This is a genomic window from Achromobacter sp. Bel (genome assembly GCF_012928505.1).
Classification (GTDB): domain Bacteria; phylum Pseudomonadota; class Gammaproteobacteria; order Burkholderiales; family Burkholderiaceae_B; genus Achromobacter.
Window position 1 is genome coordinate 170655 of the sequence record NZ_JABBJN010000004.1, and the last position, 48195, is coordinate 218849.

The 48195-nt window shown below is 68.3% G+C and carries 34 protein-coding genes (1 of these 34 cut by a window edge); 7 read left to right on the forward strand and 27 right to left on the reverse strand.

Annotated elements, in window-relative coordinates:
* Both HG262_RS04380 and HG262_RS04385 read right to left on the reverse strand, forming a co-directional pair.
* Positions 1–1298, reverse strand: the 5' portion of a protein-coding gene (locus HG262_RS04380; RefSeq protein WP_169269876.1) for an ABC transporter substrate-binding protein. 208 nt of this gene lie to the left of the window's left edge; only the first 1298 of its 1506 coding nucleotides appear in the window; the start codon lies at positions 1296–1298; the stop codon falls past the left edge of the window.
* Positions 1299–1515: 217 nt separating this feature from the next.
* Positions 1516–2247: a FadR/GntR family transcriptional regulator gene (locus tag HG262_RS04385; protein WP_169269877.1), complete on the reverse strand. Its 732-nt coding sequence runs from the start codon at positions 2245–2247 to the stop codon at positions 1516–1518.
* Positions 2248–2588: 341 nt separating this feature from the next.
* Here HG262_RS04385 and HG262_RS04390 point away from each other — a divergent pair, with 341 nt between their 5' ends.
* Positions 2589–3281, forward strand: a complete 693-nt coding sequence (locus HG262_RS04390) for a TetR/AcrR family transcriptional regulator (RefSeq protein ID WP_169269878.1) — start codon at positions 2589–2591, stop codon at positions 3279–3281.
* 41 nt (positions 3282–3322) lie between these two features.
* The gene (locus tag HG262_RS04395; RefSeq protein ID WP_169269879.1) at positions 3323–3790 is read left to right on the forward strand and encodes a ketosteroid isomerase; all 468 of its coding nucleotides are present in this window, start codon (positions 3323–3325) and stop codon (positions 3788–3790) included.
* Between the two features lie 83 nt (positions 3791–3873).
* Here HG262_RS04395 and HG262_RS04400 read toward each other — a convergent pair whose 3' ends face one another.
* Entirely contained in the window at positions 3874–4842 is a 969-nt protein-coding gene (locus HG262_RS04400) for an alpha/beta hydrolase (RefSeq protein WP_169269880.1), read from the reverse strand.
* Positions 4843–5026: 184 nt separating this feature from the next.
* Here HG262_RS04400 and HG262_RS04405 point away from each other — a divergent pair, with 184 nt between their 5' ends.
* A complete protein-coding gene (locus HG262_RS04405; RefSeq protein ID WP_169269881.1) occupies positions 5027–5608 on the forward strand; it encodes a DUF4202 domain-containing protein in 582 nt (193 codons plus the stop codon).
* Between the two features lie 92 nt (positions 5609–5700).
* Here the strand turns inward: HG262_RS04405 and HG262_RS04410 are convergent, their stop codons facing one another.
* From HG262_RS04410 to HG262_RS04460, 11 genes are all read right to left on the reverse strand, one after another.
* On the reverse strand, positions 5701–6477 hold the full coding sequence (locus tag HG262_RS04410) for a ProQ/FinO family protein (RefSeq protein ID WP_169269882.1): 777 nt from the start codon (positions 6475–6477) through the stop codon (positions 5701–5703).
* 82 nt (positions 6478–6559) lie between these two features.
* Positions 6560–8020, reverse strand: coding sequence for a hypothetical protein (locus HG262_RS04415; protein WP_169269883.1), 1461 nt, complete (start codon positions 8018–8020; stop codon positions 6560–6562).
* A gap of 30 nt (positions 8021–8050) precedes the next feature.
* Positions 8051–9193 (reverse strand): metallophosphoesterase, encoded by a 1143-nt coding sequence (locus HG262_RS04420; protein WP_169269884.1) that lies wholly within the window; start codon positions 9191–9193, stop codon positions 8051–8053.
* A 173-nt stretch (positions 9194–9366) separates the two neighbouring features.
* Positions 9367–9993: an FMN-binding negative transcriptional regulator gene (locus tag HG262_RS04425; protein ID WP_169269885.1), complete on the reverse strand. Its 627-nt coding sequence runs from the start codon at positions 9991–9993 to the stop codon at positions 9367–9369.
* Positions 9994–10003: 10 nt separating this feature from the next.
* Positions 10004–11440, reverse strand: coding sequence for an amidase (locus HG262_RS04430; RefSeq protein WP_169269886.1), 1437 nt, complete (start codon positions 11438–11440; stop codon positions 10004–10006).
* A 14-nt stretch (positions 11441–11454) separates the two neighbouring features.
* Positions 11455–13008, reverse strand: coding sequence for an ABC transporter substrate-binding protein (locus HG262_RS04435; protein ID WP_169269887.1), 1554 nt, complete (start codon positions 13006–13008; stop codon positions 11455–11457).
* Between the two features lie 24 nt (positions 13009–13032).
* Entirely contained in the window at positions 13033–13887 is an 855-nt protein-coding gene (locus HG262_RS04440; protein WP_169269888.1) for an alpha/beta hydrolase, read from the reverse strand.
* 13 nt (positions 13888–13900) lie between these two features.
* A complete protein-coding gene (locus HG262_RS04445; RefSeq protein ID WP_169269889.1) occupies positions 13901–15568 on the reverse strand; it encodes an ABC transporter ATP-binding protein in 1668 nt (555 codons plus the stop codon).
* Positions 15565–16383, reverse strand: a complete 819-nt coding sequence (locus tag HG262_RS04450; RefSeq protein ID WP_169269890.1) for an ABC transporter permease — start codon at positions 16381–16383, stop codon at positions 15565–15567. Before HG262_RS04450 ends, HG262_RS04445 begins: the two co-directional genes overlap by 4 nt.
* Positions 16380–17324 (reverse strand): ABC transporter permease, encoded by a 945-nt coding sequence (locus HG262_RS04455; RefSeq protein ID WP_169269891.1) that lies wholly within the window; start codon positions 17322–17324, stop codon positions 16380–16382. The genes HG262_RS04450 and HG262_RS04455 overlap by 4 nt, the downstream gene beginning before the upstream one ends.
* 4 nt (positions 17325–17328) lie before the next feature.
* Complete coding sequence (locus tag HG262_RS04460) at positions 17329–18492, reverse strand: C45 family peptidase (RefSeq protein WP_169269892.1); 1164 nt, start codon at positions 18490–18492, stop codon at positions 17329–17331.
* 170 nt (positions 18493–18662) lie between these two features.
* On the opposite strand from HG262_RS04460, the gene HG262_RS04465 reads away from it, so the two are divergent.
* Positions 18663–19535 carry a GntR family transcriptional regulator gene (locus HG262_RS04465; protein ID WP_169269893.1) on the forward strand — a complete coding sequence of 291 codons (873 nt, stop codon included), beginning with the start codon at positions 18663–18665 and terminating at the stop codon, positions 19533–19535.
* Positions 19536–19686: 151 nt separating this feature from the next.
* Positions 19687–21912, forward strand: a complete 2226-nt coding sequence (fhuE, locus tag HG262_RS04470) for a ferric-rhodotorulic acid/ferric-coprogen receptor FhuE (protein WP_248293234.1) — start codon at positions 19687–19689, stop codon at positions 21910–21912.
* Positions 21913–21959: 47 nt separating this feature from the next.
* On the opposite strand, the gene fhuF is transcribed toward fhuE, so the two are convergent.
* The 9 genes from fhuF to glgA all read right to left on the reverse strand — a co-directional run bounded on the left by fhuF (position 21960) and on the right by glgA (position 42082).
* Positions 21960–22718: a siderophore-iron reductase FhuF gene (gene fhuF, locus HG262_RS04475; protein ID WP_169269894.1), complete on the reverse strand. Its 759-nt coding sequence runs from the start codon at positions 22716–22718 to the stop codon at positions 21960–21962.
* A gap of 140 nt (positions 22719–22858) precedes the next feature.
* The gene (treY, locus tag HG262_RS04480; RefSeq protein ID WP_169269895.1) at positions 22859–25516 is read right to left on the reverse strand and encodes a malto-oligosyltrehalose synthase; all 2658 of its coding nucleotides are present in this window, start codon (positions 25514–25516) and stop codon (positions 22859–22861) included.
* Positions 25513–27732 carry a 4-alpha-glucanotransferase gene (gene malQ / locus HG262_RS04485; protein ID WP_169269896.1) on the reverse strand — a complete coding sequence of 740 codons (2220 nt, stop codon included), beginning with the start codon at positions 27730–27732 and terminating at the stop codon, positions 25513–25515. The genes treY and malQ overlap by 4 nt, the downstream gene beginning before the upstream one ends.
* Entirely contained in the window at positions 27729–29558 is a 1830-nt protein-coding gene (gene treZ / locus HG262_RS04490) for a malto-oligosyltrehalose trehalohydrolase (protein ID WP_169269897.1), read from the reverse strand. Before treZ ends, malQ begins: the two co-directional genes overlap by 4 nt.
* Complete coding sequence (gene glgX, locus HG262_RS04495; protein WP_169269898.1) at positions 29555–31666, reverse strand: glycogen debranching protein GlgX; 2112 nt, start codon at positions 31664–31666, stop codon at positions 29555–29557. Before glgX ends, treZ begins: the two co-directional genes overlap by 4 nt.
* Before the next feature lie 4 nt (positions 31667–31670).
* Positions 31671–33878, reverse strand: a complete 2208-nt coding sequence (gene glgB / locus HG262_RS04500) for a 1,4-alpha-glucan branching protein GlgB (RefSeq protein ID WP_211186952.1) — start codon at positions 33876–33878, stop codon at positions 31671–31673.
* Positions 33875–37246, reverse strand: coding sequence for a maltose alpha-D-glucosyltransferase (gene treS / locus HG262_RS04505; protein ID WP_169269899.1), 3372 nt, complete (start codon positions 37244–37246; stop codon positions 33875–33877). Before treS ends, glgB begins: the two co-directional genes overlap by 4 nt.
* Before the next feature lie 21 nt (positions 37247–37267).
* Positions 37268–40501: an alpha-1,4-glucan--maltose-1-phosphate maltosyltransferase gene (locus tag HG262_RS04510; RefSeq protein ID WP_169269900.1), complete on the reverse strand. Its 3234-nt coding sequence runs from the start codon at positions 40499–40501 to the stop codon at positions 37268–37270.
* Positions 40502–40513: 12 nt separating this feature from the next.
* Positions 40514–42082 (reverse strand): glycogen synthase GlgA, encoded by a 1569-nt coding sequence (gene glgA, locus HG262_RS04515; RefSeq protein WP_169269901.1) that lies wholly within the window; start codon positions 42080–42082, stop codon positions 40514–40516.
* Positions 42083–42331: 249 nt separating this feature from the next.
* Here glgA and HG262_RS04520 point away from each other — a divergent pair, with 249 nt between their 5' ends.
* Together HG262_RS04520 and HG262_RS04525 are read left to right on the forward strand one after the other, a co-directional pair.
* The gene (locus tag HG262_RS04520; protein WP_169269902.1) at positions 42332–44101 is read left to right on the forward strand and encodes a thiamine pyrophosphate-requiring protein; all 1770 of its coding nucleotides are present in this window, start codon (positions 42332–42334) and stop codon (positions 44099–44101) included.
* Between the two features lie 82 nt (positions 44102–44183).
* A complete protein-coding gene (locus HG262_RS04525) occupies positions 44184–44582 on the forward strand; it encodes a PRC-barrel domain-containing protein (RefSeq protein WP_169269903.1) in 399 nt (132 codons plus the stop codon).
* A 31-nt stretch (positions 44583–44613) separates the two neighbouring features.
* Here the strand turns inward: HG262_RS04525 and HG262_RS04530 are convergent, their stop codons facing one another.
* The 4 genes from HG262_RS04530 to clsB form a co-directional block, all read right to left on the reverse strand.
* A complete protein-coding gene (locus HG262_RS04530) occupies positions 44614–45372 on the reverse strand; it encodes an alpha/beta fold hydrolase (RefSeq protein WP_169269904.1) in 759 nt (252 codons plus the stop codon).
* The gene (locus HG262_RS04535; RefSeq protein ID WP_169269905.1) at positions 45359–46492 is read right to left on the reverse strand and encodes a DUF3182 family protein; all 1134 of its coding nucleotides are present in this window, start codon (positions 46490–46492) and stop codon (positions 45359–45361) included. The genes HG262_RS04530 and HG262_RS04535 overlap by 14 nt, the downstream gene beginning before the upstream one ends.
* Positions 46493–46531: 39 nt before the next feature.
* Complete coding sequence (locus HG262_RS04540; RefSeq protein ID WP_169269906.1) at positions 46532–47533, reverse strand: lysylphosphatidylglycerol synthase domain-containing protein; 1002 nt, start codon at positions 47531–47533, stop codon at positions 46532–46534.
* On the reverse strand, positions 47530–48195 hold a 666-nt coding region (clsB, locus tag HG262_RS04545; RefSeq protein WP_248293235.1), incomplete at its 5' end, for a cardiolipin synthase ClsB. The genes HG262_RS04540 and clsB, both read right to left, overlap by 4 nt.

A 48195-nucleotide genomic window follows, 5' to 3' on the forward strand; every position in this document is an offset into this window, starting at 1 on the left:
TCGGGATTGCGGGCCTGGTCGTCCGGGCCGCCGCGGAAAAAGTTGCTGGTGGACAGCGCCGCGTCGGCGATGCCGTACGAGCCCCAGTTGGACGACAGCATGGCGATCTTGCCGTCGCGCCAATTGGTCATGGCGGTGCCGTACTGCTGTTCCACGAGGTTCAGCTTGATGCCGGCCTGCGCCATCTGGGCGGCGGCCGCGTCCAGGATGCTGCGCGGCGGGGCCGAGATCACCAGGTCCAGCGTGATGCCGTTGGGGTAGCCGGCGGACGCCAGCAGTTGCTTGGCGCGGGCCGGGTCGAACTTGTAGGTCTGCACGTCGGCGGTGCAGCCGAACTGAGCCGGGTTGCAGGCCGCATTGATGACCTTGGATGCGCCGCCCACCAGCGCTTTGCGGATCGCTTCGCGGTCGATGGCGTAGTTGATCGCCTGGCGCACTTCCTGCTTGGCCAGCGGCGATTTGCCATCGTCGAAACGCGGGTTCAGCGAGATATAGCTGATGCGCATGATGCTGCTGCTCTTGACCGTGACGGACGGCGTCTTCTCCATGCGGCGGGCCACGTCCGGCGGCACGCGCCAGATCCAGTCCAGGCCGCCGGACAGCAGTTCGGCGTACTGGGTGTTGGCGTCGGGCAGCACGCGCACCACCAGCTTTTTCACGGCCGGCTTGGGGCCGAAGTAATCGTCGAAGCGTTCGTACACGTAGCGGCTGCCGGGCTGGCTGTCGGTCAGGCGGTAGGGGCCGGTGCCGATGGGCTTGGCGCCCATGTCGGACGGGTTGGCCTCGTAGTACTTGCGCGGATAGATCGGCAGGTTCTCGGACAGCATTTCCAGCGCCAGCGGGTAGGGCGTCTTCATCTTGATGCGCACGGTGTCGTCGCCGACCTTTTCGGCCTTGGCGATCCACGCGACCTGGTTCTGGAAGCGCGCCTTGTAGCCGTCGGAAGACACCAGGTTCAGCGTATACAGCACGTCGTCGATGGTGAGCAGCGAACCGTCGTGGAACTTCACGTCGCGGCGGATGGGCAATTCGATGGTGGTGTCGTCCACGAACTTGTAGCCCGTGGCGATGGCCGGGCCGAATGCGCCCGTGTCCTGGTTCTTTTGCAGCAGTCCCGAAAAGACCATGCGCGCCAGCGCCAGGCCGGGACGGTCCGATTCCTTGTACGCGTCCAGCGTGGCGGGCGCCGCGTCGAAGGCGATGTTGAGGGAGTTGTCAGCCTTGTTGGCCTGGGCGGCGTGGGCGCCAAGCGCCAATAGCGCCGCGCTCACTAGCTTCACGGTACGGGTCAGCTGCATGTTTTCACCTTGATCTGTTTTAAGTATTTGACGTACGGGTCTTACGGGTCTTACGGGTCTTGCGAGGAATGCGGGGACTGCGGGGACCAGCAAAAGCGCAGGCAAGCCGCTCCCCTTGCCGCGGGCGGCGCTTTTTGCGCCGGCGGTGCATGCACGGTCGGTAAGGAGAGGGGCCTGGGGCGCCAGGCGAGGGCTATGGGGTTATCGGGTCATCAAATCATCGGATCCCACCGGTGCCGAAGTCTTCTCGCAGACGCGCCAGGATGCCGACCAGATGGTCGTGCATGGCATGGCGTGCGCGGATGGGGTCGCGGTCGACGATGGCCGCGAGGATGCGTTCGTGTTCTTTCTGCGCTTCGCTCCACACCTTGGTGGTCACGAAATGCTCTTCCAGCCGGTGGAACACCGGGCTAAGCGTGCTGAGGTGCCAAATGTGCGAGATGGCCGCGGCCAGGGCCGCGTTGCCGCAGGCGGCGCCGATGGCGCTGTGGAAGGCGCGGTCGTGCACGCTGGGCGATTCGGTCAGCGACATGCCTTCATGCGCCAGGCGGATCGCCGCGATCTGCGCGGGCGACGCCTTCTGCGCGGCCAGCGCGGCGCATTCCGGTTCGATCAGCAGGCGTGTTTCCAGCAGGTCGAAGGGACCGATGTCGGTGGCCTCGACGCTGTCCGCCGCAGGAGGCGGGGGCGCGTCCTGGTAATTGCCGTCTTCGCGCGGCGGGCAGACGAACACGCCGGTGCCCACGCGCACATCCACATAGCCTTCGATTTCCAGCGCGATCAGGGCTTCCCGCACCGACGCGCGGCTGACTTGCAGCTGCTCGGCCAATTCTCGCTCGGCGGGCAATCTGCCACCGGCGGGGAAATCGCCCGCCTTGATGCGCGCGGCGATCTGGTCGGCGATCATGCGGTAGAGGCGGGTCGAGGCTACGGCCTGAAGGGAAGTCATTGGGGTATGGAAAGGAGTGTTCGGGGGGTAGAGCGTAATGGGTCCGGGGCGGCCGTGTCTTGCGCGGGATCGAAGGACGGCGGGAAAGCTGTTCAGGTGCCTGATGGTCCAGTGGTCAGGCCACTGGACGAAATGTACCGGACGGCGTTCTCCTTGGGAATCGGGAATGGCCCGTTTTCCGCCGTTTTCAGGGAAAACCACTAGGGTGAGGCGGGTTGGGGGATCAGGCGGCCCGAACGCGGGGGGCGAGGCGCCGCAGAGCCGGTCCGACGGGGCGCGATAGCCGCGATGTGGCCACCGTCCCCTACACTTGGCGTCTTTATCCGTTCTCCGATTCGCCCATGACTTCACCACGCGTCAATGCGCCCCTGCCGGCCTCCCAGCCCCGTTCGCCGCGGACCAAACCCGCCGAGGTGCGCCTGGAGGAATTGATGGCCGCCGCCGAAAAGCTGTTCCTGGCTAACGGCGTGGAGGCCACCACCATCAGCAGCATCGTGGAAGAGGCCCGGGTCGCCAAGGGCACGTTCTATCACTACTTCGCCGCCAAGACCGACATGCTGGCGGCACTGGCCGCCCGCTACACGCGCCAGTATCTGGACGCGCTGGAGCGCGCAGTGGCCGCCTGCGAGGACGACGATTGGACGGGCAAGCTGCAAGCGTGGATCCACGCCAGCATCCAGACCTATGTGGATACCTACCGCACGCATGACATCGTCTACGGCAACCATCACCATCATGACCGCCAGAACCGCGATAAGAACGCCATCCTGGACCAATTGCTGGGGATCTTGCAGGGCGGAAAGGCGGCAGGCGCCTGGTCGTTACCGCAGCCCAGGATTACCGCCTTGCTGATCTATTCGGGCGTGCATGGCGTCAGTGACGATGCCATCGCGGCCCGGTTGGATGACTGTACGGGGTTCGCGCGTCGTGTTTCGGAAGACTGCCTGCGCATGCTCGGCGGGCCGGCGCCGACGGCCTCGGCCATCAAGCGTCCGGCGAATGCCGCCGGGACGGCGCCTGCTCGGCGCCGCTAGTTCTCATTGGCTTTGTTGCCGCATCGAAAGGAGATATCCCCATGTCCGTGCAAGCCCTGGTTCCTGTCGACCCCGCTGACGCCGCCGCCGTGCGCGCCTGGTTCAAGGAACTGTCCGACCACGTGCAAGCCGTGGATTACGCGGCGGCCCGCCACCTGTTCGCTGACGATTTCGTTGCCTTCGGCACGTATACGAATTTCGTCAGTGGCCGCGAACATGCGGAAAAAACACAGTGGCGCAACGTCTGGTTCACGATCGACGACTTCGTATGGCGGCTGGACGATGTGCAGAACTTCGTGTCACCCGACCGGCTTTTCGCCGTGGGCATGGCGGTGTGGGATTCGATCGGCTACCACCCGGACGGCAAGCCGTTCGAACGCGTTGGCCGCGCCACGGTGTCGTTCGCGCGCGAAGCCGTGGGCGATCCCTGGGTCGCCACGCATACGCACATGTCGCTGTTCCGCGATACGCCCAGCGTGTCGCACGGGAACAGGCCGGCGCGCAGCTGACGGCGGACTGTTGGCCGTTGACGCCGACGAAAAAAAGGCCCCTCGGATTGGGATCTGAGGGGCCTTTGACGGGCGGTATTCTGCTACGCCGCCAGATTGCGTTTCAGCGCCTGGACGAGGTCGGCCCTGGCTTCTTGCGCCTGCGGCAACAAGCGCGTCATGCCGATGAAGCTGTGCGGCACGCCGGAGTACACAATGAAGTTCGGGGCGGCGCCAGCGGCGAACAGCTTGTTGGCAAGGTCCAGCGTGTCGTCCAGCAGGGGGTCCAGGGCGGCGGCTTGCAGAATCAACGGAGGCAGGCCGGCCACGTCCGCATGCAGCGGCGCGACGCCGGGATCGGTCAACTGGGCGGCGTCCGTGACGTACTGCCGCCAGAACCAGTCCAGTTTTTCCGTGGACAGCCCGAACCGCCCGTCGCCAAACGACTCGTGCGAGGCCGTGTCGCGGCGGGCCGACAACATGCCGTAGATCACCACGCCTGTCTTGATGAACGCGTCGCCTTCGTCGCGCAGCCGCTGCAACGCGGCCAGCGCCAGATTGCCGCCGGCCGATTCGCCGCCGACCGACAAGCGCGTCGCGTCCAGGCCGAGCGACGGCGCCTGGTCACGCAACCAGCGCAGCGCGCCCAGGACCTGTTCCAGCGCCACGGGGTAGCGGGCTTCGGGCGACAGCGCGTAAGACAGGCCTGCGGTCACGATCCCGGCGTCGGCCGCGATTTCTCGCTTCCAGCGGTCCAGCGTGTCCAGGTCGCCGTGCGCGAAGCCGCCGCCGTGCAGGTGCAGATAAAGCGGCAGCGGTGCATCCGAGGCGCCTTGCGGGTAGTACAGGCGCAATGTCGCGGGCACCGGCAAATGGTCCAGCCGGTGTTCGACCACGCGGCCCACGGGCGGGGCGGGTTGGCTCAGCCATTGCTGATACGCACGGCTTTGGGCGCGGGTTTCGGCCAGCGGCGTGGTCAGCACGTTGGGCGTGCCCACGCCGTGCTGCTTGGCCAGCGCTTGCGCGGCCAGCACGTCGGCGGCCAGGGTAGGGGTGAAGGTGGCGTTGCTCATCAGGATTCCAGTGCTTGCATCCCGTCAGTATGACGCGCTTCGCGGCGCCCGGCCAAATAAGGGCGAGGCATATTGATCCCGCTTGGCCGCGATGCGCCGGCCATCTGGGCGCTATGATGATTTCCTTTCCGGACGCACCCCGGAACTTCCGCCGGCCCCCGGCGCCTTCTTGGATACGCTACGCATGGATGACCGTCTACAACAGGCGCTGCTTCGGTTCGACCAGTACAACAGCGCCGACCCCAATCTGTTTTCGTGGCAAGGCGAAACCTGTCCCCAAGAATTGTTCCTGGCGCAGAAGCTGCATGAATGGGTGCTGAAATTGGCGCCGGATGCGTCCGAGCCGCTGATCCTGGCCTCCCGTTGCCAGCATATCGGGCGGTGGGAGATCGCCCGCAAGTCCTATCCCGAAGGCCGCATCGGTTACCTGACCTGGCGCAAGGCGCTGGCGCGCCATCACGCAGGCATCGCGCAAGACATTCTGCGCGAGGCGGGCTATCCGCAGGACGTACTCGCGCGCGTGACGGCGATCGTCATGAAGCAGGGCATCAAGCAGGACGCCGATGTCCAGACGATGGAAAACGCCTTGTGCCTGGTGTTCCTGCAGTACCAGTACGAGGATTTCCATCCCGCCCATGGCGAGAAGATCGTCGATATCTTGAAGAAGTCGCTGTTGAAGATGGACGCGGCCGGCCACAAGTGGGCGCTGACGTTGCCGTATTCGCCGGCGGGGATGGCGCATATCGAAAAAGCGCTGGCGGGCTGACGCACGGTCGGCCGCGCAAGTGCAAACCCGGCCTGCGGCGTGAGGCCGCAGGCCGGGTTGCTTGTCGTCATTCCTGCCGCCTGGCGGCGGTATTACGCAGGCGAATCGGACGCGGGCTTGCCGGATGCAGGCGTGTCGGCTGGGGCATCGGCAGCGGCATCAACCGGCGTGCTGGCCGGTGCGTCGGCCGCGGGGGCTTCGGCGGCGGGCGCGGCGGATGCCGGCGAATCGGCCACTGCCACATCGGCAACCACGGGCGCGTCGGCCGTCACCGGTGCCACATCGGCGGCAGGCGCGTCGGCAGCGGCCGGCACGCCGGCTGCGGCAGCGGCTTCCGCCTTCTTGGCCTTGTTGCGCGCGGCGGCGTTCTTGGAGGCGCTGCGCGAAGCCATGCGCTTGGCGTGCTTGGCTTCGTTGGCCGTCACGGCGCCCGAGGGTTCGCCGTTCAGGTCGACGCGCGGCGCGTCTTCCACCATGCAGGTCCAGTAGCGGCGGCCATCACACCAGGTCTTGACCGCTTCCTTGATCTGCGCCTCGTCCAGCTGCAGGGCCTGGGCGTGTTGCACCAGGTCCGCCAGCACGCCCAGCTTCAGCGGAAGCTTGGGAGCGGGGTTCTTGGGGAAAGCCTTGGGGAAGTGGCGTTGCAGGCGCGAAATCGCGACGACGACGGGGTCCACCGGCGTTTCGCGGCGCTCTGCGCGCTGCGGCCGTTGGCCCTTGTCGCCGCCTTGCGGGCGCGCGCCTTTATCACCGCCTTGCGGACGCGGGCCCTTGCCGGCGCCTTGCGACGAACGAGGTCCTTTGCCGCCGCCCTGCGGACGCGATTCCTTCTTGGGGGTCGGCTCTTCGGGCGCTTGCTTGGTAATCAATGCCCGGATCGCGGCTAACTGTTCTAGTCCCATGTGCTACACAAAAAAAAGGTTGAGGCCGAGAGCACCAGCGCTCCGGCGGCTATCCCGACACCACGACAAGCAGTGCCAGGGACAAAAGAATGCCGAACGCGGCGAAGGCGAACGGCAGTAGTAGAACATAGACGCTGCGTTCTTGCCCTTGGCCGTGAGCCAGACCGGCTGCAATCGACATTCTTACCGGTGAAAAAATGCCCATCGCCGTGCCCGATACGTGTAACAGCGCGGCCGCTGCCGGCACGTTCAGGCCCGCTTGAACCGCCAATGATAGCTGGGACGGCATGAACAGGCTGTTCGGCGCATTGCCGCTGTTGGCCAGAATGCCGAACGCGCCGGCCAGCACGGGCGTGATCAGGATGGTCCAGTCGTGAAACGCGGCGAACAGTCCATCCGCGTAGGCCTGCGAGATGTCGGCGCCCGCCAGCACTTCGGCCATCATGGCGAACAGGAAAACGGACATCACCGCATGGCGGCCGGTCTTCCATGAGGCACGCGCCTGGGTGGCCAGCGCGCCGGGCTGGTGGTGCCAGGCGGCCATGGCAAGCGCGCCCGCGATCAGCCAGCTGCCCGCGTGCAGGAAAGGCATCCAGGCAGGCAGGTCCGCGAACGGGCGGACGTCGGCCAGCGCCCCCAGGGCGCGATTGAGCCCGGGAATGAGGCGAGTGGCCACCAGACAGGCGATCACCAGAATGTAGGGCAGCGCGCGCTTGGCGGCGGTCACGGCCTGCGGCCGGCCAGGGCGGCGGTCCAGCAGGAAGCGCAGCACGATCAACGGACCGTAGGCGGCCAGCAGCGCGGTTTCGGGTCCCAGCAAGGCCGTGGCCGCCGTCAACAGGCCCAGACTGGCGGCCATCCAGACGGCTTCCCGCCGGTGTTCGGCGGCACTCGCCCGAAGGCCTGCGTGACGCGCGGTGCGCCAGAACAGGATCATCCACACGACCATCAGGAGTGCGACTGCCACCATGCTGTACAACGCCAGTTGCGGGGCCGGCACCCGTGCATAGGCAGAGGCCAGCAGCGTGCCGCTGCCCATCGCGCCCCACGGGATCAGCGTCTGGCTCAGCAAGGCGAACACCATGATGTCGCGGGGTTTCAAGCCCAGCGGACGGATCAGCAGCACGGTGCCCAGCATGCCCACGCCGAAGCCGGTGGCGGATTCGGCAAACGGCCCGATCAGGAAACAGGCGAAGAACAGGCGTCGGCGTCGGGCGAGCGGATCGTTCAGTTCGGCCTGGTCGGCGGCGGCGGGCGCGTGGCCTTGCGAGGCCATCTGCCAGAACAGCAGCCCGCCCAGGATGTATGGGGTGATGATCCAGCCGATCCACAGGCCGCGCTCGAGCGTCACCGCCAGTTGGGTGCCGGTGAAGGGCGCGGGCGCTGCGTAAAGGGCGATGGGGATGGCGGCAAACAGCCCCAGCACGGCGGCGATCGTGGTGTTCACCCGGCCGCTGGCGATGGCACCGATCACGGTCAGGGCGGGCAGGGACCACAGAAGATACGTCATGGGCGCGGCGGGGCTGGGTTGTCGCTGAGTTTATTGCGGCGTGGCCTTCGCCGGCGAACGCAACACGATCTGGGTGATTTCCGAAGGACGCCCCAGGCGGATCGGGAAGCCGGGCCACAGGCCGGTGCCGTTGCTGACATACAGCGTCATGCCGCCGACCTGGTACAGGCCCGAGACGTAGCCTTCATTGGCCCATTGCGTCAGCAGGTGCGGGCCCAGGATCTGGCCGCCATGGGTATGGCCGGACAACTGCAGGCCGGCGCCCGCGTGGGCATTGAGCGCCGCGCCGGCGGGGCGGTGGCTCAGCAAAATGACGGGATCGGTTTGCGGCACGCCGGCCAGCGCCTGCTGCACGTCAGGCAAGGGCTGGGCGTAGGCGGCCGCCATCCGGTCGGTGACGCCGGCCAGCACCAGGCGCTGGCCATCCGCTGCCAGCGTTACGTGTTCGTTCAGTAACAAGCGCAGGCCCAGGCGCTCGAACGCCGGCAGCCAGCGCTGGTATTCCGCGTAGTACTCGTGGTTGCCGGGGATCGCGTAGACGCCGTAGCGGGCGCGTAGCGCCTGCAGGGGCTGCACATCGGCGGCGCGGGCGGCGGTGGTGCCATCGACCAGGTCGCCCGTGATGACGATCAGGTCCGGATTCAGGCCGTTGGCCTTCTTGACGACGGCGTCGATCCACGGCGCTTGCAGCAGCCGGCTGGCGTGCAGGTCGGTCAGTTGCACCAGGCGGAAACCGTCAAGTTCGGGCGGCAGCTTCGGCACCGCGATTTCCAGGGTCTTCACGTCGGGTTCGCGTACCGCCTGCCAAACGCCCACGGCGGAAAGCGCCACGGCCAGCACGGCAGCGCCCTGGCTCCAGCGGCGAGCGGCCCACAAGCGCCGGCCCCGTTCGCGCGACACCACGCAGGTTGCCAGCGCCGCCACGTCGCGGACCAGCAGCAGCATGGCCAGCAGGAGCAGGCTGCCAAACAGCCAGCCCAGCGCCATCAGCAAGGTGGCGGGGATTTCGGGCGACGCCATGCTGCCAAAGAAGTTGCGCGTCACCAGATGGTGTTCGGCGATCGCCAGCAGTGCAACCGACAGCACGACGCGGCCGGGCTTGGAAATGGGCAGGGGCAGAACGAAACGCCAGATGACATAGAGACTGATCAGTCCCGTGAAAACATGGAACACGCGGTAATTCCTGCTGAAAGCGGTGGGGGACGGGGCGGCCGAAACCAGCGACATTATGACGACCTGTCCCCGAGGACGCACGGTAGGCCCGCGACCCGTAGGGACAAAGCGACGGCTTGGCGCCGATGGCATCCGCGGCAAGCCTGCGTCTGCAAGGCTTGCCGCCGCCCGGACTACAGCTTGCAGTGGCGTTCGATGGCTTGCGCCAGCGCCGGGTGGTCGTCGCGCCGCAACTGGTCGGCGGCGCCGCGCATGTCGTTGGGGCGTTCGTCCTGCCCCAGTTTGAACTTGATCTCGCAGGATTGAACGGGGATCTCGAACGCGACGATGCGCGGCACGCGGCGGTCCAGGCCTCCCGGCCCCAGTTCCTTCATCTGCCACGGCTGTTCGCGGCCGCGCTCCATGTGGGAGACGAGGTCGGCCAGATGGCGGACCGTGTCATCGCGGGACAGCAGCGCCGGGCGGCCATGGAAGTGCGCCACCATGAAGCCCCAGGTCGGCGCGCTGTCGCGCTGCGGGTAGCCCGGATACCAGGACGGCGAGATGTACTGGCCGCTGTCCATCAGGATGGCGATGCTCGGCAGCCCTTGTTCCAGGAAACGCACATGGTCGTTGGCCGCCGCGACATGCGACACCAGGGTGCCATGAGGGCCGCGGCTGCGGTCGATGCGGAAGACGGGATGCGAGATTGCCACGCCGTCCGGGTGGGCGGTGATGAGCGTGCCCAGGACGGTACGATCGACCAGGTCGAACACGTCGGTGTCGGCGGCGGGCTGGTAATGCGGTTGCGTATAGAGCATGGGGGAGCGGTCAGGCAGGGAGCGGGGGCAGGCGGTGCGCCCAGGGGCGGGCGCGTTCCAGCTGGCCGGCCAACTCGAAGAGCGTGGTTTCGTCGCCGTAGGGCGCCATGAACTGGATGCCCACGGGAAGCCCCGCCGAAGTCTGGAACAGCGGCACGCTCATGGCGGGGATGCCGGCGGCGTTGGCTGGCCGGGTGAAGACGGTGCCGCGCATGAACTCGTCGGCAAAGGCGCGCCAGTCCGGGCCGCGCACGTCCAGCGCGGTCATGGGCGGGGGCAACGTGGGCATGACGGGCGTCAGCAGGATGTCGACTTCGGTGAACAGCCGGCCCAAACTGCGCGCGACGCTGTTGGCGGTGTTGCGCGCGGCCAGCAGGGCGGGGGCGGACAGGCTGCGGCCGAACTCGGCCAGGCCCAGGTTGACGGGCTCGAAGCCGTCGGCGTCGGGCGCGCGGCCGGTGTCGGCGGCGATGGCGTCCACCTCCAATGCCGTGTAGGCGGCAATGATCCGCAGGTAGGCGTCGGCCAGGGCGGACTCGTCGAAGTTGAAGACGGCGGCCTCGACGCGGTGTCCCAATTGGCGGCAAAGCGCCGAGGCATCCTCAAGTGCCGCGGCGATGTCCTCGTCCAGGCGCAAGCCCATGCCGGGCTGCGAGATGACGCCGATGCGTAGCGGCCGCGGATCGCGGGACACCGCCTGCGCATAGGGGCCGGACTTGGCCGGCGCGGCGTAGAGGGCGCCAGGCTCGGGCGCGTCCGTCAGGTCCAGCAGCAAGGCCGAATCGCGCACGGATCGCGTCAGGGCGTGGTGGCTGACCAGCCCGCCCCAGTTTTCACTGGACACCGGGCCTGTGGGCGTGCGCCCGCGCGAGGCCCGCAGGCCGAACAGGCCGCCGCAGGACGCCGGAATGCGGATAGAACCCGCGCCGTCATTGCCATAGGCCAGCGGCACCATGCGGGCGGCCACGGCGGCCGCCGCACCGCCGGACGACCCCCCGATGCTGCGGCCGGCGTCCCACGGGTTCAGCGTGGGGCCGTGCAGCGTGGGCGACGTGGCGATGTTGCCGGAAAATTCCGGCAGATTGGTCTTGCCCACGATGACCATGCCGGCCGCCTTGTAGCGGCGCACGATCTCGTGGTCCTGGGCGGGCACATACCCACGCGCGGCCCGGCAGCCGAACGACATCGGCACGCCGGCATAGGTGGGGCAGTCGTCCTTCAGCAGCACGGGCACGCCGCGCAGCGGCGCGTCGGCGGGCAAGTGGCGCAGTTGCTCGTCGGCCGCCTCGCGCATCGTCAGGATGACGGCGTTCAAGTGGGGATTGAGGCGGTCGATGGCGGCAAACGCGTGCGCCACGGCGTCCGAGGGGCTGAGCAGGCCGCCCCGGATGGCGGCCGCCAGCGCGGTTGCGTCGGACTGGAGGTAATCGGTTTCAGAGTAGGACATGTCGGAATGCGGGATCAGGGTTGGGTCTTGGTCACGCCCCAGAAGCGGTGCGTGCCTGCCGGCCAGCCTTCGTAGCCCTGCACGACGGGCCGCAGGGCGGTGACGACCGGCAGGTTGAACAGACCGATGATGGGGATGTCGCGCGCCATCAGCTCGTGCAACTGGTTGAAGAGGTCGCGGCGCTTGGCCAGGTCGGGTTCCATCGCCACTTGCTTGAGCAGCGCGGCTGCCTTGGGATCGTCCCACTGGCGGGTCGGTTCGAGCTTCTTGTCGCCGATCAGCGATTCGTACATCAGCAGCGGGTCCAGGCGGGCCGAGTAGCCGAAGATCGCCAGTTCGTACTGGCCGCGTCCGTACAAGTCCAGCTGCGAGGCCCAGTCGCGCACCTTCAGTTCCACATTGATGCCGGAGGCGGCCAGCATGGCCTGCACGATGGTGGCGGCCTGCACCCGTTCCTGGCGGTTGGCCACCAGCAAGGTGATTGGCTGGCCCTTGTAGCCCGCCTGCGCCATCAGCGTGCGGGCGGCGGCGGGGTCGTAGGCCGGCCAGGTCTTGCTGCGTTCGTCGTAGTAGGGACTTTGCGGCACCAGCACGGAGGGGTTGGCCGTATACAGCCCTTCGCCGGAGGCTTCGGCCAGGTCCGGCAGGCTGAGCGCCTGGGCGATCGCCTGGCGCATCCGCACGTCCTGCAGCGCCGGGGCGTTGGATTGCACCTGCATCACCAGCCAACTGGGCGTTTGCTGCACCTGGACGGGGATGCCCTGGCCGCGCAGCGTCGCCATGGTGGCGGGCTCAATGCCGTCCACCACATCCAGGTCGCCGGACAGCAGCCCGTTGCTGCGGGTGCTGGCGTCCGGCACGGTCATGAAGCGCAGGACGGGAATGGTGGCCGACTTGTTGCCCGCATAGCCGTCGCGCGCGCCGGGCAGGGCGTCGTAGCCCGCGAAACGTTTCAGGTCCAGTTGGCGGCCCTGCATCATGCCGCCGAAGGCATAGGGGCCGGTGCCGATGGGGGCGTTGAAGCTGCCGTCCGCTTTGACGGAATCCGGATGCAGGATCCACGGCGTGCACTGGACCGTGGCCATCGTCATGGGGAAATTGGGCGCGGGCGCGGCGAACGTGAAGCGCACGGTCAGCGGGTCCACGGCTTGCACGTCCTGCAAAGCGGGGCCGATCTTGCCGTTGTAGCGGTTGACGCACTGGAAGTTGGTCTTGGGATCCAGGTAGCGCTTGAAGTTCCAGACGACGGTGTCGGCGGTGAGCACGGCGCCGTTCTGGAAATGCACCTGCGGGCGCAACTTGAATTCGTAGACCTTGCCGTCCTCGCTTGCCTGCCAGCTTTCCGCCAGCACGGGCTTGATCTTCAGGTCTTCGCCGTAGGCCACCAGGCCTTCGACGACGTGCGCCAGCACCATGTCGGCGTTGGCGTCGCGGTTGACCCCGGGGTTGATGCTGGCGATGTCGGCGTGCAGCGCCACCCGCAGCATCTGGGCGTCGCCGGCGGCGTGGGCGGCAGCGCTGAGCAGTCCGCCGAGCAGCAGGGCCGGAACGGCAAGGTTTGGGTTCATGTTTTCCCCTTTATTTTTAAATGGTTAGCGGCGAGACTTCAAAAAGTCCTCGAAGAACGCTTCCACCGGTTCGATGACCTTGAACGGTTCATGGGCCACGCCCGGCACGGTATCGCGGCGCACCTTCACGCCATGCGCCTCGAAGCTTGCGGCCAGCGCTTCGATCCGCTGGATACGGTTGTCGCCTTGCAGTTCGGCGCCCGGCATCCACAGCTTGCTGTCGCGCGGGATGGTGATCTCCCAGGTGGCGGTGTCTTCGGTGCCGACCAGGGTCTGCACCGCGACCTCGCGCATGGCGTCGATATCGATGGCGCGGCCGAAGCGGGCCGGCACGTCGCGCACCCCGACCCACCAGTCGTAGTCCTGGTTCAGCAGCGTCACCACGCCGGGCGCGCCGATGGAGACGGCTTGCAGGCGTTCCGGATGCAGCATGAAGAAGCGCTGGCAGAACTGCCCGCCGCCCGAGTAGCCGTACAGCAGGAAGCGGCTGCCGTTGATGCGGTACTTGGCGATGGTTTCGTCCACCATGGACAGCAGCACGTGGTCGTAGCGGATGTCGTGGAACTGGATGCGCTTGTAGTTGGCCAGGTCGCCGGGTTCGATGATGCCCACCGGGAACAGCGGCGCCAGCACGATGCAGTCGTTGCGCTGGGCAAAATCGGCGAAGCGGTCGCGGTATTGCGCCGCCGTGCGGCCGGTGCCGTGCACGATCACGGCCAGGTCATAGGTCTTGGACGCGGCCTCGTCATAGTCGGGCGGCACGTACAGGCAATAGCTGAAGCGCTGGTCGAACTGGCTGGCGAAGAACGGCGTGGCGCCGAAGTCGTAGAAGCTGAGCTTCACGCCGTGGCCTTGGCGGCGCGGAGGATGCGTGGACATGGATTGGGGTCTCCTAGGTAAGGGACACGGCGGCCAGTGGCTGGCTGGCCTGGGCGTCGTTGCGCCACTTCAGGCGCACGCCGCCCGCGGCGGTGGCCTCCAGCATGGGAATGGCGCCCAGCAATTGGCGCGTGTACGGTTCACGGGGGCGGTCGAAAATGGCGTCGCGCACGCCTTCCTCGACGATCCGGCCCGCCTGCATCACGATGACGCGGTCGGCGATCTGCTCGACCACCCCCAGGTCATGGCTGATGAAGAGGCACGAAAAGCCATACCGCTGCTGCAGGTCGGCCAGCAGGTCCAGCACCTGGGCGCGGACCGTGACGTCCAGCGCCGACACCGCTTCGTCGGCGATCAGCAACGCCGGCCGCCGCACGAGGGCGCGCGCGATGGCCACGCGCTGGCGCTGTCCGCCGGACAGTTCGTGCGGGTAGCGCAGGCCGAAATCGCCGCCCAGGCCCACGTCCTGCAAGGTCGAGGCGACGCGTTCGTCTTTCTGCGCAGAGGTCAGCCCGGGCGCCAGCCGCAGGGCTTCGGCCACCAGCGCCGACACGGTCATGCGCGGGTCCAGCGACGAATAGGGGTCCTGGAACACCATCTGGCAGTTGTAGCGGTAGTCATTGAAGACGGCGCCGCGCGCGGCCAGCGGCTGGCCCTTGTAGCGCAGCGCGCCGCCGGTGGGCGCGACTAGCCCCGTCAGCACAGAGCCCAGCGTGGTCTTGCCCGAGCCGGACTCGCCCACCACGGCCACGACTTCGCCGGGGTGGATGTCCAGGTCGATGCCGTGCAGCACCCGGTTGCCGGCCTGCCTGGCGAACCAGCCCCGGCGCGCGCCGTACTCCACCGTCAGGCCGCGCGCCGAGAGCAGCGGCGCCTGGGTGGCCAAGGGGCGCGGCGGGCGCCGTTGCGGCAGCGTCGCGAGCAATTGGCGGGTGTAGTCATGCGCGGGCGCGGCCAGCAACTGGGCGGTCGGCCCGGTTTCAACGATGTCGCCGCGCCGCATGACCACCATGCGCTGCGCGTAGCGGGCCACCATGGGCAGGTCGTGGCTGATCAGCAGCACGGCCGTGCCATTTTCCTGGGTCAGCTCCACCAGCATTTCCATCACTTCGCGCTGGATCACCGCGTCCAGCGCCGTGGTGGGCTCGTCGGCGATCAGCAGCGCGGGACGCAGCAGCATGGCCGAGGCGATCATGATGCGCTGGCGCATGCCGCCCGAGAATTCATGCGGGTAGGCGTCCAGGACCCGGGACACGTCGGCGAGGCCTACGCGGCGCAGCATCGCTTCGATGCGGCCGCGATGCGAGGCGCGTTCGCGGGGCGCATGCTGCTCCAGCCCTTCGGCCAATTGCTGGCCCACGGTCAGCGACGGCGTCAGCGACGTCATGGGTTCCTGGAACACCATCGCGACCTTCGGGCCGCGCAGGGCGCGCAATTGCGCGGGGCGCAGCCCGTAGACGGACGTGCCGTCCAGCCGGATGTCGCCACCCGAGCGGTCGATGGCCTGCGGAGTCAGCCGCATGATGGCGCGGCCCAGCATGGTCTTGCCAGAGCCCGATTCGCCGACCACGCCGACGATCTCGCCGCGCGCGACCTGCATGCTGGCTTGCGAGACCACGGCATGGCCGTGGCCGGCGGTGAGCGTCAGGCCGTCGATATCGAGCAGGACGGGGGATGTCATACGCGCCTCCGCATGCGGGGGTCGAGCCGATCGCGCAAGGCGTCGCCCAGCAGATTGATGCCCAGCAGCGACAGCGAAATCGCCAGGCCGGGAAAGATGGCCAGCCAGGCGGCCTGGCCGATGTAGGTGCGGCTGCCGGCCAGCATGTTGCCCCAGGTCGGCGCGGGCGGCGCCACGCCCAGGCCCAGGAAGCTGAGCGAGCTTTCGGCCAGGATGATCCAGCCGCACATGGACGTGGCCATGACGATCACCGGCGCCAGGCAATTGGGCAGCAAATGGCGCATCAGCGTGTAGAGCTCGGAATTGCCCATCACCCGTGACGCGCGGACGAATTCGCGTTCGCGCAGGCTCAGCACCGTGCCCCGCACCACCCGCACGACCGACGACATGTAGGCCAGCGCCAGCGCCAGGATGATGCCGGTTTCGCTGGCCCCGAAGACTGCCAGCAGGCCCAGCGCCAGCAGCAGGCCGGGAAAGGCCAGCAGCGCGTCGTTCAACGCCATCAACACCCGGTCCGGCCAGCCGCGCAGGTAGCCGCTGACCGCGCCGATCAGGACGCCCGCGCCGGTGGCCAGCAGCACGGTCATCAGGCTGACGCGCAGGCTGGCGGTGGTGCCGCGCATCAGCCGGCTGAACACGTCGCGGCCCAGTTCGTCCGTGCCCATCAGATGGGTCAGGCTGGGCGCGGCCAGGCGGGCCTTGAAATTGAGTTTGAGGGGGTCGTACGGGGTCCAGAACAAGGCCACCAGCGCGGTGATGACCACGGCCGCGACCAAGGTGCCGCCCACGACGGCGGTAAGGGAACGACGGTTCATTTCGCAGCCACCCTGGGGTCGAAGATCGGATAAAGCAGGTCCACCAGCAGGTTCACCAGCACGTAGACGGTGGCGATGAAAAGCAGGCAGCCCTGGATGACGGGATAGTCGCGGGCGAAGATCGCGTCCACCAGCAGGCGCCCCAGCCCGGGGATGGTGAACACCGTTTCGATGACCGCGATGCCGGCCAGCAGGTTGCCCAGGATCAGGCCCAGCAAGGTCCAGGTGGGGCCGAACGAATTCTTGAAAGCGTGGCGCCACATCACCTTGCTTTCCGGCAGGCCCTTGGCGCGCGCATGGGTGATGTAGTCCAGGTGCAGCACTTCCAGCGTCGAGGCGCGGGTCATGCGCAGGATCACCCCGATCTCGTGCAGCAGCAGCGTGGCCACCGGCAGTACCAGGTACAGCAGCGCGCGGCCGGGGTTCTCGCTGAAGGCGACAAAACCCACGACGGGGAACCAGCCCAGTTTCAGCGCAAAGAGCAGCAATAGCAGCAGGCCCATCCAGAAGGCCGGCAACGACAACAGCAGCGTGGCGCCGGCCACCAGCGCCAGGTCCGCCATGCGGCCTTGGCGCCAGGCGGCGAACATGCCCGCCGGCACCGCTACCAGGGTGGCCAGTACCACGGCGGGCAGCACGATCTGCGCGCTGACCGCGAACCGGTCCAGGATCAGCGTCATCACCGGCTGGCGGTTGGCAATCGATTGGCCCAGGTCGCCTTGCAGCACGTGGCCGGCCCAGATGGCGAATTGCGTCGGCCAACTGGCGTTCAACCCCAGTTGTTCGCGCAACGCGGCAAGGCTGGCCGCGTCCGCCGAGTCGCCCAGCATCAGCGCGGCCGGGTCTCCCGGGATCAAGCGCACCAGGATGAACACGGCAAGCGCGACGATCAGCAGCGTGGGCAACGCCATGCTGATCCGCGAGGCGACGAATCTGAGCATGGCGTCAGCCTGCCGCCAGTTCGGACTCGCGCACGTCGACCGCGTCCTGCGGTTCGTCGCCGTCCAGCCGATAGGTGGTGAAGCGCCGGTTGGCCGCGGGCATGGGTGCGATCTCCATGACGCCCAGCGCCGGCTCCATCACGATCATCGCCACGGTGGCGGTCAGGTTGCCGCCGTCGCCGTGGCGCGCGGGGCGGCACACGGAGTAGGGCGCCAGGAAGTCGTCGAACAGCGCCGTCTTGACGCCGTCGCGGTCCAGCAGACGGCCTTGGGCCTGCAGCAGCCGGCGTACGCGCCAGTCGCGGTAGAAGCTTTCGGGCACATGCGCAATGCCCGTGTCGCGCAGCTTGGACAGCGCGATGGCACCGACCCAGTGGTTCGCGTGCACGATCAGGCCGTCGTCCGGGTACAGCGGGAACGCTTCGTCCGGCGCGCATTCGAAATCGATGCCGAAGCCCGCCGCCGACGCGATCATGATGTTGTTCGAGCATGACTTCGGCGTGGTCGCCACGACCTTGGCCGCGAGCGCGAAGTGTTCCTGTTCCAGCACCTTGCGGCGAATCAGGCCCAGCGGCACGCCCAGGGATTGGTAATCGCGCTCGCATTCCAGGTAATTGGCGGTGATGGACACGCCGGCCGCGTTCAAGCCGCTGCGCGCCAGCCCGCCCGCTTCGACAAAGGTCAGGTAGTCGGGACCGTGCTCCTGGCGCACCCGCAGCACCACGCCGGTGTCGGCGCATTCGGCGCGCCAGTCCCAGTTTTGCGCATGGATCAGGTTGCCCGAGGCGCTGCGTTCCGGCAGCAGAATCGCCCCGGTGCAGCCGTCGTCGGCCTCGTCGTCGGGATTGGCCACGGCGCTTTGGGCCCGCGCCAGCGCCATGACTTCGGTGCGGGCGTTGATCATGACGATGTCGTCGAACGGTACGCCGGCGCCGGCGGCGATGCCGTGCATTTCCTCGACATAGCGTTCGTCGAAATCGCCGATGCGGCGCGCGTAGTCGGCGATCAGGGCCGACTTCTGCGCGGCGCTCATGCCGAATCCGTCCAAGGCCCCGCCGTACAGCGCCACGCTCTGGCGGATGCGGGGGGCTAGCGCCTGCCCGTACTGGCGGCCACGGCTTTCGGGGCCGCCCGTCAACGTGACGCAGGGAAAAGGGGTGATCGCCATCTTTCGGTCCTTTTGTATTTTGTTGCTGTGTAATACACTAAATAGGCCGGATGTTGGCTGTCAATCTGTTTTATGGCGCGTTATATGAAATCTAGGGAAAACGTGAATGCCAAGGATGCGAATTGGCATTGAGCATAGGAACCACCCGTAAAGCGCAGGAGCGCGATGCCATGCAGGAGCTCAGTCCCCTACAGATCGAAGTCGCCCGCAAGCTGACGGCGCTGATTCAAAGCGGCCGCTGGCAGGTGGGCGAACGCCTGTCGGATGCGCGCCTGGCGCAGGAGCTCAAGGTGTCGCGATCGCCGATCCGGCAGGCGTTGAACCTGCTGACCCGCGAAGGGCTGGTGGCGTACACGTCGGGCAAGGGCTACCGGCTGGAACGCGAGCCGGGCAGCGACGAAAGCCTGGACGCGCTGATGCCGCATTCCGAATCGGAAAGCCTGTACGGCGAATTGATGAGCGCGCGCGCGGCCGGCCGCTTGGACGCCGACGTGTCCGAGGCGCAACTGGTCGAACAATTTCAGGTGACGCGCGGCGCGGTCCGGCGCGCATTGATGCGCTTTGCCACGGAAGGGCTGGCCGAGCGCTTGCCGGGGCATGGCTGGCACTTTGCGGAAAGCCTGGACAACGAGCAGGCGGTGAACGAGAGCTACGAGTTTCGGCTGATCGTCGAATGCAACGCACTGATGACGCCAGGCTACGTCCCGCGCCCCGACCAGTTGGCCGCCTTGCAACGCGAGCAGACCGAGATCCTGCAGATGCCGGTGGAACAATTGCAGCGCGATGCCTGGTTCAACGCCAACGCCGCCTTCCATGAAACGCTGGCGGCGTGGTCCAACAACCGCTTCCTGACCGAGGCCGTGCGGCGCCAGAACTCGTTGCGGCGCATGACGGAGTACGCCAACTTCGGGCATCTGGCCGACGTCCATATCCACCAGGCGTGCACGGATCACCTGGGGATATTGGCGGCGCTGGCCGAGGGGGACCGCGACTACGCGACTGCGCTGCTCAGGCGGCACATCACGCGGTCGGCGGATATGTAGAGGCGCAATGCCGGACGGAGCAGAGGGCGCATACGCGCTGCCCGGGGCGCCCCTGCGCCCGTCGTATATGCACAACAGCGAATAAAGATGCGAATCAGTTGCATTACACTTCATCCCGAATCAGCACACCGCTGTGGGAGAGGTAGTCAGCATGCAAGTTCACCGGCCGGGTGGCCGTCCATCCAAAAGTCGTCCCCGTTTCACCCTGAACGCCCCTGAGGGGCAGCAAGCACGCAGCGCGCGCGTGGCGTGGGGGCTATTCCTGGCCTTGGCGTCCGCCGCCGCGACGGCGCAGGAAACCGGGGTGTCCACCCTGCCAAGCGTGCAAGTCGTGGGTGATACCGACAGCACCACGACGGAAGGCACCGGTTCCTACACGCCGCGCGCCACCGCCGCCAGCACCGGGCTGGATTTGACGCTGCGCGAGACGCCGCAATCGGTCACCGTCGTGACGCGCCAGCGCATGGAAGACGAAGACATGCGGTCGTTGACCGACGTGATGGCCAGTACGCCCGGCATCTCGGTGCAGAACTACGACAGCGAGCGCTATTCGTTCAGTTCGCGCGGTTTCAGCGTCAGCAACTACATGTATGACGGCATCCCGACGAGTTTCGACACGGGCTACGCCGGGGGCGAATCGTCCATCGACCCGATCATCTATGACCGCGTGGAAGTCGTGCGGGGCGCGACCGGCCTGCTGACCGGCGCCGGCAATCCGTCCGCGTCCATCAATCTGGTCCGCAAGCACGCCATCAGCCGCGAGTTCAAGGCAGATATCAGCGTCAGCGCCGGCACGTGGGACAACTACCGCGGCACGCTGGACCTGTCGACGCCGCTGAATGCGGACGGCAGCGTGCGCGGCCGCATCGTATCGGCCTATCAGGACAGCCATTCGTTCCTGGACGGCTACCAGAACAAGAAGAAGGTTTTCTACGGCGTGGTGGATGCCGACTTGACCTCGCGCACCACCGTGAGCGCGGGGTTCAACTACCAGGACAATGACCCGCAGCGCAGCAGCTGGGGCGGTTTCCCGCTGTGGTACGCAGACGGCGGGCGCACCGACTGGAAGCGTTCGCTGAACACCGGGGCGGACTGGAGTTCCTGGGCAAGCACGACCCAAGGCGGGTTTGCCAGCCTGGAGCACCGCTTCGACAACGACTGGCGTGTGCAGGCAGTCGCGTCCCATTCCAAGCATGAGATGGACGGCAAGCTGCTGTACCTGTACGGCTGGCCCGACCGGGAAACCGGCCTGGGCATGGGGGCGTCGCCTTCCTGGTATCTGGGCGACCGCAAGCAGAACAGCGTCGACGTCAAAGCGTCGGGTCCGTTCACGATGTTCGGCCGTCGCCACGAGGCCGTGGTGGGCGCGAGCTTCAGTCGCCAATATGCGGACTTCGACTACCGTTCGTCCCTATCCGCGGCGCCGGTCGGCAACTTCCTGAATTGGGACGGCTCGTATCCGGAACCCGAATGGAACAGCACCTCGGTCACGGCCAGCCGCTATACGACCAAGCAGGCGGGCTGGTACGGCGCGTTGCGCCTGAACCTGGCCGATCCGTTGAAGTTCATCGTTGGCGGCCGCTACAGCACCTGGAAGACGGACTCTGTCGGCTTCGGCGGGGGCGACCACACGGCTTTCGACAAGAACGCGTTCACGCCGTATGCCGGGCTGCTGTACGACATCAACGACACCTACACCGCCTATGTGAGCTATACGGAGATCTTCAATCCGCAAAGCTACCAGGATCGTACCGGTGGTTGGCTGGACCCGCTTGAGGGCAAGTCGTATGAGGCCGGCGTCAAGGGCGAATTCCTGGAGGGCCGGCTGAACGCCAGCGCTGCCGTGTTCCAGATCGATCAGGACAACGTCGCGCAGGCCGATACGGGCTACCTGGTGCCAGGCACGATCAACCAGGCCTATCGGGCCGCGCAAGGCACGCGCAGCCGCGGTTTCGACCTGGAAGTCTCGGGCGAAGTCACGCCGGGATGGAACCTGGCCGCGGGCTGGTCGCATTGGACCGCCAGCGACGGCGACGGCAATGCGATCCAGACGGACCAGCCGCGCAGCCTGGTGCGCGTGTTCACGACCTATCAATTGCCCGGCGACTGGAACAAGCTGACCGTGGGCGGTGGCGTCAACTGGCAGAGCCATGTCTACACGATCGCCAACGGTCCCAATGGCGCCGAGCGCGTGGGCCAGGGCAGCTACGCCATCACCAACCTGATGGCGCGTTACCGGTTCAACCGCAATCTGTCGGCGCAATTGAACGTGAACAATGTATTCGACCGCAAGTACTACAGCCAGGTGGGGTTCTACAGCCAGGGCGCGTGGGGAGCGGGACGCAGCGCGATGATGACGATGCGGTACCAGTACTAATCAGCACCGACGCGGGGCGGCAGTTGTCTGCCGTTGCCGCACGGTTGCTAACGTGGTTTGGCGGCTGCCCGGTGCTGGGGCGCCAGCGGGCAGGCCGCGCAGTATTGCGCGGTCGGCAACAGGTGGTATAGGCAGCACTCGCGGTGCAGCGTCGTCGCGGGACCGGGGCGGCGCGAGGTCCTGGGCGGCAGGCACAAGGGGTTGGCGCGTTCGCAGGCCTTGTCGCCCCACCAGGGATTCTCCAGCAGGGCCAGCCTGTCCTGGCGCACGGCGTCGCTTGCCGCGGTGCCTTGCGTCTGCGTCTCGACAGCCTTCAGCACGACCTCCAGGTAGCGCACCGCGCCGCCCCATACCACTTTGCGCGGCAAGCGGCTGGCGCGGAAGAGCGCGTCGGCCAATGGCAGCAGGTGGTGCCAGACCAGCGCGTCGTACCGGCGCCAGACATCGCCGCCCGAATCCGGCGCCCCCAGCGCCGCGATCCGAAAGCGGGCAGGCGCCGCGTTGGCGTCCAGTTCGATCCACATGGCGTCGCTGCGGGCAGGCAGCGCGTGGCGCGCGCCGCTGGCGGCCGCGGCCACGGGCGGCAGCAGCGTCCACAGGTAGCTCATGGCCCAGGCGGACGCGACCGCACGCGGATCGGCATCCGACCAATGGCGGCGATGGCGGGCAAGCGCATCCGCCAGGCCGGCTTCATCGCCCAGCAGGGCGGCGGCCTTGCAGGCGCCAGCAGGCGGCGCGGCAAGCTCCACGGTTTCGGCGTAGGGGCGCCAGTCTTCGCGAAAGAAGGGTTGCAGCAACGCGATCATCTGCGCGAGGCCTGCCTGGGACGGATCATCGTGGTCGGATAGGAAGGGATCCCGGACCGGCGGATTCCGGCCTGCGAAAGAACCGCAGCGTAAAGAGAAAGCGGCGGCGGCGCAAATGCGCCGCCGCGGCGTCGTCTGCGTCAACCGGTGACGCAGAGCGCGACCGGGCAATCGCGCAGCAGTTCACCCAGCTCAATGTCGCCGGCGGCGCCGGGTTGCGGACGCTGCCCGGACAGCCTGTTGAGCAGACCGTCCGTGGACAGGCCGGCCGGCAGCCGTATTCGCGTGCCGTCCCAGAACGGTCGCGCCTGCGCGGCTTGGCCCTGCGCATGAGTGCCCAGCGCAAGCGCGCATGACCGGGGGACGACGATCAGCACGCTTCGGGCGCCGTGACGCCGCAGGTAGGCCAGCACATGCGCGGCCTGCGGACCGTGCGCGGCCAGCGGCTCGTAGGTCCCGTGGCTGAATATCGCCGGGTCGCGGACGCGCAGGTGCAGCGCGCGGCGGATCAGGGCCTGCTTGATCGCACCGGTCTGCCACGCCTGGGCGCGAGTAGGGATTGGCGCGCCCGCATCGTCCATAGCCAGCAGGCGCGCCCGAGCCGGATAGTCGACCGGGCGGCGGTTATCGGGATCGACCAAGCTGAAATCCCAAAGGTCCGTGCCCTGGTAAAGGTCCGGCATACCGGGCAGCGTGCAGCGCAGCAACGTCTGTGCAAGGCTGTTGACCAGGCCGGCGGGCGCGATGCGCAGCGCGTACTCTCCGATTTCGCGTCGCAGGTCACGGCCGTCGTCGGTGTCGCGCAGCGCATCGATGCAACGGCGCGCCGCGTCTTCGTAGGCCGGGTCGGGGTCCGTCCAGCTGGTGCGCAACTTCGCCTCGCGCAGCGCCTTTTCCTGCCATTGCGCGACGCGGTCCAGATACTCCGCCAACGGCTGGCCGGACGCAGCGGGGGCGAGGCCCAGCGGCCATGCGCCGACCAGGCATTGCAGCAGCAGATACGCGTCGGCCGGCGCCACGGGGCCCAGCCGGGCCAGGCGTGGCACCCAGGCCTGGGCAAGGCCGATCCACGCATGCGGGGCTTCGCTCAGCACGGCAAGCCGGGCGCGCGTGTCTTCGCCCCGCTTGTGGTCGTGGGTAGCGGTGGCCAGCATGGCGTGGGGGTAATGGACGGCGCGCTCGGCGCACAGCGCATGGAACGCATCGGGCGATAGCGAGAATCGTTCGGGGCTTGAACCGACCTCGTTGCGGGACAGCAGCGGCCCGCGCCGGTAGAACAGCGTGTCTTCCAGTGCCTTGGCCGCCAGCGGCGGCGTCAGTTGCTGAAAGCGCCGCAGGCACTGCGCCAGCGCCTCGACCAGCGCATCGGGGGCGGGGGCCGTGCCGGGGCAGGCCGTCGCCCCGCCATCTTCAAGCGACGCGCCGCAGAGCCATTGGTCCAGTTGCGCAAGCAGGCGTGCGCCGGCCGTGTCCGGGCCTAGCGCCGCGCGCGCCTCTTCCAGCGCGATGCCGAACCAGTGCGCGTCGGCGGGGCTGCGGCCCCCGTCTTCCGCGTAGGTGCGATAGACCGGGAACGCGGCCAGCAAGGCGGTCAGGGCACGGTCGATGGCGGGGAAGGTCCAGTCGCGCGTGGACGGGTCCATCCGGGCGACGCTGGCCAACGCACGCGCAAGCGCCAGGCGTTCCGCCGGAAAGTGCCGGGCCAGCATGCGCTGGCGGGCGTCGTGCAACTGGGCTGGCGCGTCGCGGGAGTCGCCGCTGAGTTCATTCCAGAAGGCGTCCAACGGCGCTTGCGCGCCGGGCGCGTGCAGCAGCGCGCCCGCCTGGTCCATGAAGTCGTACCCCGTCGTGCCGTCGGCCGGCCAGCGGAAATCCAGGGTTTCGCCGTCGGCCAGGATCTTTTCCACGATGAGGTAGGCGCTTGCGCGTTCGCCCCTTGCCTGCGTCAGCCGGTGGCGCAACCGGCGCAGATAGGCGCCCGGACTCGCCAGCCCGTCGACGTGGTCGATGCGCAGCCCGTCCAGGACGCCTTCCCGGTACAACTGCAACACCATCCCATGCACCGCGTCGAAAACGGCGTCGTCTTCGACGCGCACGCCGACCAGTTCGCTGATTTCGAAGAACCGGCGCCAGTTGATCTGCTCGGGCGCGGTGCGCCACCAGGCCAGCCGGTAATGCTGGCGCTCCAGCAGGGCGTGCAGGCGTGCGCGCCCGTCGGCGGCATGGATATCGTGGGCGGCGCATGTCGCGGCCGCGTCCGGGGCGCCGGCCCCGAATCCCGGCGCAAGGGGCAGGCGCAGGTCACCGACGGCGACGAAGAAGCCGTCCGCGTCGTGGACGAGCCGTATGGCGCCCGCGTGCAGGGATTGCCCATAGGGTTCCGGCAGCACCGGTAGCAGGACCTTGCCGCCCAAGCCCGGTTCGGGCGGTTGCCAGTCGATATCGAAGGCACGCGCATGCGTACTGCGCTGGCCCAGCCGCAGCACGTCGGCCCACCATGCGTTGGAGGGATGCGCGGCCATGTGGTTGGGCACGATGTCGGCGATCAACCCCAGGCCCAGCGGGCGGGCGGCGGCGGCCAGACGGCGCAACGCGGCTTCTCCGCCCAGCGCCGCGCTGATGCGCTGGTGGTCGATCACGTCGTAGCCGTGGGTCGATCCGTCCCGCGCTTGCGTGATGGGCGACAGGTACAGGTGGCTGACGCCCAGTGCCGCATAGTAGGGAAGCTGCGCGCGGGCGTCGTCCAGCGTGTATCCGGCGTGCAATTGCAGGCGCGCGGTGGCGCGGGGCGCGCTCATGGCCGGCCCCGTATCACGCGGCCCCTGAGGGCGCGCACCGGTTGCAGACGCGCGACGCTGGCCGGCGCATTCAGGCAATCGGCGACGGACAGCGGCACGCGTTGGCGCCAGTTGGGATGGTTGGCGATGGTGCCCGGCAGATTGGGCTGATCCAATTGGCCCGTCAGGTCTTCCAGCGTCACCAGCAGTAGCGGGCACGGCGTCGCCGCGACAAAGCCCAGCAATTCAGCGCCGGGCGGCTCGCGGGGAAGCGGCAGCGTGGATGCGGCGGGCGACGACATCTGCACGGCCCGCCACAAGGCAGCGCGGTCTTCAAGCCGTCCGGCGCGCAGCGCGGCCTCGTCCTGTTCCGGGCCCAGCAACCCCAGCCGCGACCGCCACAGGATGTCCTGCGCATGCCACCAGCCTTCTAGTGTGGGCAGGTCGTGCGTGGTCGTCATGGCCACGGCGTGCGGCGGCCAATCGCCCGGCGCCAGGAAGCCGGCGGGTTCGATGGGGGGCGGGTTCGCTCCGCCAGCCGGCTGGGTGGCTTCCGGCAACGGTGTTGATGGGTCCGGCACCGCGTGGGCGGCATCCGCCGTCGGATCTGCCGCGCGCATGAACCACAGCACATTCATGCCCAGCAGCCCCTGTTCCTGCAGTTGGGCGTCGAAGCCGTCGGGCACGGTGCCGAGATTCTCGCCGACGACCAGAGCGCCGTGCCGCCACGCCTCCAGCGCCGTCAGCCGCAGCAACTGCGCAAGCGGGTAGCGCAGATAGGCGCCGTCCTGGGGCGGCGCGCCATCCGGGATCAACCACATCCGGGCCATGCCCAGGATATGGTCGATGCGCACGCCGCCCGCGTGGGCAAGGCTGGCGCGCAGCATCGCCAGAAAGGCCGAGAATCCCGATTGCCGCAAGGCGGCCGGCGACAGGGCGGTCAGGCCCCAGCCCTGGCCCAGTGGATTGTGCAGATCCGGCGGCGCGCCCACGCTGGTGCGGGTCATCAGGTCGCCTTGGCGGCTCCAGGCGTGGCTGCCTGCGGGGCTGCCGCCCACGGCCAGATCCGCCAGCACGCCGATGCGCATGCCGGCGTCGCGGGCGGTTTGCTGGACTCGCATCAGGCTGGCCGATGCCAGCCACTGGCTGAACATGTGCGTGTCGATGTCGTTCGCGTGCGCCGCGGCGTAGCGTTGCGCGGCGGGAGATCGCGGGTTGCGCAGGTCGGCCGGCCATTCGGTCCAGGGCCGTGGCGCGCCATGCGTGCGCGCCTGGTCCGCATGCAGCGCTTCGAACAAGGCGTGGTCGCGCAAGTCTTGCCCGGCCGACTCGCGGTAGTGGTCATAGGCTTGGCGTTGCGCCGCCGTGGCGCCGGCCGGGAAGCGGGCGTGCACGCGCCGCAGCAATTCCAGGCGCGACGCCGCGGCGGCTGGCCAGTCGATGAGCGGCTGCGCGTCCAGCGCGCGCAATCGCGCCTGGTCCATGCCGGTCAATGCGTCGTGCACCGCCGCGTCACCCAGCACGCCGGCGGGGTCCGCGTACAGCGTGTTCAGGAACAGGCGGCTGGACGGCGAATAGGGGCTGCAATGCGCGGGGTCCGCCGCGAACATGGCGTGGACGGGGCTGATGGCAAGCGCATCCGCGCCCGCAGCGCCTGCGGCGGCGGCCAGATCCCGCAACGCGCCGAAGTCTCCGAAGCCGTGCGTGGCCCGCGCCAGGTCGGGGGAGGGCCGGCGCAGGCTGTAGAGCTGGACCGCCAATCCCCATGCGCGGGCATCTTTGATGCGCAACAGTTCGTCAACCGCTGGGGCGCGCAGGGGCGCGACGGCGAATGTCGTGACGCCGCCGGGGGTGGTCAACGCGTAGTAGCCCGGTTCGACGGACGCGCACAGCGTCGTCGCGCCGTCGGGCGCGCTCGCCGTGCGTATCGTCACGGGCGGCCGGGACTCGGCCTGCAACTGGCAGACGCCGGCGCAATCGGCGGGAAGTTCGACGGTTTCGCCGGACCGCGCGATCAGCAGCGGGGCCAAGCGGCGTTGCGCGGAGGCGGCGGCCAGGCGGTGGCGGCTGTCGCGGATGTCCGCGTTCGAGCCGGCGGGCAGGTCCATCGCGTCGAGCAGGGCGCGCAGTGTATCGGGGCAAACGCGGCGAGGGCGATGGTCGGCGCCGATCCAATCTTCAATGATCCCGGCTTCGGCGGCCAGGGTCGACAGGGCGTTGGGCGAGGGGGCGTTCATGCGGCGTCCTCAAGCAGCCAGACCGTGCTGTCGGCGCACAGGCTGCCCCGCCCCAGCGCGTCGAACGCGCCCGGCCGGGATTCGAACAGGAGCGAGGAAAACAGCGGACCCGCCGGCGCAAGGTCGGGGGGCAGCGCTGCCTGTTCCGGTCCAAGATTGGCGTAGAGCGTCAACATGGCACCATCGCCCAGGCGCCACTGCGCGTGGACGCCCTGCGGTCCGACTGCGCACGCCGCCACGGACCGCGTGCCGGGCAGGCGCGGCGCGATGAGGCGCTGGCGCAGGTGCAGCAGCGCCCCATACAGGGTGCGCCACGGTTGCGCATCACGCGTGTATTCGCCTTCGTCCTGGTCCCCGCCGCCCGCCGCCGCCCAAGGGACGCTTTGCGCCCACGTGGCTTCGGCGTTCGGGTCCGGCAGGGCGGCGGCATCCGCGGCGCTGAAGTCGGGAAAGGAAGAGAATTCCCGCTGGCGTCCGTCCCGCACCGCTTGGGCCAGGGCGGGGTCTGAATGGCTGGTGAAATAGAGGAATGGCGCGCGGCTGCCGTCCTCTTCCCCCATGAAGATCAGTGGAATCTGCGGCGCCAGCAGTTGCAGCGCGACGGCGGCGCGCAGGCGTTCCGGGTTTTGCTCCGCCAGAACCGTCAAGCGCTCGCCTGCCGCCCGATTACCGGTCTGGTCGTGGTTCTGCAGGAACAGCACGAACGCCGTGGACGGCAGATGGCCGCTGGGTTCGCCGCGCGGGGCGCCGTGTCGCACGCGCGACGGCTGGCCCTCGTACAACCAGCCTTGCGCCAGGCAATGCGCCAACGCGTTGGCCGGGTGGTCGGCATAGTCGGCGTAATAGCCGTGGGACTCCCCCGTCAACAAGTGGTGCAGCACGTGGTGGGCGTCGTCGTTCCATTGCGCGTCGTAACCCTGGCCAAGCAGGCTGGCGCGGTTGTCGTCGTTTTCCAGGACCAGGTGGATATGGCGCTGCGCGGGGATCTGGCCGCGCACGAACTGCGCCAGCTCCACCAGCCAGTCCGGATCGGGGATCGCGTGCACGGCGTCCAGGCGCAATCCGTCGAAGCGGAATTCCGTCAGCCAGTACAACGCGTTTTCTTCGAAGTAGCGGCGCACCGCGGGCTGGCGGAAATCTATCGCGGGGCCCCAGGGCGTGGAGACGTCGTGGCGGAAGAACGGCGCCGCATATTGCGGCAGATAGTTGCCGTCGGGGCCGAAATGGTTGTAGACCACGTCCAGCATCATGCTGATTCCCAAGCCGTGCGCGGTGTCGACCAGGTGTTTGAGCGCGTCCGGGGAACCGTAGGCTTCGTCCGGCGCATAGGGCAGCACGCCGTCGTAGCCCCAATTGCGCGGGCCGGGAAAGTCGGCGACCGGCATCAGTTCGACGACGGTGACGCCCAGTGCCGCAAGCTCGGGCAACCTGGCGGCTACCCCCGCGAAGCCGCCGGCCAGGCCCGCATGCACTTCGTAGATGACGGATTCCGCCCAAGGCCGCCCGTGCCAGGACGGGTGCCGCCATGGATAGGCGTCGGGCCCCGGAACGACGCTGGCGCCATGCACGTCGCCGTCCTGCTGGCGCGAGGCCGGATCCGGCACCAGCAGGCCATCGCCGATGCGGTAGCGGTACCGCGTGCCGGGAGGGCAATCCACGTCGACCTGGGCGTAGCCGTCGGGGCCGGGATGCAGCGCAATGGGATCGCGTCCGTCGACGGCCAGCGCCAGCCCCGCCGGCGCGGTGGGGGCCCACAGGCGAAAACGCGTGCGGCCATCGGGCAGGGGCTGCGCGCCATGGGTATAGGGCTCGGGCCACGCCGTCATGGTGTTCCTCCGGGAATGCAGGCGGCCGACAGCAGCACCAGGGCATGGGCCTGCACGGTGACGCTGGCCTCGGATACCGGCGCGGCCGGAACTTGCGTGGCGGAATCCAGTTCGCGGATCCAGGGTTGCGCGGGTTCGGGCAGCGTGAAGGCGGCGGGCTCGTCGCCCGGGTTCAGCAGCAGCAGCGTGATGTCCGCGCTGCCGTCATCGCGCAGCGCGGCCCGGCGCAGCGCCATCGCGAGCGTCTGCGGATCGTCCCAGGATTCCTGGCCGATTGGGCCGCCGTCGGTGTCGAACCAGCTGATGGCGGCCACGCCGGGGCAGATTTCCTGGGCAGCGTCGCCAAAGCGCGCGGCGCGCAGGCTGGGATGATCGCGGCGCAGCGCGACGGCACGCGCGACGAAATGGCTTAGCGCGCGCCCGGTGTCGCTCTGGGCCAGCGTCCAGTCCAGCCAGGACAGGGGGCCGTCCTGGCAATACGCGTTGTTGTTGCCGTCCTGGCTGTTGCCGAATTCGTCGCCGGCCAGCATCATCGGTGTGCCGTCGGACAGGAACAGCGTCGCCAGCAGCGCCCGTTGCACCTGGCCGCGCCGGGCGAGGATGGCGTCGTCCTCTGTCGGCCCTTCCTCGCCCCAGTTGCGGCTGTAGTTTTCGGCGTGGCCGTCATTGCCGTTTTCGCCGTTCGCCTCGTTGTGGCTGGCGTCGTAGCTGACCAGGTCCTGGGTGGTGAAGCCATCGTGCGAGGCCACGAAATTCACGCTCGCCCAGGGCCGGCGGTGGCGTCGGTCGAAGACGTCGCGCGACCCGCATAGCCGGGCCGCCATGTCGCCGCGCATGCCTTCATCGCCGCGCCAATAGCGGCGGACGGTGTCGCGGTAGCGGTCGTTCCATTCGGCCAGCCCCGGCGGGTGGTTGCCCAATTGATAGCCGTCGGGTCCGATGTCCCAGGGTTCCGAAATCAGTTTCACGCTGGCCAGTGCCGGGTCTTGCAGCAGGGCGTCGAAGAAGCCCGATCCCGGGTCGAAGCCCGTGCCTTCGCGGCCGAGCGTTACGCCCAGGTCGAAGCGGAACCCATCCACGCCGTAGGACTGCGTCCAATAGCGCAGCGAATCCATCACCATCTGCAAGACGCGCGGATGCGACAGGTTCACCGTGTTGCCGCAACCCGTGTCGTTGATGTAGTAGCGTTCTTCGCCGGGCATCAGGCGGTAATAGCTGGCGTTGTCCAGCCCGCGCCACGACATCGTCGGGCCCAATTCGCTGCCCTCGCAGGTGTGGTTGTAGACCACGTCAAGAATCACTTCCAGGCCGGCTGCGTGCAGGCGGCGCACCGCTTGGCGCAAGTCGTTGGGCCCGCGCTGCAGATACGCGGGTTCGGGCGCAAAGAACGACAGCGTGTTGTAGCCCCAGTAATTGCGCAGGCCGCGCTCAAGCAGGAACCGGTCTTGCAGGAAGGCGTGCACCGGCAGCAGTTCCACGGCGGTAACGCCCAGACGGTTAAGGTGTTCGATGAAGCGCGGGTCGGCCAAGGCGGCGCAGGTGCCGCGCAGCGGCTGGCGCAGGTCTTCACGCTGCATCGAGACACCGCGCAAATGCACTTCGTAAATCGTGGTGTCCACCCACGCCGTGTGCGGCGCCTTGCTGTTGCCCCAATTGAACGGCACGTCTTCGGTCACGATGGCCTTGGGCATCGCCGGCGCGCTGTCGCGGCGGTCCATCGACAAGTCGGCGCGCGCGTGGTTCATGCGGTAGCCGAACAGGGCATCGCTCCAGCTGGCCGGGCCGGTCAGGTGGCGCGCATAGGGGTCCAGCAGCAGCTTATGCGGATTGAAGCGATGGCCGTTGCGGGGGTCATAGGGGCCGTGCGCACGGTAACCATAGACCAGTCCCGGCTGGGCATCGGGCAGGTAGCCGTGCCAGACTTCGTCCGTGCATTCCGGCAGATCGAACCGCCGCAGTTCCTTGCGGCCGCGCGCGTCGAACACGCACAACTCGATGCGGGTGGCGTTGGCGGAAAAGACCGCGAAGTTCACGCCCAGGCCGTCGCTGACCGCGCCTAGCGGGTACGGCTGGCCGGTCGTGAGGCGGGGCAGTTGAGAGGGGTCCATGGGGTTAGCCTTCCAGCGTGAAAAAGAGGGTGGACAGGGGCGGCAGCGTCAGGGCTAGCGATTGCGCATGGCCGTGCGAGGGCTCGGCCGCCGTCAGGGCGGCGCCCTGGTTGCCCTGGCCCGAGCCGCCGTAGCACCCGGCGTCGGTGTTCAGCGTTTCGGTCCATCGTCCTGCCATGGGCACACCCATCCGGTAGCCGTGGCGGGCAACGGGCGTGAAATTCGACACGGCCAGCACCAGGGATCCGCCGGCGTGCCGCAGGAACGCGGCCACGCTGTTGTCGGCGTCGTCCATCACCACCCACGCGAAGCCTGCCGGGTCGCTGTCAAGCTCGTGCAAGGCGGGCGTATCCCGATAAAGCCGGTTCAAGTCCGCGACCAGGCGCTGCACGCCCTTGTGGCCGGCGTCGTCCAGCAGGTTCCAGTCCAGCGAGGCGTCATGGTTCCATTCCGCCGGGCAGGCCAGTTCGCCGCCCATGAACAGCAGCTTCTTGCCCGGGTGCGCCCACATGAATCCCAGATAGGCGCGCAGGTTGGCCAGCTTGGCGGCACGGTCGCCCGGCATCTTGTTCAGCAGCGAACCCTTGCCGTGGACCACTTCGTCATGCGACAGGGGCAGGATGAAGCGCTCGGAATACGCGTATGCCATGCCGAACGTGATGTCGTGGTGATGGTGCTTGCGGTGCACCGGGTCTTCATGCAGGTAGCGCAGCGTGTCGTGCATCCAGCCCATGTTCCATTTGTAGTGGAAGCCCAGGCCGCCTTGCGCCACGGGCGCCGTCACGCCAGGCCAGGCGGTGGATTCCTCTGCCACGACGATGGCATCGGGGGCTTGCTCGCGCACCGTGTCGTTCAGCGCCTGGAGGAACGCGACGGCCTCCAGGTTTTCGCGCCCGCCGTGCCGGTTCGGAATCCATTCGCCGGGCTGGCGGCTGTAGTCGCGGTAGAGCATCGACGCCACGGCGTCCACGCGCAGGCCATCGATATGGAAGCGTTGCAGCCAGTGGATGGCGCTGGCGATCATGAAGGCTTTCACCTCGGTCCGGCCCAGGTTGTAGACAAGCGTGTTCCAGTCGGGGTGATAGCCTTCGCGGGGGTCCGCGTACTCATAGAGCGGCGTGCCGTCGAAACGCGCCAGGCCGTGCGCGTCATCGGGAAAATGCGCGGGTACCCAGTCCAGGATGACGCCGATGCCGGCGGCGTGGCAGCGGTCGATGAAGCGGGCGAAGGCGTCGGGCGGTCCAAAGCGCGCGGAAGGCGCGAACAGGCCCAGCGGCTGGTAGCCCCAGGAACCGCCGAACGGATATTCCATGATTGGCATCAATTCGACATGCGAGAACCCCATGGCGTGCGCGTAGGCGGGCAGCTTGTCGGCGAGCTGGTCCCAGACGCAGCGCGCGCCATCGGGCGCGAGCCAGGAGCCGGCGTGTACTTCGTAGATGGAAATGGGGGCTTGGCGGGCTTGGCGCCCGGCGCGGGATCGCATCCATGCGTCGTCCGTCCAGGGGTAGGGGGAAGGGTCGTCCACGACGGATGCCGTGGCAGGGGCCGCCTGGGCGCGGCGCGCCATGGGGTCGGCTTTCAGGGCAATGGCGCCGTCGGCGCCGGTGATCGCGAACTTGTAGCGGTCGCCGGCCGCGACCCCCGGGATGAACAGTTCCCAGACGCCGGCCGCGTGCCGCAAACGCATCGGGTGGCGGCGGCCGTCCCAGCTGTTGAAGTCGCCCACGACAGCGACCCGCCGCGCGTTGGGCGCCCAGACCGCGCAGCGCAGCCCGGCGATGCCGTCCATGTCGGTCAGCCTTGTTCCCAGCAGGTTCAGCGCGGCGCGCCAATCGCCGGCGGCCAGCGCGTCCAGGTCTTGGGCGGACAACACGGGGCCGAAGGCATAGGCATCGGGCGTGATCTGTTCCGCGCCCGGCCATTGGATCGCCAGCTGGTAGGAATCCGGCCGGCCCGGGCGGGCGTTCGGCGCGGCGCCAGCAAACAGCCCGTGCGCCTGTTCGTGCAGCGCCGCGCGCTGGCCATCGCTGGTGACGACCCACACGGCGGCCGCGCCGGGCGCCAGCGCGCGGACCACGCCGTCGTGGGGGCCTAGCACCGAGAACGGATCGGCATGCAGCCCGGCAGCCAGGGCGGCCAGCGTGTCGGCGTCCACCTGGCCAGCGGGCGTGGCGCGGGGGGGCGGCGTGGCGGTGGCGCGGGGGTTCATTGGGCGTGTTCCTCGTTGTTGATCGCGGCGGCCTGTAGCAGCTCTCGCGCCAGTTCGGTCAAGGCGCATAGCGGGATCGAGATCCAATCAGGACGATGCGCGGCTTCATAGCTGACTTCGTAGGCGGCTTTCTCCAGCAGCGCCAGCTTGAGCAGTGGGCCTTCCTGGGCCGCAGGTAGCGCAACGGCCGTGGTGGCGGCTTCGGCATAGCCCGCCAGGAAGGCCTCGGCGGCCCGTGAACCGAAGCGAGCCAGCAAGGCATCGCGCAGTTCCACGGGCGCGCCGTGCGCGGTGGCGGCGTCGGCAGGCCCGGCGTTGGCGTCGGTGGGTGCGCCGCCCAGCGGAGCGCCGCCCGGCGGGTCTCCACGTGCAATGGACGCAGCGGCGTAATCGAAGGAACGCAACATGCCGGCGACGTCCTTATAAGGGTTGGCCATCTGCCGGCGTGCTTGCAGGGACTGGATGGGTTCGCCCTCGAAATCGATCAGGTAGGCGTCCGTTTGCGCGACCAGCACCTGGCCAAGATGGAAATCGCCGTGCACGCGAATCAACGGCGCACCGGTCAGGGCCTGCGCCATGGCGCCGACCTGTTGCGCGAGGCGGGCGCGGTGTTCGAAGAACCACTCGGCGCAGGCGCGCGACGGCGCTTCCAGGGTGTCTTGCACGGCGTGCAGCGCGTCACCCGCGCGGTCCAGTTGGGCGATGATCCGGGCGGCGTGCGCGTCGGCGTCTTCCGCCGTGGCCGTGCGCGGGGTGAAAGCGGGGTCGGAAGACGGTTGCGCCAACGCGTTGTGCAATTCCGCCAGCCGGCGTCCGATCGTGGCCGCCATGACGGTATAGCCTTCCAGGCTGGCTTCAAATTCTTCCGGGCTGTCCCCGCCCAGCAGCGCGGCGCCCAGCGTGCGCTTGAGGTAGTCAAGTGTCCAGGTCCAGGCGTCGCCCTCATTGGTCACGAAAGCATGCAGCACGGCCAGCGTGTGCGCAACACCGTCGGCGTCCACGCGCTGCACTTCGCCCAGCAGGGCAGGGATGTTGGCATAGCCGGCACGGGTCAGATGGCGGGTCATTTCGACTTCCGCCGAGACCCCGGGCTGCACGTTGCGTATCAGCTTGAGGATCGCCTGCCCCCCCAGGATGACGGAACTGTTGGATTGTTCGCCGCTGATCCATTGCAGCGCGGGTTCGTCGCCGAGGGCCAGCGCGGCCAGGCCGGGTTCCGCCAGATAGCGGATGACGCCGGGTTTGTCGCCCGGCTTGCCGCTGTCGCGGCCGTCCAGCTCGCGGCCGGCGCGCAACGCCTCGATCACGCCCAGCACGAACCCCGGTTGCAGGAAGGCGTCGGCAAGCGTGCCGACTTCTGCCCCCCGGCGCACGCGCGCGATGGGGTATTGCACTTGCGCCGTTTCGTCCCAGACCAGCACGAAGGGGGCCTGCGCGCGCCAGCCGTCCACGCCGTCTTCAGGCTGGACTTCGGCCCAGTAGTACTCGCCGCTGGCGGCGGTGAATGGCGTGGCATAGGCGAGCCGGGCCCGGGCGGGCGCGTGCGTACCGGGGAACCAGCGTTGGCGGGCCAGGTATTCGGGCAGCACCTCGTTTTCCAGCGTGGCGCGCGAGGCGTCGGTCAACGCGGCGCCGCCGCGCGATTTCAACACCAACGTCGTCAGTTCGGGCATCTGCGCCGGGGCGCTGGCATGCCAACCAGGCGGGGCCGCGTCCGCGCTCAGATCCATCCAGTAAAAGCCGTAAGGCGGCAGCGTCAGCAGATAAGGCAATTCGCCGATGGCGGGGAACGGCGTGCCACCCAGCATTTCCACCGGCACCCGGCCATTGAAGGCCTGCAACGGCAGTTCCACGGGTTGCGCGGCGTTCGACAGGTTCGCCACGCACAGGATGATGGTGTCGTTCCATTGGCGCAGATAGGCCAGGATCTTGCGGTTTCCGGCCAGGATGAAGCGCAGCGTTCCGCGGCCGAACGCGTGCGTCTGGCGGCGCTGCGCCAACATGCGGCGCGTCCAGTTCAGCAGCGAATGCGGATCCCGCTGCTGGGCTTCCACGTTGACCGCCTCGTAGCCGTACAGCGGCCCCATCAGCACGGGCAGCGGCAGGCGCTCGGGATCTGCCCGTGAAAAGCCGCCGTTGCGGTCCGGCGACCATTGCATGGGGGTGCGCACGCCATCGCGGTCGCCTAGATGCACGTTGTCGCCCATGCCCAGTTCGTCGCCGTAGTACAGCACCGGCGTGCCGGGCATGGACAGCAGCAGGCTGTTCATCAGTTCGACGCGGCGGCGGTCACGCTCCAGCAACGGGGCCAGGCGGCGGCGGATGCCCAGGTTGATGCGCGCGCGCGGGTCGGCGGCGTATACGCTCCATAGGTAATCGCGTTCGCGGCTGGTCACCATTTCCAACGTCAGTTCGTCATGGTTGCGCAAGAAGATGGCCCATTGGCAGGTGGCGGGGATGTCGGGCGTCTGGCGGATGATGTCGGTGATGGGGAAACGGTCTTCCTGGGCGATCGCCATGTACATCCGCGGCATCAGCGGAAAATGGAACGACATGTGGCATTCGTCGCCCGCGCCGAAATACTCCTGGGCGTCTTCCGGCCATTGGTTGGCTTCCGCCAGCAGCAGGCGGCCGGGGTACTCGGCGTCGATCACCGCGCGTATCTGTTTCAGCACCTGGTGCGTTTCGGGCAGGTTCTCGTTGTTGGTGCCCTCGCGTTCCACCAGATACGGCACCGCGTCCAGCCGCAGCCCGTCCACCCCCATGTCCAGCCAGTGGCGCATGACGGACAGCACTTCCTTGAGCACCTGGGGGTTGTCGTAGTTCAGGTCGGGCTGATGCGAATAGAAGCGGTGCCAGAAATAGGCCTGCGCCTCCGGGTCCCACGTCCAGTTGGATTTTTCAGTGTCGCAGAAGATGATGCGGGTGCCGGCGTAGGCCTTGTCGTTGTCCGACCAGACGTAGAAATTGCGCGCCGCCGAGCCGGGGCGCGACGTGCGGGCGCGCTGGAACCACCGGTGCTGGTCCGAGGTATGGTTCACGACCAGTTCCGTGATCACGCGCAGGCCCCGGGCGTGGGCCTCGCGGATCAGCTTGCGCACGTCGGCCACGGTGCCGTAGTCGGGGTGCACGCCCCGGTAGTCGGCGATGTCGTAGCCGTCGTCGCGGCGGGGCGAGGGGTAGAAGGGCAACAGCCAGATCGTGTTCACGCCCAGGCTGGCGATGTAGTCCAGCTTCATGATCAGGCCGGGCACGTCTCCCACCCCATCGTCATTCGAGTCGAAGAACGACTTCACATGCAACTGGTAGATGACGGCGTCCTTGTACCAAAGGCCGTCGTCCTTGAGGGGCAGGGTTTCACTGATCATGTGCTTGGGCTCCGGGCGGCGTCAACCATGCAGGGACAAACGCCAGATGCGATAGGGTTGGTCGGGGGACAGCGCCACGGTGCGCGTCGCATCGCGCCAGGTGTCGCGGCTGTCCGTCAGCAGGTCTTCGGCCGTCAACTGCCCCGCGCCGGCCTCTGCCACGCCGGCGTCCGCGAACCGCCACAGCGGCGGTTCCAGATGCGCGGCCTGCGGATTGAACGGGTCCAGGCTGACCACCGCCAGCACCACGTTGCCCAGGCCGGGCGTAGCCTTCAAAAAGGCCAGCACTCGGTCATTGCCACTGGCGACGGCGGTCAGCCCGCGATGGGTCTGCAATGCGGGGTTGGCGCGGCGGATCTGGTTCAGGCGCGTGATCTCGGCGCGGATATTGCCCGGCTGGCGCCAGTCGCGCGGGCGCAGTTCGTACTTTTCGGAATCCAGATATTCCTCCTTGCCAGGCACGGCGGCGGACTCGCACAACTCGAATCCGCTATACATGCCCCACAGGCCGGCTCCCATCGCGGCCAGCGCCGCGCGGATGAGGAAGCCCGCGCGGCCTGACGTCTGCAGGAACAGCGGATTGATGTCCGGCGTGTTGACGAAGAAATGCGGGCGGAAGAAATCGGCCGGCGGCGGCCGCGAGATCTCTTCCAGATAGGCCTGCAATTCGGCCTTGTCGTTGCGCCACGTGAAGTAGGTGTAGGACTGCGTGAACCCCACCTTGGCCAGCCGGTACATCATCTTGGGCCGGGTGAACGCTTCGGACAGGAACAGCACGTCGGGGTGCTGGCCATGCACTTCGGCGATCAGCCATTGCCAGAATGGCAGCGGCTTGGTGTGCGGGTTGTCCACCCGGAAAATGCGCACCCCGTGCTCGACCCAGAACAACACCACGTCGCGCAGCGCGCGCCACAGCGCCAGCTTGCGGGCCCGGCGCGGCGGGGCGCCGTAGAACGAGACGTTGACGATGTCTTCATACTTCTTCGGCGGATTTTCGGCATAGCGCAGCGACCCGTCCGGGCGCCACGAGAACCAGTCGGGGTGCGCCTGCAGCCAGGGGTGGTCGGGCGAACACTGGATGGCGAAATCCAGCGCCAGCTCCATGCCGTGGCCTTCTGCCGCTTTCACCAGCCGCAGGAAGTCCGCGAGCGTGCCCAGCTTGGGGTCGATGGCGTCGTGGCCGCCTTCCGGCGCGCCGATGGCGTAGGGGCTGCCGACGTCGTCCGGGCCGGCGGTCAGGCTGTTGTTGGGTCCTTTCCGGTTGCGCAGCCCAATCGGGTGGATGGGCGGCATGTACAACACGTCGAAGCCCATTTCCTGGATGTCGGGCAGCCGCGCGATGACGTCGTCAAAGGTGCCGTGGCGGCCGGGTTCGGGCGACTGCGACCGTGGGAACAGCTCATACCACGCACCGTGGGCGGCTTGCGGCCGGTCGACCCAGACCGGATACCGCGTGGCGGTCACGGATTCAAAGGGATGCGCGTCCATGTCGCGCATGGCATGCGCCAGGCTGGCATCCAGCAGCAGGGCGACCTGCTCGTCCGTCGGCGCGGCATCGGCGGGCACGTCGGGCAGCGCCTTCAGCACGCGCGTAATCTCTGCCAAGCTGTCGTTCCGATTCGCGTGGCGGCCGGCGCGCTTGTCGGCCTCGCGCAGCAACTGCACGCCCTCCGCGATTTCCAGACCCCGCGCGCGTCCTGCGCGGTGCTTGACCTCCAGATCGTGGCGGTAGGTCTGCCAGACGTCGAACCACGCGGCGACCTGAAACTCGTGCGGGCCGATGCGGCGTGGCCGAAAACTGGCTTGCCAGCGGTCATTGGCAAGCAATTGAAGGGGAACGCGGCGCCAGTCCGGCTCGTCGGCCGCGCGCCAGCGCAGTTCGGCGGCGATGCGGTCGTGGCCGTCCATCACCAGGTCCGCCTGGACGGTGACGCGTTCGTGCACCACGCATTTGACTGGGTGCGCGCCGTCATCCACGGCCGGCGAGACGCTTTCGATGGCGATGCGCAAGCCGGCGCCGCCTTCGGTACGGGGGCCGGGATGCCGGGAGGCTTCGCGGACGGGCGGCATGGGCGTGACCGACATCACGGCGCAGCCGGCGGGAGGCAGTGCATCGCCCTCCAGCATGGGCGTTTCGGCGTCCCGATGCGGCACGATATCGCCGGGTGGCAGACTGGACGCCACGGCATCCCAATCGACCCGCGCCCGCGCCGCATCGGCGGGATTCAAGGCAAGGATCGCCGTTGCGCCCTCCGCGGCGCCGCGCAACACCAGCGTCGCACGGCCGTCGCGGCCGCCCAGCACATGGGGCGGCCCCGTCAGGGGCGGCTGCGCGGCGAGCCAATCGTTGATGTCCCGCGCCGGACCGGGCGGGTCGACGTCCGCTTCGTCGGCCAGCCAGCCGTTGGCGGTGAAGGCGGCCGCCCAGGCGCGGCGATGGTCGGCGGGCGTCCTGGTGTCCAACGCCATGCGGTCCAACGGTGACACGCTGGCCAGGACCGATGCCACTTTTTCCAGCCGCGCGGCCTCTTCGGCCAACCAGCCGGACTTGTAGTCCCACCAGGCCAGGGACGAAAACACGCCGTGGAAACCGGCGTCGCGCAAGGCCTCCAATTGCGGTGGAGTCATGCCGGGGGTCCAGGCCACGGCGGAGGGGCGGCAGGCATGCCGCGCAAGCGGCGCCAGCAATTCCTGCCAGGCACGGGCGGGCAGGCACTGCGGCGCGTCGAACAGGAAGCCGGAGACGCCGGCGTCGGCCCAGCGCGACAGCCGCGCGCTCCAGGACGCCGCGAAACCCGCGGGCGGGCCGTCATTCAGCGCCATCAGGCCCCAGTCGCCGACGGGCAGGCGGGGATCGCGCGCCGGATCTTCCGGGTGTGCGCGGTACCAGCCCGGCGGCGCGGTGGCGGGACTGGCGTCCACCGACACGCGGTCGAACGTCACACGGACCCACAAGGCCAGCTCATGATCGGCCGCTGCCTGCGCCAACCGCGACAAGCTGTCCGTGATTGGTTCTGTCCGATCCGCCGCAGGGCTCCGGTCGGCGTCGACGGGCGCCAGGGAATGGGCGCCTGCGGGGCGCAGCCAGGGGGCCGGGATCAGCACGGCGTTGAATCCTGCCTGGCGGATCCGGGTCAACCGGGCGTCCCGCAAGGCGCCGTCTGCCGTGGGCCCGCCGTCCGGGAACCCCTGCGGCGCATGGCAGATGCGCAACGGGGCAGAGGGGGCCAGGGCTAGGCGGGCGGTGGCAGCCATGCGTATCCGCCTTTAAAGCGGCATCGGCATGGAGCCGCGTGCCTGCCGAGTCCGCCGGTGTCCCGCGTGGGGCGTCGGGGCCGGCGCGGACGCCGGGGCGGCGGCTTCGACGGCGCAATCGCCTGCCAGCGTGTGGATCAGATGTTCATACGGACCGACGGCGCGCTGCCAGCTGAAATCCCGGGTCATCGCATTGCGCTGCATCGCCCGCCACAGGGTCGGGTGACGGCGCAGGTGCATCGCCCGCGTCAGCGCGTCGGCCATGGCATCCGGGCTGTCGCCGTCGAACAGCAGGCCGTTGGCGAACGCCATCGCGGTCAGCGGCGCGTCCGCACCCGGGTCTTCGATCGTGTCGGCCATGCCGCCCACGCGGGACCCGACAGGGACCGTGCCGTAGCGCATGGCGTACAGCGGGGTCAGCCCGAAGGGCTCGAAGCGGCTGCCATGAAGCAGGATGTCGCCGCCCGCATGCAGCCGGTGCGCGCCGGTCTCGTTGTAGCCGATGCGAGTCGCGCAACGTGTGGGGTAGCGCGCAGCCAACGACTTCAGCTCGCCTTCCAGGCGACGGTCGCCCTGGCCCAGGATGGCGACCTGCATTTCCGGATGCGCGTCCAGCACGCGGGGCAGGGCGTCGGCGGCGACATCCGCCATTTTCTGTTCGGTCAGGCGGCTGCCCAGCACGACCAGCGTGGCCTGCGCATCCGGCGGCAGATTGAATTCGCGCTGCAGCACCGTCTTGCACAAACGCTTGTTCGCGAGATCGCCGGCGTGATAGCGCAACGGCCCAAGTTGCGGATCGCGCGAGGGGTCCCAGAGCGTGGTGTCGATGCCGTTGGGGATCGCCATCAGGTCGGCTGCGCGCTCGCGCAGCAAGCCGTCCAGGCCGCAGCCGAAGGCGGGGGTCAGGATTTCGCGGGCATAGGTACGGCTGACGGTCGTCACGCGGTCGGCGTGGCGGATCCCTGCCTTCATGAAGTTGAGCTTGTCCCAGGCCACCATGGCGTCTTCGCCCCGGCAGGCGGGAGGAATACCCAGCGCCGCGGCGTCCTCGAGCGGGAATTGGCCCTGGAAGGCCAAATTGTGGATGGTCAGCACGCTTTTCACGTCGTCGATGCCGGCTTCGCGCAGCAGCATCGGGGCCAGGGCCGCATGCCAGTCATGCGCATGCAATATCGTGGGCCGGGGCAGGCCGGGCAGTCCGCGCGCGATCCGCACCGCGGCATGGCACAAGGCGGCGTAACGCACGCCGTTGTCCGCGTGCTCCTGGCCACCGTCGTCCATGTACAGGCCGGCGCGGTCGTAGAGCGCGTCGTTCTCCAGCAGCAGGAAGGACAGCTCGGATACCGGGCACACGCCCGACAGCAGGCGCGCGTCGCCGCCCGGCAGGTCTTCCAGCCTTGCCGCTTCGCGCTGCCCGTCCAGGCGGGCGGCCACGCCGCGGTAGGCGGGCAGCAGGATGGTGGTGGCGATGCCGCGTTCGGACAGCGCCCGCGCCATGCCCGTGATGGCGTCCCCCAGCCCGCCGGTCTTGGCAAGGGGGAATGCTTCGGCAGCCACTATGAGTATTGTCGTCGTCGCCATGCTTGTTGCTCCGGGGAGGTCGGAGGGCCGCTGAAAAAGGGGGCCCGATTCCGTAAGCCTTTCTATGCGCAAGAGGCGTTCCCACGCCGTCGCCATGGCACGGCGGCCTCCGGATTGGGCAGGCCGGGTGTCGTTGTTGCTGGCGTTTGTAAATCTGGGAGCAGTGCACCATTGCGGGTAAGCGTCGCCGGCCGGGCATGGCGATTGCGGCGCCCCCAGGTTCACAAGACCCTGGAAAGGAGCGCCAACTTGAAAACGGTTTCCGATTTTGTGCTCGCCCGGCTGGGCGAATGGGGCGTGCAGCGCGTGTTCGGCTATCCCGGGGACGGGATCAACGGGCTGATCGGCGCGTTCGGGAGAAACCAGGAATTGGAATTCGTCCAGACCCGCCACGAGGAGGGCGCGGCGTTCATGGCCTGTGCCCACGCCAAGTTTACCGGCCAGGTCGGCGTGTGCCTGGCGACGTCCGGCCCCGGAGCCATCCACCTGCTCAACGGCCTGTACGACGCAAAGCTGGATCATCAGCCCGTGGTGGCGATCGTGGGCCAGCAGGCGCGCAGTGCGCTGGGCGGCGATTATCAGCAGGAAGTGGACCTTGCCAACCTGTTCAAGGACGTGGCGCACGATTTCGTGCATATGGTGACCTCGCCCTTGCAGGTGCGCCACATGGTGGACCGCGCCATGCGCATCGCGATGGAGCGGCGCGGGGTGGCCTGCCTGATCTTTCCTAACGACGTGCAGGACCTGGAGGCGGTGGAGGCGCCGCCCCGCGAACATGGCACGGTGCACACGGGCATCGGCCTGACGTCGCACGCCGCCGTCCCGCCCGAGGCGGCGCTGGACAACGCGGCCGCGATCCTGAATCGCGGCGAACGCGTGGCGATGCTGGTGGGCGCGGGCGCACTCGAGGCCGGCGACGCGGTGAAGGCGGTGGCGCAGCGGCTGGGCGCAGGAGTGGCCAAGGCCTTGTTGGGCAAGGCCGTGGTGCCGGACGAGCTGCCCTACGTGACGGGCGCCATCGGCCTGCTAGGCACGCAGCCCAGCTGGGAAATGATGAACGAGTGCGACACGCTTCTGATGGTGGGAACGTCGTTTCCCTATGCCGAATTCCTGCCCAGGGAAGGGCAGGCCAGGGCGGTGCAGATCGACGTCGACGGGCGCATGCTCAGCCTGCGGTATCCGGTGGAAGCCGGCCTGGTAGGCGACGCGCGGTTGACCTTGCAGGCGTTGCTGCCGCGGCTGGAGGCCAAGGCATCGGACCGTTGGCGCAAGGGGATCGAAAAGCGCGTGGCGCGCTGGCGCGAGACGGTCGCGGCCCGCGCCATGGTCCAGGCCAACGGCATCAACCCCCAGCGCCCGTTCGTGGAGCTGTCGCGGCGCTTGCCGCCGCAATGCATCGTCACATGCGATTCGGGGTCGGCGGCCAACTGGTACGCGCGTGACGTGCAATTGCGTGACGGCATGATGGGGTCCGTGTCGGGTGGCCTGGCCAGCATGGGCTGCGGCGTGCCCTACGCGCTGGCGGCCAAGCTGGCGCACCCGGGCCGTCCGGTGGTCGCGCTGGTGGGCGACGGCGCGATGCAGATGCTGGGCATCAATGAACTGATCACCATCGCGCACCGCTGGAAGGATTGGGCCAACCCCACCCTGGTGGTGCTGGTGCTGAACAACGGCGATCTGAACCTGGTGACGTGGGAGCAGCGCGTCATGGGCGGCGATCCCCGGTTTGGCGATTCGCAGTGGCTGCCGCCGTTCTCGTATGCGGACTACGGCCGCATGCTGGGCCTGGAGGGCATCCGGGTGACCGGGCCGGACGAGGTCGGCCCCGCGTGGGACCGCGCACTGGCCGCCGGGCGGCCGACGGTGCTGGAAATGGTCACCGACCCCGAAGTGCCGCCGATGCCGCCGCATATCTCGCTCAAGCAGTTCGGCGCCTACATGGCGGCCTTGCGCAAGGAGGACGGGGCTATAGGCGCCGCGGCGCTGCGCGCCACGATCAAGCAATGGTGGGCAGGCTGACGCGCTTGTGGCACGGCGCTTGCGGAGGAAAGGATTCCTACCACCACAACGCGGGGCGCACGCCCGGCAAAGGAGATAGACCATGGAAAATCAAACCAACATCGTGGGCGGCCCCAAGAGCAGCCCGGGCGGCCCGGGACCGCAAGTCATGGCGGCGGACACGCTGGAAGGCAATGACGTGTACAACTCGGCGGGCGAGGAGCTAGGGTCGATCAAGGACATCATGATCGATGTGCCACGCGGCCGCGTGGCCTATGCGGTGCTGTCGCGCGGCGGCGTGCTGGGCATCGGCGACAAGCTGTTCGCGATCCCGTGGGGCGCGTTGACGCTGGACACGGACCGCAAGTGTTTCATCCTGAACGTCGATAAGGAAACGCTGAAGAACGCGCCGGGCTTCGACAAGGACAATTGGCCCAGCATGGCGGACGAGACGTGGGCGCGCAGCCTGCATACGTATTACAAGCAAGACATTTATTGGTAGGCGGCGCCCGGGCCGCACGGCCCGGACCGCTTCAGGGCGCCGGCCGCGGGTCTCCCATCCGCGCGCCGGTCACCATTTCGGTCACCCAGTTCACCAGGATCGACGTGTAGGCCCGTTGCGCGGTCTTTTCTGTCAGGGCGTGGTCGGCGCCGTCGATGATCCGGTGGGTCAGCGAGTGCGAACGCCGGAACGCGGAGCGGTAGCTCATGATGGTGGAATGCGGGATGAACGTGTCGTGCTCGGCCTCCACGATCAGCACGTCGCCGGAAAAATCTGCGCACGCCTTCAACGCGCGGTTCGATTCGGGCGGCACGTAGCTATTGCGGTAGGCGCGCAGCGTGTCGCGGTTCAGCTGGTTCTTGGGCAACAGCCATTCGTCGTCCAGATACAGGGCCGGCACATGCAGCGCCAGCCAGCGCACGCGCCGCAGGCCACTCAGCAAGGCGGCCAGATAGCCGCCATAGCTGCTGCCCACCACTGCGACGGAGCCCGAATCCAGCGACGGATGGGCGGCCAGGCGGTCGTAGGCGGCCACCGCGTCGCGCAGGTTGTCTTCGCGGGTGACCTGCAGCTGCTGCTGGCGGGTGGCGGCGTGGCCGCGCAGGTCAAAGGTCAGGCACACGCATCCCAGCGCGGCAATCCCCTTGGCGCGCGACAGGTCGAATTCCTGGCTGCCGCCCCATCCATGGATGAACAGCACGCCCGGCACCTTGTCTTCGGGCGTGAGGAACGTGCCGTCCAGCGTCTGGCCGTCGACCGACAGCGCGATGGGATCGCTATGCGCCGCCATCGGCATCCTCCAGTACGCCGCCCGACTTGCTGATGTGGCCTACGGCCGAGTCCTCGCCATGGAAGACCAGATGCTGCGGGATCGGCTTCGGGGCATCGCGACCATAGCGTTCGCGGGTGGCGGCGCGCACCGACGCCATGGACGGCGAGAGCGCGAATGCCTGCATGGCGGACAGTTCCGCCAGGCTGGCGCCGCCTGCCCGCCAGGATTGCTCCAGAACGCCGGCGCGGTCTTGCCCGGACGCGTTGCGCCCGAACGCGACGTCGTAATTGCGGCGCGACGCGAAAAGCTGCGGGTAGGCGGTGGACACCGCCGTGTCGTAGCGGCAGGCCATGTCCACCGCCTGGCGTTCCCTGGGGTCAAGCTCCAAGGCGCGCAAGGCGTCGAACCCGCCCCGCGCCAGCCGCAGTTCCGAGCCACCGTAGACCGGAATGCCCGCGTTGTCGGGGGTCAGCGATTGCGTGCCGACGTAAGAGATTTCCATCTTGCCCACCCGCGCCCAACCGACGCTGTAGGTGGCGACGTCTTCCAGGTCTTCCTCCAGCACGAGCCCCAGCCTGCGCATGGCCGCGGCGGACTGGTCCGCCAATGCCGTGCGCAGCTCGGCGGCGTTGCGCACGACCACCTGGCCGCGGCCGGCGGTGGCCTCCGGCGGCTTGATGCGCAGCCGGCCGTGCTTGAGCAGGCGCATGCCGGCGGTCTCGGCGTCCTGCGGCGTGAAGGCGGTGTAGCCCGTCAGCACGACGTCGCGCAACGCGTCGGCCAAATCCGCGACCCACGCTTTCGGGGCCGTGGCGCGCAGGTCCGGCAGCCCGTGCGTGATGGCCTTTCCCGCAACGAAGGAATGCGGCGCGACGCCCCCATACAGGTCCGCGGCGCGGGTGATGCCCAGCCGCGCGGCACGCACCACACCGATCAATGTGCGGTCGGGCACGTAGTAGGGCGGCGGCTCGTCCCGATGCCGGCTGGGGCGGTAATCCGGCTTGAAGCGCCGTCCCAGCAAGGCGGCCAGGCGCGAGGCCAGGGCTTCCTGGGACGCGATCTCATGTTCCGACGCGTTGGCGCGGCGCGGGTAGGCGACCACCAGGTCGGATTCGGCGGGGGGCGGCTTTTTTTTCATGGCCCCGACAGCAGCAAGCGCCGTGCCCGGCGGCCCCTGCTATAGCGACGCTTTTTCCTGCCCGGGCAAGTGTGGATGCGCATGGCGCTTGCGCCACGCGATGGCGGCTTCCATCAAGGGGAACGCGGCCAACGCCAGGCACAGGGGCGCCAAGGCGTAACAGGCCCGGTACGCCAGGGCCGCACCCAAGACTTCCGAGTACGGCAGCCGCGGCGCCAGCACGGCGACGAAGATCGCCTCGGTCGTGCCCAGGCCGCCAGGCACGCGTGTCAGCACCGCGGCGAAGCTGGCGCAGAGCAGGATGCCCAGCACGACGGGATAGGGCGCCTTGCCTTGCAGCAGCACATAAGCGACCGCGCCCATGAACATCCACGACATCCCGGCGAACAGGCATTGCAGCGCTGCCATGCGTACCCGGGGCAACGTGACACGCTGCCCGATCCAGGTGACCGAACGTCGGCGCGCGCGGGCGCAGGCCCATACATAGGCGGCGCCTGCCACCAGCATGGCGGCGCCGATGAGCCGAAGCACGCCGCTGCCCACGTCCCAGCCCTGGGGGACGGGAATGACGCCGCTGACGAACACTGCGCCGGCCACCCAGGCGTAGCCGATCCAGTTGGACGCGGCCGCGAACAGGGCAACGCGGGTGGCCACCGCCTTGCGACAACCCAGCCGCGCATACAGGCGCAGGCGCGCGCCCAGGCCACCTACCAGCACGCCCAGGCTCAGGTTCAGCGCATAGCTCACCAACGCCACGCCCAGCACGGCAGGCGCCCGCAGCTTGTGGCCGGTGTAACGGCGGCCCAGCAAGTCCAGCGTGCCATAGCTCAGGTAGCCCAGCACGGTCAGGCCGCCGGCCAGCAAGAGGGCGTCACGGGGAATGCGGCGCATGGCTTGCCACACCTGCGGCCAATCGACTGAACGTCCGAAATAGAACAGCAGCCCCGCGACGACGGCCAGGATCAGCCAGGGCAGCACCTTCTTGATGCGCGGCCAGCGGTGGCGCAGCGACCGCATCAGGTTCGTGCGGAATACCCTCATGCTGCCTCGCCTTCGCCTGACGCGGCGGGTTTGATGGTTTGCAGCTTGGGCTTGTGGGCGGGCAGCGCGCCCGCCCAGGCCGGAAAGCGCCGCAGGAAGTGGAACACCACCACGCCCACCCAGAATCGCCGCAGTGTGCGCGTGGGCCGGGGGCTTTTCGGCACCGGCTTGCAGTCCTGCTCGATCAGGCGGTCCAGGCTGTCGCGCAGCGCTCGGTTGAGCGACGTGTCGCGGGCCACCACGTTCGCCTCCAGGTTCAGCGCCAGACTCAAGGGGTCGAGGTTGCTGGAGCCCACGGTGCACCAGTCGTCGTCCACGCAAGCCACCTTGCCGTGCAGCGGCCGCTTGCAGTATTCGAATATCTCGACGCCCGCGCTCATCAGATGGTCGTACAGCATGGAGGCGGCCAGCCGCGCCACCAGCACGTCGGGTTCGCCTTGCAGCAGCAGGCGCACCCGCACGCCCCGGCGCGCGGCGTTGACCAGGTCGCGCAGCAGGCGGTAGCCAGGGAAGAAATAGGCGTTGGCGATCAACACGTCGTGCCTGGCCGATCGCAGGCCGGCCCGGTAATAGCGTTCAATGTCGGTGGTATGGCCCAGGTTGTCGCGCACGACCAGCCGCCCCCCGCCGTCGCCGCCGGGCACCGAGGCGGCGGGCGGGCG

Coding starts and splice junctions, on each gene's coding strand:
- HG262_RS04435 (WP_169269887.1), bottom strand. CDS start 13,008: ATGAACCCAAACCTTGCCGTTCCGGCCCTGCTGCTCGGCGGACTGCTC.
- treS (WP_169269899.1), bottom strand. CDS start 37,246: ATGATCAGTGAAACCCTGCCCCTCAAGGACGACGGCCTTTGGTACAAG.
- HG262_RS04510 (WP_169269900.1), bottom strand. CDS start 40,501: ATGGCTGCCACCGCCCGCCTAGCCCTGGCCCCCTCTGCCCCGTTGCGC.
- malQ (WP_169269896.1), bottom strand. CDS start 27,732: ATGAACGCCCCCTCGCCCAACGCCCTGTCGACCCTGGCCGCCGAAGCC.
- HG262_RS04540 (WP_169269906.1), bottom strand. CDS start 47,533: ATGAGGGTATTCCGCACGAACCTGATGCGGTCGCTGCGCCACCGCTGG.
- HG262_RS04440 (WP_169269888.1), bottom strand. CDS start 13,887: ATGTCCACGCATCCTCCGCGCCGCCAAGGCCACGGCGTGAAGCTCAGC.
- HG262_RS04460 (WP_169269892.1), bottom strand. CDS start 18,492: ATGGCGATCACCCCTTTTCCCTGCGTCACGTTGACGGGCGGCCCCGAA.
- HG262_RS04425 (WP_169269885.1), bottom strand. CDS start 9,993: ATGCTCTATACGCAACCGCATTACCAGCCCGCCGCCGACACCGACGTG.
- HG262_RS04405 (WP_169269881.1), top strand. CDS start 5,027: ATGGATGACCGTCTACAACAGGCGCTGCTTCGGTTCGACCAGTACAAC.
- fhuF (WP_169269894.1), bottom strand. CDS start 22,718: ATGATCGCGTTGCTGCAACCCTTCTTTCGCGAAGACTGGCGCCCCTAC.
- HG262_RS04395 (WP_169269879.1), top strand. CDS start 3,323: ATGTCCGTGCAAGCCCTGGTTCCTGTCGACCCCGCTGACGCCGCCGCC.
- treY (WP_169269895.1), bottom strand. CDS start 25,516: ATGAGCGCGCCCCGCGCCACCGCGCGCCTGCAATTGCACGCCGGATAC.
- HG262_RS04535 (WP_169269905.1), bottom strand. CDS start 46,492: ATGAAAAAAAAGCCGCCCCCCGCCGAATCCGACCTGGTGGTCGCCTAC.
- HG262_RS04455 (WP_169269891.1), bottom strand. CDS start 17,324: ATGCTCAGATTCGTCGCCTCGCGGATCAGCATGGCGTTGCCCACGCTG.
- glgB (WP_211186952.1), bottom strand. CDS start 33,878: ATGAACCCCCGCGCCACCGCCACGCCGCCCCCCCGCGCCACGCCCGCT.
- HG262_RS04400 (WP_169269880.1), bottom strand. CDS start 4,842: ATGAGCAACGCCACCTTCACCCCTACCCTGGCCGCCGACGTGCTGGCC.
- HG262_RS04390 (WP_169269878.1), top strand. CDS start 2,589: ATGACTTCACCACGCGTCAATGCGCCCCTGCCGGCCTCCCAGCCCCGT.
- HG262_RS04415 (WP_169269883.1), bottom strand. CDS start 8,020: ATGACGTATCTTCTGTGGTCCCTGCCCGCCCTGACCGTGATCGGTGCC.
- glgA (WP_169269901.1), bottom strand. CDS start 42,082: ATGGCGACGACGACAATACTCATAGTGGCTGCCGAAGCATTCCCCCTT.
- HG262_RS04445 (WP_169269889.1), bottom strand. CDS start 15,568: ATGACATCCCCCGTCCTGCTCGATATCGACGGCCTGACGCTCACCGCC.
- HG262_RS04430 (WP_169269886.1), bottom strand. CDS start 11,440: ATGTCCTACTCTGAAACCGATTACCTCCAGTCCGACGCAACCGCGCTG.
- HG262_RS04385 (WP_169269877.1), bottom strand. CDS start 2,247: ATGACTTCCCTTCAGGCCGTAGCCTCGACCCGCCTCTACCGCATGATC.
- HG262_RS04530 (WP_169269904.1), bottom strand. CDS start 45,372: ATGGCGGCGCATAGCGATCCCATCGCGCTGTCGGTCGACGGCCAGACG.
- HG262_RS04525 (WP_169269903.1), top strand. CDS start 44,184: ATGGAAAATCAAACCAACATCGTGGGCGGCCCCAAGAGCAGCCCGGGC.
- treZ (WP_169269897.1), bottom strand. CDS start 29,558: ATGACGGCGTGGCCCGAGCCCTATACCCATGGCGCGCAGCCCCTGCCC.
- fhuE (WP_248293234.1), top strand. CDS start 19,687: ATGCAAGTTCACCGGCCGGGTGGCCGTCCATCCAAAAGTCGTCCCCGT.
- HG262_RS04465 (WP_169269893.1), top strand. CDS start 18,663: ATGCAGGAGCTCAGTCCCCTACAGATCGAAGTCGCCCGCAAGCTGACG.
- glgX (WP_169269898.1), bottom strand. CDS start 31,666: ATGGACCCCTCTCAACTGCCCCGCCTCACGACCGGCCAGCCGTACCCG.
- HG262_RS04450 (WP_169269890.1), bottom strand. CDS start 16,383: ATGAACCGTCGTTCCCTTACCGCCGTCGTGGGCGGCACCTTGGTCGCG.